Origin of the sequence: Nocardia sp. NPDC005825, assembly GCF_040630175.1 — a bacterium.
Taxonomy (GTDB): Bacteria; Actinomycetota; Actinomycetes; order Mycobacteriales; family Mycobacteriaceae; genus Nocardia.
This window is the reverse complement of the sequence record NZ_JBEXXC010000017.1, coordinates 56,498-109,631: the sequence shown is the minus strand read 5'-3', so window position 1 is coordinate 109,631 and position 53,134 is coordinate 56,498. Positions and strand designations below refer to the sequence as shown.

46 protein-coding genes (1 of these 46 only partly in view) are annotated in these 53,134 nt (G+C 67.6%); 26 read left to right on the top strand and 20 right to left on the bottom strand.

Annotation, left to right across the window (positions count from 1 at the left end; genetic code table 11):
* Window positions 1-344 precede the first annotated feature (344 nt).
* Window positions 345-1,445, bottom strand: coding sequence for an FAD-dependent monooxygenase (locus ABZ382_RS32240; RefSeq protein WP_357096971.1), 1,101 nt, complete (start codon window positions 1,443-1,445; stop codon window positions 345-347).
* Between the two features lie 124 nt (window positions 1,446-1,569).
* Here ABZ382_RS32240 and ABZ382_RS32235 point away from each other — a divergent pair, with 124 nt between their 5' ends.
* Window positions 1,570-1,773, top strand: coding sequence for a hypothetical protein (locus ABZ382_RS32235; RefSeq protein WP_357096969.1), 204 nt, complete (start codon window positions 1,570-1,572; stop codon window positions 1,771-1,773).
* A gap of 244 nt (window positions 1,774-2,017) precedes the next feature.
* Window positions 2,018-3,445, top strand: coding sequence for a sugar porter family MFS transporter (locus ABZ382_RS32230; RefSeq protein WP_357096967.1), 1,428 nt, complete (start codon window positions 2,018-2,020; stop codon window positions 3,443-3,445).
* Between the two features lie 16 nt (window positions 3,446-3,461).
* On the opposite strand, the gene tuf is transcribed toward ABZ382_RS32230, so the two are convergent.
* A complete protein-coding gene (tuf, locus tag ABZ382_RS32225; RefSeq protein ID WP_357096965.1) occupies window positions 3,462-4,658 on the bottom strand; it encodes an elongation factor Tu in 1,197 nt (398 codons plus the stop codon).
* 300 nt (window positions 4,659-4,958) lie between these two features.
* Here tuf and ABZ382_RS32220 point away from each other — a divergent pair, with 300 nt between their 5' ends.
* Entirely contained in the window at window positions 4,959-5,186 is a 228-nt protein-coding gene (locus tag ABZ382_RS32220) for a hypothetical protein (RefSeq protein ID WP_357096963.1), read from the top strand.
* A gap of 122 nt (window positions 5,187-5,308) precedes the next feature.
* Here the strand turns inward: ABZ382_RS32220 and ABZ382_RS32215 are convergent, their stop codons facing one another.
* Window positions 5,309-5,623 carry a hypothetical protein gene (locus tag ABZ382_RS32215; protein WP_357096961.1) on the bottom strand — a complete coding sequence of 105 codons (315 nt, stop codon included), beginning with the start codon at window positions 5,621-5,623 and terminating at the stop codon, window positions 5,309-5,311.
* Between the two features lie 115 nt (window positions 5,624-5,738).
* Between ABZ382_RS32215 and ABZ382_RS32210 the strand changes: the two genes are divergently transcribed.
* The gene (locus ABZ382_RS32210; protein ID WP_357096959.1) at window positions 5,739-7,244 is read left to right on the top strand and encodes a leucyl aminopeptidase; all 1,506 of its coding nucleotides are present in this window, start codon (window positions 5,739-5,741) and stop codon (window positions 7,242-7,244) included.
* Between the two features lie 128 nt (window positions 7,245-7,372).
* On the opposite strand, the gene ABZ382_RS32205 is transcribed toward ABZ382_RS32210, so the two are convergent.
* Window positions 7,373-7,690 carry an oxidoreductase gene (locus ABZ382_RS32205; protein ID WP_357096957.1) on the bottom strand — a complete coding sequence of 106 codons (318 nt, stop codon included), beginning with the start codon at window positions 7,688-7,690 and terminating at the stop codon, window positions 7,373-7,375.
* 460 nt (window positions 7,691-8,150) lie between these two features.
* Between ABZ382_RS32205 and sucB the strand changes: the two genes are divergently transcribed.
* From sucB to ABZ382_RS32175, 6 genes are all read left to right on the top strand, one after another.
* Window positions 8,151-9,893, top strand: coding sequence for a 2-oxoglutarate dehydrogenase, E2 component, dihydrolipoamide succinyltransferase (gene sucB, locus ABZ382_RS32200; RefSeq protein WP_357096955.1), 1,743 nt, complete (start codon window positions 8,151-8,153; stop codon window positions 9,891-9,893).
* 34 nt (window positions 9,894-9,927) lie between these two features.
* Window positions 9,928-10,827, top strand: a complete 900-nt coding sequence (locus ABZ382_RS32195) for a TIGR01777 family oxidoreductase (RefSeq protein WP_357096953.1) — start codon at window positions 9,928-9,930, stop codon at window positions 10,825-10,827.
* Window positions 10,828-10,892: 65 nt separating this feature from the next.
* Entirely contained in the window at window positions 10,893-11,426 is a 534-nt protein-coding gene (locus ABZ382_RS32190) for an N-acetyltransferase family protein (protein ID WP_357096951.1), read from the top strand.
* Window positions 11,423-12,229 (top strand): lipoyl(octanoyl) transferase LipB, encoded by an 807-nt coding sequence (gene lipB / locus ABZ382_RS32185; RefSeq protein ID WP_357096949.1) that lies wholly within the window; start codon window positions 11,423-11,425, stop codon window positions 12,227-12,229. Before ABZ382_RS32190 ends, lipB begins: the two co-directional genes overlap by 4 nt.
* Before the next feature lie 21 nt (window positions 12,230-12,250).
* A complete protein-coding gene (gene lipA / locus ABZ382_RS32180) occupies window positions 12,251-13,291 on the top strand; it encodes a lipoyl synthase (RefSeq protein ID WP_357096947.1) in 1,041 nt (346 codons plus the stop codon).
* Window positions 13,292-13,437: 146 nt separating this feature from the next.
* Window positions 13,438-15,639 carry an elongation factor G-like protein EF-G2 gene (locus ABZ382_RS32175; protein ID WP_357096945.1) on the top strand — a complete coding sequence of 734 codons (2,202 nt, stop codon included), beginning with the start codon at window positions 13,438-13,440 and terminating at the stop codon, window positions 15,637-15,639.
* 3 nt (window positions 15,640-15,642) lie between these two features.
* Here the strand turns inward: ABZ382_RS32175 and ABZ382_RS32170 are convergent, their stop codons facing one another.
* Window positions 15,643-16,332, bottom strand: coding sequence for a TetR family transcriptional regulator (locus tag ABZ382_RS32170; protein WP_357096943.1), 690 nt, complete (start codon window positions 16,330-16,332; stop codon window positions 15,643-15,645).
* Between the two features lie 90 nt (window positions 16,333-16,422).
* Between ABZ382_RS32170 and ABZ382_RS32165 the strand changes: the two genes are divergently transcribed.
* Both ABZ382_RS32165 and ABZ382_RS32160 read left to right on the top strand, forming a co-directional pair.
* The gene (locus ABZ382_RS32165) at window positions 16,423-17,859 is read left to right on the top strand and encodes an MFS transporter (RefSeq protein WP_357096942.1); all 1,437 of its coding nucleotides are present in this window, start codon (window positions 16,423-16,425) and stop codon (window positions 17,857-17,859) included.
* 161 nt (window positions 17,860-18,020) lie between these two features.
* Window positions 18,021-18,764, top strand: coding sequence for a DUF4191 domain-containing protein (locus ABZ382_RS32160; RefSeq protein WP_357096940.1), 744 nt, complete (start codon window positions 18,021-18,023; stop codon window positions 18,762-18,764).
* A 116-nt stretch (window positions 18,765-18,880) separates the two neighbouring features.
* On the opposite strand, the gene ABZ382_RS32155 is transcribed toward ABZ382_RS32160, so the two are convergent.
* Window positions 18,881-19,795 carry an alpha/beta hydrolase-fold protein gene (locus tag ABZ382_RS32155; protein ID WP_357096938.1) on the bottom strand — a complete coding sequence of 305 codons (915 nt, stop codon included), beginning with the start codon at window positions 19,793-19,795 and terminating at the stop codon, window positions 18,881-18,883.
* 275 nt (window positions 19,796-20,070) lie between these two features.
* The gene (locus tag ABZ382_RS32150) at window positions 20,071-20,601 is read right to left on the bottom strand and encodes an RDD family protein (protein WP_357096936.1); all 531 of its coding nucleotides are present in this window, start codon (window positions 20,599-20,601) and stop codon (window positions 20,071-20,073) included.
* A gap of 438 nt (window positions 20,602-21,039) precedes the next feature.
* Between ABZ382_RS32150 and glnA the strand changes: the two genes are divergently transcribed.
* Window positions 21,040-22,476, top strand: a complete 1,437-nt coding sequence (gene glnA / locus ABZ382_RS32145; protein ID WP_357096934.1) for a type I glutamate--ammonia ligase — start codon at window positions 21,040-21,042, stop codon at window positions 22,474-22,476.
* A 33-nt stretch (window positions 22,477-22,509) separates the two neighbouring features.
* On the opposite strand, the gene ABZ382_RS32140 is transcribed toward glnA, so the two are convergent.
* Genes ABZ382_RS32140 through ABZ382_RS32125 form a run of 4 tightly spaced genes read right to left on the bottom strand, consistent with a single transcriptional unit; the run spans window position 22,510 to window position 25,989 of the window.
* Window positions 22,510-23,754 (bottom strand): site-specific integrase, encoded by a 1,245-nt coding sequence (locus tag ABZ382_RS32140; protein ID WP_357096932.1) that lies wholly within the window; start codon window positions 23,752-23,754, stop codon window positions 22,510-22,512.
* Entirely contained in the window at window positions 23,703-23,909 is a 207-nt protein-coding gene (locus tag ABZ382_RS32135) for a DNA-binding protein (protein WP_357096930.1), read from the bottom strand. Before ABZ382_RS32135 ends, ABZ382_RS32140 begins: the two co-directional genes overlap by 52 nt.
* Window positions 23,910-23,923: 14 nt before the next feature.
* Window positions 23,924-25,609 carry a replication initiator gene (locus ABZ382_RS32130; protein WP_357096927.1) on the bottom strand — a complete coding sequence of 562 codons (1,686 nt, stop codon included), beginning with the start codon at window positions 25,607-25,609 and terminating at the stop codon, window positions 23,924-23,926.
* The gene (locus tag ABZ382_RS32125; RefSeq protein ID WP_357096925.1) at window positions 25,606-25,989 is read right to left on the bottom strand and encodes a hypothetical protein; all 384 of its coding nucleotides are present in this window, start codon (window positions 25,987-25,989) and stop codon (window positions 25,606-25,608) included. Before ABZ382_RS32125 ends, ABZ382_RS32130 begins: the two co-directional genes overlap by 4 nt.
* 461 nt (window positions 25,990-26,450) lie before the next feature.
* Here ABZ382_RS32125 and ABZ382_RS32120 point away from each other — a divergent pair, with 461 nt between their 5' ends.
* The 5 genes from ABZ382_RS32120 to ABZ382_RS32100 all read left to right on the top strand — a co-directional run bounded on the left by ABZ382_RS32120 (window position 26,451) and on the right by ABZ382_RS32100 (window position 33,750).
* A complete protein-coding gene (locus tag ABZ382_RS32120; protein WP_357096924.1) occupies window positions 26,451-26,810 on the top strand; it encodes a GntR family transcriptional regulator in 360 nt (119 codons plus the stop codon).
* Between the two features lie 227 nt (window positions 26,811-27,037).
* Entirely contained in the window at window positions 27,038-28,393 is a 1,356-nt protein-coding gene (locus ABZ382_RS32115; RefSeq protein WP_357096922.1) for a hypothetical protein, read from the top strand.
* Window positions 28,394-31,178: 2,785 nt separating this feature from the next.
* Window positions 31,179-31,628, top strand: a complete 450-nt coding sequence (locus ABZ382_RS32110; protein WP_357096920.1) for a DUF4279 domain-containing protein — start codon at window positions 31,179-31,181, stop codon at window positions 31,626-31,628.
* A gap of 229 nt (window positions 31,629-31,857) precedes the next feature.
* Complete coding sequence (locus ABZ382_RS32105) at window positions 31,858-32,595, top strand: DUF4145 domain-containing protein (RefSeq protein WP_357096918.1); 738 nt, start codon at window positions 31,858-31,860, stop codon at window positions 32,593-32,595.
* 237 nt (window positions 32,596-32,832) lie between these two features.
* A complete protein-coding gene (locus ABZ382_RS32100) occupies window positions 32,833-33,750 on the top strand; it encodes a tyrosine-protein phosphatase (RefSeq protein WP_357096916.1) in 918 nt (305 codons plus the stop codon).
* A gap of 55 nt (window positions 33,751-33,805) precedes the next feature.
* Here ABZ382_RS32100 and ABZ382_RS32095 read toward each other — a convergent pair whose 3' ends face one another.
* A complete protein-coding gene (locus ABZ382_RS32095) occupies window positions 33,806-34,255 on the bottom strand; it encodes a hypothetical protein (RefSeq protein ID WP_357096914.1) in 450 nt (149 codons plus the stop codon).
* Window positions 34,256-34,401: 146 nt separating this feature from the next.
* On the opposite strand from ABZ382_RS32095, the gene tsaA reads away from it, so the two are divergent.
* From tsaA to ABZ382_RS32065, 6 genes are all read left to right on the top strand, one after another.
* Window positions 34,402-34,836 carry a tRNA (N6-threonylcarbamoyladenosine(37)-N6)-methyltransferase TrmO gene (gene tsaA, locus ABZ382_RS32090; protein WP_357096912.1) on the top strand — a complete coding sequence of 145 codons (435 nt, stop codon included), beginning with the start codon at window positions 34,402-34,404 and terminating at the stop codon, window positions 34,834-34,836.
* Between the two features lie 49 nt (window positions 34,837-34,885).
* A complete protein-coding gene (locus ABZ382_RS32085; protein WP_357096910.1) occupies window positions 34,886-36,088 on the top strand; it encodes a helix-turn-helix domain-containing protein in 1,203 nt (400 codons plus the stop codon).
* Window positions 36,089-36,263: 175 nt separating this feature from the next.
* Entirely contained in the window at window positions 36,264-37,721 is a 1,458-nt protein-coding gene (gene lpdA, locus ABZ382_RS32080) for a dihydrolipoyl dehydrogenase (protein ID WP_357096908.1), read from the top strand.
* A gap of 11 nt (window positions 37,722-37,732) precedes the next feature.
* On the top strand, window positions 37,733-38,872 hold the full coding sequence (pdhA, locus tag ABZ382_RS32075) for a pyruvate dehydrogenase (acetyl-transferring) E1 component subunit alpha (protein ID WP_357096906.1): 1,140 nt from the start codon (window positions 37,733-37,735) through the stop codon (window positions 38,870-38,872).
* Window positions 38,873-38,891: 19 nt separating this feature from the next.
* A complete protein-coding gene (locus ABZ382_RS32070; RefSeq protein WP_357096904.1) occupies window positions 38,892-39,875 on the top strand; it encodes an alpha-ketoacid dehydrogenase subunit beta in 984 nt (327 codons plus the stop codon).
* A 15-nt stretch (window positions 39,876-39,890) separates the two neighbouring features.
* Window positions 39,891-41,168, top strand: coding sequence for a dihydrolipoamide acetyltransferase family protein (locus ABZ382_RS32065; RefSeq protein ID WP_357096902.1), 1,278 nt, complete (start codon window positions 39,891-39,893; stop codon window positions 41,166-41,168).
* A gap of 140 nt (window positions 41,169-41,308) precedes the next feature.
* Here the strand turns inward: ABZ382_RS32065 and ABZ382_RS32060 are convergent, their stop codons facing one another.
* Both ABZ382_RS32060 and ABZ382_RS32055 read right to left on the bottom strand, forming a co-directional pair.
* The gene (locus ABZ382_RS32060) at window positions 41,309-42,487 is read right to left on the bottom strand and encodes a hypothetical protein (protein ID WP_357096901.1); all 1,179 of its coding nucleotides are present in this window, start codon (window positions 42,485-42,487) and stop codon (window positions 41,309-41,311) included.
* A gap of 27 nt (window positions 42,488-42,514) precedes the next feature.
* Window positions 42,515-43,324 (bottom strand): hypothetical protein, encoded by an 810-nt coding sequence (locus ABZ382_RS32055; RefSeq protein ID WP_357096899.1) that lies wholly within the window; start codon window positions 43,322-43,324, stop codon window positions 42,515-42,517.
* Window positions 43,325-43,453: 129 nt separating this feature from the next.
* Here ABZ382_RS32055 and ABZ382_RS32050 point away from each other — a divergent pair, with 129 nt between their 5' ends.
* Complete coding sequence (locus tag ABZ382_RS32050; protein WP_357096897.1) at window positions 43,454-44,362, top strand: oxygenase MpaB family protein; 909 nt, start codon at window positions 43,454-43,456, stop codon at window positions 44,360-44,362.
* On the opposite strand, the gene ABZ382_RS32045 is transcribed toward ABZ382_RS32050, so the two are convergent.
* The 6 genes from ABZ382_RS32045 to ABZ382_RS32020 all read right to left on the bottom strand — a co-directional run bounded on the left by ABZ382_RS32045 (window position 44,359) and on the right by ABZ382_RS32020 (window position 52,003).
* The gene (locus ABZ382_RS32045; RefSeq protein WP_357096895.1) at window positions 44,359-45,081 is read right to left on the bottom strand and encodes a GNAT family protein; all 723 of its coding nucleotides are present in this window, start codon (window positions 45,079-45,081) and stop codon (window positions 44,359-44,361) included. The two genes, ABZ382_RS32050 and ABZ382_RS32045, sit on opposite strands and share 4 nt — an antisense overlap.
* Window positions 45,071-46,306 (bottom strand): MFS transporter, encoded by a 1,236-nt coding sequence (locus ABZ382_RS32040; protein ID WP_357096893.1) that lies wholly within the window; start codon window positions 46,304-46,306, stop codon window positions 45,071-45,073. Before ABZ382_RS32040 ends, ABZ382_RS32045 begins: the two co-directional genes overlap by 11 nt.
* A 131-nt stretch (window positions 46,307-46,437) precedes the next feature.
* The gene (locus ABZ382_RS32035) at window positions 46,438-48,270 is read right to left on the bottom strand and encodes an acyl-CoA dehydrogenase (protein WP_357096891.1); all 1,833 of its coding nucleotides are present in this window, start codon (window positions 48,268-48,270) and stop codon (window positions 46,438-46,440) included.
* A gap of 144 nt (window positions 48,271-48,414) precedes the next feature.
* Window positions 48,415-49,644, bottom strand: coding sequence for a helix-turn-helix domain-containing protein (locus ABZ382_RS32030; RefSeq protein ID WP_357096889.1), 1,230 nt, complete (start codon window positions 49,642-49,644; stop codon window positions 48,415-48,417).
* A gap of 51 nt (window positions 49,645-49,695) precedes the next feature.
* Entirely contained in the window at window positions 49,696-50,997 is a 1,302-nt protein-coding gene (locus tag ABZ382_RS32025; RefSeq protein WP_357096887.1) for an ABC transporter permease, read from the bottom strand.
* 22 nt (window positions 50,998-51,019) lie between these two features.
* Window positions 51,020-52,003: an alpha/beta hydrolase gene (locus ABZ382_RS32020; protein ID WP_357096885.1), complete on the bottom strand. Its 984-nt coding sequence runs from the start codon at window positions 52,001-52,003 to the stop codon at window positions 51,020-51,022.
* A 137-nt stretch (window positions 52,004-52,140) separates the two neighbouring features.
* Here ABZ382_RS32020 and ABZ382_RS32015 point away from each other — a divergent pair, with 137 nt between their 5' ends.
* Window positions 52,141-53,134 carry the 5' portion of a CocE/NonD family hydrolase gene (locus tag ABZ382_RS32015; RefSeq protein WP_357096883.1) on the top strand. The gene runs 665 nt beyond the window's last position, so only the first 994 of its 1,659 coding nucleotides appear in the window; its start codon is at window positions 52,141-52,143; its stop codon lies off the right edge, out of view.

Below are 53,134 nucleotides of genomic sequence, written 5' to 3'. Positions count from 1 at the left end.
CACCCTCACGGGGGTGAGAATGATTGGAACCAAATTTAATATTTGGCACTGACATTCATCGACACACTATTGAGTTCTCAAAGAACACACGCACAAGCCATCGATCCGAGCGGTGAGCCCGTTCGACTAGCTAGGCAACTTTTCAAGCTTAGCCCCGGCCCTACAGCAGAACCAAATCCGCTGGTCAGGTGGAACTAGTGTGATCGTCAGGCGCTCCTCGTCCAACCTCGTTTCCCAGGCCCTTGGGGCTCCGGGTCGGTGTCCGTGTCGCTCTGACCTGGACTAAGTTACGTGGTGCGTCGAACCAAAGTCAAATCGCCTCTCTACCTGCAGTTTTCCGGCGACTATGCGGAGGGCTGCGGGGGCTTCCAGCCTTCGAGGGTCCGGCGGCTGTTGGAACGGAACATCGCTACCGAGACTTTGTTCGGAATCGCGAGGAATGCGGCGTCCCGCAAACCGGCGAGAGTGGCCGAGCCCGGGGAGGTCATGCGGGTTCCGTGTTTGGACAGGAAGCTCATCCGGGCGACGCGGCTGCGGCGGGCGGCGGAGTAGCGAGAGAGATCGGGGGCGCACGCCGCGAGGGTGACGGCATCCTCCAAGGCCATGCCCGCACCCTGGCCCAGGGTCGGCCGCATGGCGTGAGCCGCGTCGCCGAGGAGGACAGCGCGGTCGTTCCACAGCTGGCGGGGGACGTCGATTTCGAGCAGCTCGTCGACGACTACCGCGGATCGGTCGGTGGCGGCGATCAGTTTCGGGATCGGGTCGGGCCAGTCGGTGAAGTAATCGAGGGCGTCGATGCCCGGGAGGCCGGCGGTGAAGACATAGGTGCGGTCTCCGGTGATGGGGACGACGCCGGCCTCACCTCGAATGCCCATGATCACGCCGACCGGGTCGGGCGCGGGGGCGTCGAGGACCCATCGCCAGGCCGTGATCCCGGTCCGGTGCACCGGGCCGGACTGCGGCCACAGCCGGGTGCGGACCACGCTGTTGACGCCGTCGGCACCCACGATCAGGTCGTACTGCTCGGTATCCGAATCGGTTTCGATCCGGCCATCGGCGTGCACCGCGATCACTCGGGTGCCCGCGCGGACGCATTCCGCAGGAACGGCGGCCGCGAGGGTCGCGATCAGGTCGGCGCGGTGCACGGCCACCAGGCCACCGGTGAAGTCGCTGATGCGGGCGTCCACCAGTACCCGTCCGCGCTGATTGCGGGCGAAGGCGCGGCGGTCCGCGACCGCTCCGGCGCGCACCGCTTCCCCGACACCGAGCATGTCCAGGGCTTTCAAGGCATTGGCCGCGAGGGTGATTCCCGCCCCCACCTCGGTGAACTGGGGCGCGCGCTCGTAGACGGTGACCTCCCAGCCCGCCGCGCGCAGGGCGATCGCGGCGGCCAGACCGCCGATTCCGCCCCCGACAACCCCGGCCCTGCCCTTACCTTCGGCCATGATCCCTCCCCGAACGTAGACGTGCCGCGATCGTAAATCTCCGATTCCTCCCGAAGTCGTAGGAGTGCGCATGATCACGGCACCGAATACCTCCCGACCGGAAATCGAGTGGAGGGCAAGCGGTATGGGTGCAGAGGCGGATCGGAGCGGGGTGTCGAAGGCGGTGTCGGCGGCGGTGGAGGCGGCCAAACGGGGTGACGTGATCGCGGCGCGGCAGTTGCTGGCATTGGCGGACCAGCTGGCGGCCGAGGCGCTCGCGCGGGAGACGGCACGGGCGAATCGGCCGGGGCGGCTGCGGGTTCCGCGCATTCCCGGGTTGCGGCGTTGAGCTGGGGCGACGTTCCCGCCGGATGGGGATCAGCCGCAGAACCAGGCCCGGCGCGGGACAGCCGCCCAGCCGTCCGGGTGCCGTGGAACGGGCGACCAGTTCGGCGTTGCGTTGAGCATTGACACGCATTCCGGCGGCAACAATGGTCGAAGTGCGCCGTCTGACGGGGTTTGTGCGTCATCTCGGCCGAACCCACAGAGATGGCTCGGGCTCCCGCGGTCCGGGTCCGGACGAAGGAGTCGGCGTGAATTCATCGGTGGGGTCGCGAACCTCGGACGATCAGGAGCGCGGGGCCGACAGCCTGGTCTACGTCGTGTTCATCACCGCGGCGGCCGCGATGGGCGGATTCCTGTTCGGGTACGACAGTTCCGTCATCAATGGCGCGGTCGAGGCCATCCGCAGTCGATACGACATCGGGTCGGCCACGCTGGCGCAGGTGGTGGCCATCGCGTTGATCGGCTGCGCGGTGGGCGCGGCCATCGCCGGGCGGATCGCGGACCGGATCGGGCGCATCTGGGTGATGCGGATCGCGGCGGCGCTGTTCACCGCGAGCGCGATCGGGTCGGCGTTGCCGTTCGCGCTGTGGGATCTGGCCATGTGGCGGGTCATCGGCGGGATCGGGATCGGGATGGCATCGGTGATCGGGCCCGCCTATATCGCCGAGGTGTCGCCGCCGGCGTATCGCGGGCGGCTGGCCTCGTTCCAGCAGGCGGCCATCGTGATCGGCATCGCGACCTCGCAGCTGGTGAACTTCGCGATCCTGAAGATGGCGGGCGGTGAGCAGCGCGGGACCATCGCGGGGCTGGAGGCCTGGCAGTGGATGCTCGGGGTGATGGTGATCCCGGCCGGGCTGTACGGGTTGTTCTCCTTCACGATTCCGGAGTCGCCGCGGTACCTGATCTCGGTCGGCAAGATCGAGCAGGCGAAGCAGGTACTGGCAGAGGTCGAGCATGGGCAAGGGGATCTGGACGCTCGGGTCGCGCAGATCGAGCGGGCCATGCACAGCGAGCACCGGTCGACGTTCAAGGATCTGCTGGGCGGGAAGTTCGGGTTCCTGCCGGTGGTGTGGATCGGTATCGGGTTGTCGATGTTCCAGCAGTTGGTCGGCATCAATGTCGTCTTCTATTACTCGGCGACGCTGTGGCAGTCGGTCGGCATCGATCCGTCCAGTTCGTTCTTCTATTCGTTCACCACCTCGATCATCAATATCGTCGGCACCGTGATCGCCATGCTGCTGGTCGACCGGATCGGGCGGAAACCGCTGGCGCTCATCGGCTCCGCGGGCATGGCGATCTCCCTCGCGCTGGAGGGCTGGGCGTTCTCCTACAAGTCCGGGTCCGGGAACAGCGTGAGCCTGCCGCACACCCAGGGCATCGTGGCGCTCGTCTCCGCGCACAGCTTCGTGCTGTTCTTCGCCCTGTCGTGGGGAGTGGTGGTGTGGGTGCTGCTGGGTGAGATGTTCCCGAACCGGCTGCGCGCGGCCGCGCTGGGTGTGGCGGCGTCGGCGCAGTGGATCGCCAACTGGGTCATCACCGCCAGCTTCCCGAGCCTGGCGGATTGGAATCTGTCGGGGACGTACGTCATCTACACGCTGTTCGCGCTGCTCTCGATTCCGTTCGTGCTCAGGTTCGTTCCCGAGACCAAGGGCAAGGCGCTCGAGGAGATGGGCTAAACGCGGGGCGGCCGGGCTATTTCAGGATCTTGGTGATCTGGCCCGCGCCGACGGTCCGGCCGCCCTCGCGGATGGCGAATTTGAGGCCGACCTCCATGGCGATCGGCTGGATCAGCACGACTTCCATGGCGACGTTGTCGCCGGGCAGCACCATCTCCACGGCCGTCGGCAGGGTCACCACGCCGGTGACATCGGTTGTGCGGAAGTAGAACTGGGGGCGGTAGTTGTTGAAGAAGGGGGTGTGACGGCCGCCCTCCTCCTTCGACAGGATGTAGGCCTGGCCCTCGAACTGGGTGTGCGGGGTGACCGAACCGGGCTTGATGACGCATTGGCCGCGTTCCACGTCCTCGCGCCGGACTCCGCGCAGCAGCAGGCCCACGTTCTCCCCCGCCTGGCCCTCGTCCAGGAGTTTCCGGAACATCTCGATGCCGGTGACGGTGGTCTTCGTGGTCTTCGGGCGGATGCCGACGATCTCGACCTCGGCATTGACCTTGAGCACGCCGCGCTCGATACGGCCGGTGACGACGGTGCCGCGGCCGGTGATGGTGAAGACGTCCTCGATGGGCATGAGGAACGGTTTCTCCACCTCGCGGGCGGGGGTATCGATCCAGTCGTCCACGGCGGCCAGCAGTTCGGTGATGGTCGCGCCCCACGCCCCCGCCGGATCCGACAGCGCCTGGAAGGCGGAGACCCGCACGATGGGGCTGTTGTCGCCGTCGAACTCGTACTCGCTGAGCAGTTCGCTCACCTCGAGTTCGACCAGCTCCAGGATCTCCTCGTCCTCGACCATGTCGCACTTGTTCAGCGCGACCACGATTTTCGGGACGCCGACCTGCCGGGCCAGGATGACGTGCTCCTTGGTCTGCGGCATCGGGCCGTCGGTGGCGGCGACCACCAGGATCGCGCCGTCCATCTGGGCGGCGCCGGTGATCATGTTCTTGATGTAGTCGGCGTGCCCGGGGCAGTCGACGTGCGCGTAATGCCGGTTCTCCGTTTGGTATTCGACGTGCGCGATGGAGATGGTGATGCCGCGCTGGCGTTCCTCGGGGGCCTTGTCGATGGCCTCGAAGGGCGTGAACGGATTCAGATCCGGATATCGGTCGTGCAGGACCCGGGTGATGGCCGCGGTGAGCGTGGTCTTGCCGTGGTCGATATGGCCGATGGTGCCGACATTGACATGCGGCTTCGTCCGCTGGAATCTCGCCTTCGCCACTGGAACCTCCTGCGCGCCCGTCGGTTCCAGGGTAGGGAGGACGGGAGCCGGAAAGGCGGAAAACCGGGCGAAACAGACGTCGAGGACTGTTGACGAAAACCCTTCCCGAACAGAGGTTTTCCACGGCCGGCACCGCTCCACCACCGCGGGCGCGGGACGGCGGCGCGCGGGTGCGCCGAGCGAAACCGGGCGTATGCGGCGGTGACCCGAGAAGCAGGGGCAGCGCCGCGAGGGTTCGAAACGATACCTTTCAAATTCATGTCGGCCAGCCTCGGCCGATCGGAACGACACGAGGTATCGATGAACAAGCGCATTGCCGGTATCGCCCTCGCGGGCGCCCTACTCGTCCCGGCCCAGTTGGCCGCCTCCGCCGTGGCGACCGCCGCACCGCAGGCCGCGAGCCCGATCGGTTCGGCGGACTACGGCTGCACCTCTTCCCAGCCGCCCACGTGCAACCCGGCCTTCCTGCAGTTCCTGCTGCCGCTGCTGACCGGATCCGCCTCCGGATCCGCCAACGGCGCGAAGTAGCACCGGGATCCTCCCAGTCGCCGACGGGGGCGGGAAGTACGGGAAAACGGTCGAAACAGAGTTCGAGGACTGTTGACGAAAACCCGTCCAGACCAGAGGTTTTCCGCGAATTCGCCGAGCGGTCAGCGGGCGCCGGGCTCACCGGCGGGAGTCGGCGGGGTGGGCTCGGTCGAGGTGGCCTGTTCCTTCGGGATGCACACCCACTGGCCGTCGGGGGTCAGGCCCCACTGGGCGACGATGCGGCCGTCGGAGCAGTCGTCGCCGACATTGTGCTCGGGCTGGACGGAAGTCGGCGGTATCGACGGCAGCGTGGTGACGGTGGTCGGCGCAGGGGCCTCGTCGGTGTAGGAGCAACTTGTCAGCAGGCAGCCCGCGAACGTGACCCCGACCAGGGCTACAGCCGATCCGGCCGTGCGCACCTTCCTCCGTGACGCCATGTGGTCACCCTTTCGTGCCGAGACGATTCGGGGCAAACAGCAATCACAGAGCAATCTATCGTGCGGTCCGCGCCCAACCGGCTGCGGCCGGGGCGGCGCAGTAACGTGGGCAGCTATGACAGCTGTTGCAGATCGTTCGCTCGGGCCGGTACTCGCCCGCACCGTGGGCATCGGGGAGGCCGATGTCCTGGTCATCGGACTCACCTCGTCGGAGGACGGGCCGGTCATCGCGCCCGCTGACGCGTTCGAGGATGTGCTCGACGGTGACACCCGCGACGCCCTGCTGAGCGCGCTGCGGGCCGTCGGAGCCAAGGGCAAGGGCGAAGAGGTCACCAAGGTGCCCGCGCCCGCCGGGCTGGGCGTGGACTTCGTGCTGGCGGTCGGGCTCGGGGCGGCGGACAAGCTCGACGCCGAGCAGGTGCGCAAGTCGGCCGGTGCGGCCGGACGGGCGCTGACCGGGGTCGCCACCGCGGTCACCACGCTGTCGGGCCTGGATCTGGGTGCCGCGGCCGAGGGGTTCTACCTGGGCGCGTACCAGTTCACCGCGTTCAAGTCCGCCAAGAGCGCGCCCAAGCCCGAGGAACAGCCGGTGCAGCGCGTCGAATTCCTGGTGCCCGCACCGGGATTCGGCGAGGAGGAGCTGTTCCGGGCGCAGGCGATCGCCGAAGCCGTCGCCACCGCACGCGATTTCGTCAACACCCCGCCGAGCGACCTGTTCCCGGCCGAATTCGCCAACCGCGCGGCCGAACTGGCCAAGGCGGCCGGTCTCCAGGTCGAGGTCCTCGACGAGACCGAACTCGAATCCCAGGGCTACGGCGGCATTCTCGGCGTCGGCAAGGGCTCCTCGCGGCCGCCGCGCCTGATCCGCATCACCTACGCCGGCGGCGACCCCAAGGTGGCGCTGATCGGCAAGGGCATCACCTTCGACACCGGCGGCATCTCCATCAAGCCCGCGCAGTCCATGGAGAACATGACCTCCGACATGGGCGGCGCGGCGGCGGTCATCGCCACCACGCTGCTGGCGGCGCGACTGAGCCTGCCGCTCACCGTCATCGCCACCGTGCCCATGGCCGAGAACATGCCCTCGGCCACCGCGCAGCGGCCCGGTGATGTGCTCACCCAGTACGGCGGCACCACCGTCGAGGTGATCAACACCGACGCCGAGGGACGCCTCATCCTGGCCGACGCACTGGTGCGCGCGGCCGAGGACGAGCCGGACTACGTCATCGACGTCGCCACCCTCACCGGCGCCCAGATGGTGGCGCTGGGCACCCGCACCCCCGGCGTCATGGGCACCGACGCCTTCCGCGACCGGGTGGCGCGCATCTCGCAGGCCGTCGGCGAGAACGCTTGGGCCATGCCGCTTCCCGCGGAACTGCGCGCCGACCTGAACTCCAAGATCGCGGATCTGCAGAACGTCGCGCCGCATCGCTGGGGCGGCATGCTGTCGGCGGGCCTGTTCCTCAAGGAATTCGTGTCCGAGAGCGTGCAGTGGGCGCACCTGGACGTCGCGGGCCCGGCCTACAACACCGGCGGACCGTTCGGCTACATCGGCAAGGGCGGCACCGGCGTTCCGGTCCGCACACTGATCAGCACCCTCGAGGACATCGCCGCCGAATAGCGAACAACCAAGCCCCACACCGACGCCCGCCCCGCACTGATCGCGGTGGCGGGCGTCGGCGTATCCGTCGAGTGGCACACGGTGGAGGGGCTTTCGGGCAAAACGCCTCCAGGATGTGCCGCTCGGCGTCAGCGGGCGGGAGCGCGGCGGCGGGCCTCGTAGTCGCGCATGCGCTGGGGGTAGCCGATGCGGCGTGCGTCGTAGACCGGGATGCCGAGGGCGCCTGAGAGGCGTTGCGCACCGCGTTCGCCGACCACCCGGCGGGTCCATTCGCCGTCATGCGCGACCAGCAGGACCGTGACATCGGTGACTGTGGTGCGCGGCTCGACGAAAGCCTCCACGCCGTAATGGTTTCGCGTCCAGGCCACGAGATGGGCCATGTCGGCCGGATCGGCCTCGCCTCGGCGCTCGGCGCCGCTGCGCCCGAACAGATCCAGGAAACCCATTCCCGTCAACCTCCTCCCCGGCTTCGGAAAACCGCCGGATACTTCGATAGTGCGCAGCTCACGCCCACCGCGCCAGACGATCGGCGATTTCCATAGCAGCTGCACAGAATCCCTTCAGAATCGACTCAGCGGGGGTGCGGGGTCCGGTGAGCGGCACACCGGAAAGGCCGGGACGGCGCAAACGTGATACGTGTCATGGCATCCCGCTATTTCACCCGCGCGCCGTGGCGTTCGACGCTCACGCCGGGAAATGTGGCGCAGAGAGGTCGGCACAACCGCCGCCCTGTGACACGCCGCACCCGGACGAATGCAAGGATGGGTGGCTGGAACAAGAACCAACACGGATCTCCGGTGCCATCGCCGTTCGATGGCCGTCCGGGACGACACCGCGACCCGCGGTGCCACGCCCGCGGAGAGACGAACTGTTTAACCCGACGAGCAGTCAGAGGAGTCAACGGACATGACCTTCTCCGTCCAGATGCCGGCTCTTGGTGAGAGCGTCACCGAGGGCACTGTGACCAGGTGGCTGAAGAAGGAGGGAGACACGGTCGAGGTCGACGAGCCGTTGCTCGAGGTCTCCACCGACAAGGTCGACACCGAGATCCCGTCCCCGATCGCAGGCGTTCTCGTGAAGATCGTCGCCCAGGAGGACGACGTCATCGAGGTCGGCGGCGAACTCGGCGTGATCGGCGAGGCCGGTTCCGCTCCGGCCCCGGCCGCCGCCCCGGCTCCCGCCGCAGCCCCTGCCCCGGCCCCCGCGCCGGCCGCTCCCGCCCCGGCCCCGCAGCCGGTCGCCGCCGCACCCGCCCCGGCTCCGGCCGCCGCCCCCGCCGCTGCCGCCTCCGGCACCCCGGTCAAGATGCCGGAGCTCGGTGAGTCCGTCACCGAGGGCACCGTCACCCGCTGGCTGAAGCAGGTCGGCGACCAGGTCGCCGTCGACGAGCCGCTGCTCGAGGTCTCCACCGACAAGGTCGACACCGAGATCCCGTCCCCGGTCGCGGGCACCCTGCTGGAGATCTCCGCGCAGGAAGACGACGTCATCGAGGTCGGCGGACAGCTGGGTGTCATCGGCAGCGGCGCCCCCGCGGCCGCCCCGGCCCCGGCGCCCGCTCCGGCCCCCGCGCCTGCTCCCGCTCCCGCTCCGGCTCCGGCCGCCGCGGCTCCCGCGCCCGCCCCGGCCGCTCCGGCCCCGGCTCCCGCGCCGAAGACCGCCCCGGTTCCGGCCGCGGCGACCCCGGCCGAGGAGCCCTCCAGCAACGGTGGCCCCTACGTCACCCCGCTGGTGCGAAAGCTGGCCGCGGAGAACAACGTCGACCTCGCCGCCGTGACCGGCTCCGGAGTCGGCGGCCGCATCCGCAAGCAGGATGTGCTCGCCGCCGCGGAGGCCAAGAAGGCTCCGGCCCCCGCTGCCGCCGCGCCCGCCGCCGCTGCTCCGGCCGCCCCGGCCGCTGCCGCCGCCGCGCCGCGTCCGTCGTTGTCGCACCTGACCGGCACGGTCCAGAAGGCCACCCGCATCCGGCAGATCACCGCGGCCAAGACGCTCGAGTCGTTGCAGACCACCGCGCAGCTCACCCAGGTGCACGAGGTCGACATGACCAAGATCGCGTCCCTGCGCAACCGCGCCAAGGCCGCGTTCAAGCAGCGCGAGGGCGTGAACCTCACGTTCCTGCCGTTCTACGCCAAGGCCGTCATCGAGGCGCTGGCCGTGCACCCGAACATCAACGCCTCCTACAACTCCGAGACCAAGGAGATCACCTACCACTCGGTGGTCAACCTGGGTATCGCGGTCGACACCGAGCAGGGTCTGCTCTCGCCGATCATCCACAACGCCAACGACCTGTCGCTGGCCGGACTGGCGCGCGCCATCGCCGATATCGCCAACCGGGCCCGCACCGGCGGCCTGAAGCCGGACGAGCTGGCCAACGGCACCTTCACCATCACCAACATCGGCTCGAACGGCGCGCTGTTCGACACCCCGATCCTGGTGCCGCCGCAGGCCGCCGAGCTGGGCACCGGCGCGATCGTGAAGCGCCCCATGGTGATCAGCGACGACGGCAACGAGTTCATCGGCATCCGGTCGATGGCCTACCTGCCGCTCACCTACGACCACCGCCTCATCGACGGCGCCGACGCGGGTCGCTTCGTGACCACGATCAAGCACCGTCTGGAAGAGGCCGCGTTCGAGGGTGACCTGGGCCTCTGAGGCCGGAACGGAGACGGGTCGGGGGTTGGATCGGATGAAGATCGTGGTCGCCGGTTCGTCCGGACTGATCGGGACGGCACTCGTCGCGGCCCTGCGCCGCGACGGGCACGAGGTCACCCGCCTCGTGCGCCGTCCCGTGCACGCCCGCGACGAATTCACCTGGGATCCGGTCCGTTCCAACCTGGACGAACGCGCGCTGCGCGGTGCGGACGCCGTGGTGAACCTCTGCGGCGCGAGCATCGGGCGGCGGCGCTGGAACGGCAGCTACAAACAGGAGCTGCGCGACAGCCGCATCGTCCCCACCGACGTCCTGGCCGCCGCGGTCGCCGCCGCCGGAGTGCCGACGCTGGTCAACGCCAGCGGCGCGCACTATTACGGCGGCGAGACCGGCGACCGGGTCGTCACCGAGAGTTCCCCCGCCGGAACAGGATTCCTGGCCCGGCTCTGCGCCGACTGGGAGGCCGCGACCGAACAGGCCGCCGACGCCGGAGTGCGCACGGTGTTGCTGCGTTCGGCGGTGGTGCTGGCGCGCCACGGTGGCATGCTCGGAATGCTGTACCCGCTCTACTATCTCGGGCTCGGCGGGCGGCTCGGCAGCGGGCGGCAGTACGTCCCGTGGATCTCGCTCGACGACGAGGTGGGGGCGATCATCTACGCGCTCACCCACGGGAACCTGTCCGGGCCGGTCAATATGTGCGGTCCCGCACCGGTCACCAATGCCGAGTTCACGCGGGCGCTGGGGCGGGTCATGCATCGGCCGACGCCGTTGATGGTGCCCGAGTTCGCGTTGAAGCTGGCGGTCGGCGAGTTCGCCGACGAGGCGATTCTGCACGGGCCCAGGGCGATTCCCACCGCGCTGGAGGACGCCGGGTACCAGTTCCAGCACCCGACCATCGGCGCGGCGCTGACCGCGACGCTGGGCCACTCGGGCTGATTCCGCCTCCCGCGGTGACGCCGGGCGCGTGCGCGTCACAGCAACCGCGCGGATACCGTGGGGGCGTGACCAATCAACCGTCCGACGTGGTGGTGCGGGACGCCCGCGAGAGCGATCTGCCCGAGATTCTGGTGATCCACAACAACGCCATCGCCGAGACCACGGCCATCTGGGATACCGAACTCGCCGACATCCACGAGCGCGAGGCCTGGTTCGCGGCGCGGACCGGGGCCGGCCATCCGGTGCTGGTCGCCGAGATCGGCGGCAAGCTGGCGGGGTACGCGAGTTACGGGCAGTTCCGGCCCAAGTCGGGCTACCGGTTCTCGGTCGAGAACTCGGTGTACGTGTCAGATATATTCCATCGCCGCGGGGTGGCCACCGCGCTCATGCGGGCGTTGCTGGCGCGGGCCGAGAGCGGCGACGTGCACGCCATGATCGCGGCGATCGAGTCGAGTAACCGCACGTCGATCGGGTTGCACGAGAAATTCGGCTTCAAGGTCGTCGGGCAGATGCCGGAGGTCGGGTGCAAATTCGGGCGCTGGATGGATCTGACGCTCATGCAGCTGAACTTCCCCGGAGGGGTAGCGTCGGAATCGTGAGTGAGAGCAGTACGGCCACCGCACCGTTACCCCGTGCGGTATCCGCCCGCTTCGACGGCACACCCCTCGTCGTCGAGAATCTGGGCCTCATCGACTACCAGGAAGCCTGGGAGCTGCAACGGCGGATCGCCGCCGAACGCGCCGACGGAATCGGACAAGACCGGCTGCTGATGCTGGAGCACCCGTTCGTCTTCACCGCCGGACGCCGCACCGAACCGCAGGACCTGCCCACCGACGGCAGCCCGGTCATCGAGGTCGACCGGGGCGGGAAGATCACCTGGCACGGGCCGGGGCAATTGGTCGGCTATCCGATCGTGCGGCTGGCCGAACCGGTCGACGTGGTGGCCTATGTGCGGCGGCTCGAGGAAGCGCTCATCGAGGTCTGTGCCGGCCTCGGAGTGGAAACCGGTCGGGTGGAAGGTCGTTCGGGCGTGTGGCTGCCGGCCGGCGAGTCGCGGCCCGAGCGCAAAGTCGCGGCCATCGGCGTGCGAGTGCAGCGCGGCGTCACCCTGCACGGCTTCGCGCTCAACTGCGATTCCAGCCTGGACGGTTTCGACGCGATCGTGCCGTGCGGCATTCGCGATGCCGGGGTCACCACCCTGAGCCGCGAACTCGGTCGCGACGTCACCGTCGACGAGGTGCGTCCGCTGGTCGCCGACGCCATCGCGCGCGCCCTCGACGGCGATCTGAAGGTGACCGACCACGCGCTCTCACGCTGCGTCAAGACCTTTGCCGAATGCCCCGAGCCGCTGCCCGCCCTGCAGACCGATGAGTCTGCCGCAGGGCACGCCAAAGCCGAATGATCACGAGCGTAGGGTGAACCAGTGACCTCCGTCGATACCCCGACACCTGATAACTCGGCCGCACCCAACGGCCGCAAGCTGCTTCGCATCGAGGCGCGCAACGCCGAGACCCCGATCGAGCGCAAACCCTCGTGGATCCGCACCCGCGCGACCATGGGCCCCGAATACACCGAACTCAAGGGCCTGGTGAAACGCGAAGGGCTGCACACGGTCTGCGAGGAAGCCGGGTGTCCCAACATCTTCGAATGCTGGGAGGACCGCGAGGCCACCTTCCTCATCGGCGGCGAGCAGTGCACGCGGCGCTGCGACTTCTGCCAGATCGACACCGGCAAGCCCGCCGCCCTCGATCGTGACGAACCGCGCCGCGTGGCCGAGAGCGTGCAGGCCATGGGGCTGCGCTACTCCACCGTCACCGGCGTCGCGCGCGACGATCTCGAGGACGGCGGCGCGTGGCTCTACGCCGAGACCGTGCGCGCCATCAAGCGGCTCAACCCGCACACCGGCGTCGAACTGCTGATCCCCGACTTCAACGCGGTGCCCGAGCAGCTGGCCGAGGTGTTCGAGTCGCGGCCCGAGGTGCTGGCCCACAATCTGGAGACGGTGCCGCGCATCTTCAAGCGCATCCGACCCGCCTTCCGCTACGAGCGGTCCCTCGCCGTCATCACCGCGGCCCGCGAGGCCGGTCTGGTCACCAAGTCCAACCTGATCCTGGGCATGGGCGAGACCCCCGAGGAAGTCACCCAGGCGCTGCGCGACCTGCACGAGGCCGGGACCGACATCATCACCATCACCCAGTACCTGCGGCCCTCCCCGCGGCACCACCCGGTCGACCGGTGGGTGAAGCCGGAGGAGTTCGTCGAGCACTCCAAGGCCGCCGAGGAGATGGGCTTCGCCGGTGTCATGGCCGGTCCGCTGGTCCGGTCCTCCTACCGGGCCGGGCGTCTCTACGCGCAGGCCATGCGCCACCACGGCCGCGAGATCTCCCCGGAGATGGCACACCTGGCCGAGGAGGGCAGCGCCGCGCAGGAGGCCACCAGCGTGCTGGCCCGTTTCGGCTCCTAACCACCACGTCGACGACAGCGCGCCGCGACCCGCCAGGGACGCGGCGCGCGGTCGTCCGCACACGAGTTATCCCGCGATTCGTGGACGGGACCGGTCCGCCGGTGGGAAGCTCGAAGGACCGCAATGATCGACCCACGGAGCGAGCCATGGTCGAGCGAACGACGACATCGCACGGTGTCAACGGCAAGGTAGTCGTGGCCGAACGGCCCGGCGACATCCGGAATGTGGTGCTGGTCGGGCACAGCGGGTCGGGGAAGACCACGCTGGTCGAGGCGCTCGCGGTGGCCGCCGGGGCGGTGCCCAGAGCCGGGCGGGTCGAGGACGGCACCAGCGTCTCCGACTACGACGACATCGAGCAGCGCCAGCACCGGTCGGTGCAGCTGTCGGTGGTGCCGATGGGGTGGGAGAAGGTCAAGGTCAATCTTCTCGACACCCCCGGTTACGCCGACTTCGTCGGGGAGCTCAGGGCCGGTCTGCGAGCAGCGGACGCGGCCCTTTTCATTCTCTCCGCGGCCGCCGGGGTCGAGGGCGTCAGCGGGCCCACGCTGGCGCTGTGGGAGGAGTGTGCGAGCGTCGGCATGCCGCGCGCCATCGTGCTCACCCATCTGGACACCGCACGCGCCGATTTCGAGGACATGGCCGAGACCTGCCGCCAGATCCTCGGCGGCGGGCGATCGGAATCCATACTGCCGCTGCATCTTCCGGTGTACGGGCCCAAGAACCCCGACGGGCACCGCCCGGTGACCGGGCTGATCGAACTGCTCACCCAGCACGTCTACGACTACTCGACCGGGGAACGCGTCGAGACGCCCGCCTCCGACGAACAGCGCGAGCAGATGGCGGAGGCGCGCAACCGGCTCATCGAGGGCATCATCGCCGAGAGCGAGGACGAGACCCTCATGGACCGCTACATCGGCGGGGAGGAGATCGACCTCGCCTCACTGGTCGCCGACCTGGAGAAAGCGGTCGCGCGCGGAAGCTTCCACCCGATGCTGATCGCCGCTCCCCCACCCGAGGGCGCGCGTCAGGGGCTGGGCACCGTCGAGATCCTGGACCTGATCACCCGCGGATTCCCCACGCCCGCAGAGCATCCGGTGTCCGCGACCGGCAGCGGCGGCAAGTCCGCGGCGCTGGCCTGCGATCCGGACGCGCCGCTGGCCGCCGAGGTGATCCGCACCGCCTCCGACCCGTACGTGGGCCGGTTGTCGCTGGTCCGGGTGTTCTCCGGAACCCTGCACGCCGACGACACCGTGCACGTGTGCGGGCACGGCACCGGCGCGAACGGCGATCACGATGCCGACGACCGGGTCGGCGGGGTGTCCGCGCCGTTCGGGAAACAGCAGCGGCCGCTGCCGCAGGCCATCGCCGGGGACATCGTGTGCGTGAGCAAACTGACGCACGCCGAGACCGGGGACACCCTGTCCGCCAAGGACAGCCCGCTCCTCATCGAGCCGTGGGACCTGCCGGATCCGCTGCTGCCGGTCGCCATCCAGGCACACGGCAAGGCCGATGAGGACAAGCTCTCCCAGGGGCTGTCGCGACTCGTGGCCGAAGACCCCACGGTCCGGCTCGAACAGAATCCCGACACCCACCAGTTGGTGCTGTGGTGTCTCGGCGAGGCGCATCGCGAGGTGGCTCTCGAACGGCTGCGGTCCCGGTTCGGGGTGCAGGTCGACGTCGTCGACCACAAGGTGGCCCTGCGCGAGACCTTCGCCACCCAGGCGGCCGGGCGGGGACGGCATGTGAAACAGTCCGGCGGCCACGGGCAGTTCGCGGTCTGCGAGATCGAGGTGGCCCCGCTGCCGGAGGGATCCGGCATCGAGTTCGTGGACAAGGTGGTGGGCGGAGTCGTTCCGCGCCAGTTCATCCCATCGGTGGAGAAGGGCGTGCGCGCCCAGGCGCTGCGCGGCGTGGCGTCCGGATTCCCGCTGGTCGACGTGCGGGTGACGCTGTTCGACGGCAAGGCGCACTCGGTGGATTCCTCCGACGCGGCGTTCCAGACCGCGGGCGGCCTGGCCTTGCGGGAAGCCGCCGCCACCGCCCGCATCAGCGTGCTGGAACCGATTGCCGAAGTGCTGGTGGTGGTTTCGGACACCTACGTCGGCCCGGTGCTCGGCGACCTGTCGAGTCGCCGCGGCCGCGTGCTCGGCACCGAACCGGCGGGGCTGGGCCGCACCGCGATTCGGGCCGAAGTCCCGGAACTGGAACTCAGCCGCTACGCCGTGGACCTGCGTTCACTGGCCCACGGCGCGGCGAGCTTCACCCGCGCCTACGCCCGCCACGAGCCGATGCCACCGCAACTGGCCGACAGCCTGCGCGAGCACACCAAAGCCGGGGGCCGCTCCTGACGGTCAGGACTCCCCCGCGGCGGCGCGCGCGGGCAGGGGCAGCGCGGCCAGGGCCGTCATGAAGAAGTCGAGCCCGAAACCGTAGTGCTCGTCGGCTTCACAGGAGGTCAGCGCGTCCGCGGCGGCCACGACTCGGGGATAACGTTGCCGCGGAAGGGTTTCCAGGCGTAGGCGCTTGCGGCGGATCATCTCGGCGTTGTCGTCGGCGGACTGCTGCGGGGTCCGGGCGCCGGGCTCGCCCAGCACCAGCGTGACGGCGGTGCGCAGGGTGTTGCCGCAGATCGCGGCGGCGGGTTCGACGTCGAAGCCGTATTCGGTGAGGATCTCGAGCGCGGTCTCGGTGGCGTCGAGGAATCCGGGGCTCGGGTCGTTGTCGCCGGGCACCTGGAACAGCGGGACCAGCGCGCGGTGCCGGCGCAGCACCGTCACCAGCGATTCGGCCAGGGCGCGGAACTGTTCCAGTAGCGGACGCGACCGGTCGCGGGTGGTGTCGACCTGTTCCCACAGGCGGTCGACGACGCCGGCCAGCAGTTCGTCCTTGTTCTTGAAATGCCAGTACAGGGCCATCGGGGTGACGCCCAGCTCCTGCGCCAGGCGCCGGATGGTCAGCGCTTCGAGGCCCTCGGCGTCGGCCAGCGCGATCGCGCCGTCTGCGACGGTCTCCCGGCTCAATCGGTTCTCCGCTTTTGCCACTTGACAAATATACAACGTACAGGCTTTCCTGTACCACGTACATGTACAACGTATGTGAATGATGTACAGGCACAACGTATAGGAGTTGCGGTGCCACTACTGCCCCGCCGCTGGTGGGCCCTGATCGGGGTTTCCCTGGCGACGTTCATGACATTTCTCGACAACAACGTGGTCAACGTCGCGCTGCCGTCCATCCAGAGCGACCTGGGGCTGTCCATCTCCGGCCTGGAATGGGTGGTCAGCAGCTACATCCTGGTCTTCGCCGGGCTCATGCTGGCCGGTGGACGACTCGCCGACCTGTTCGGACGCCGCCGGATGTTCCTCGGCGGACTGGCCGTGTTCACCCTCGCCTCACTGCTGGCCGGACTCGCCGACAGCCCGGCCATGCTCATCGCGGCCCGCGTGCTGCAGGGCGTCGGCGCGGCCGCCGCGATACCCCCGACCCTCGCCATCATCGCCGGGCTGTTCCCCGACGACACCGAACGCGCCAAGGCGGTCGGCGTGTGGAGCGCCATCGGCGCACTGGCCCTCGCGCTCGGGCCGTTCACCGGTGGCGTGCTGAGCCAGCACGTGGACTGGAGCTGGATCTTCCTGATCAATGTGCCCTTCGGCGTCCTCACCTTCGCGCTCACCGCGCTGACCCTGGACGAAACCCGCGAGCGGGTACGGCACCGACTCGACCTGCCCGGGCTGGTGACCTCGGCCGTCGCGCTCTTCGCGGTCACCTACGCCTTGATCGAAGGACACAACCGCGGCTGGACCTCGACGGTGATCGTGGGGTGCTTCGCGGTCGGCGCGGCCGGGCTCGCGGCGTTCGTCGCCATCGAATCGCGCCGGCCGGATCCGATGGTGGATATGTCGATGTTCCGTTCCCGCGCCTTCAGCGGCGGCATCGCCGTGATGATGCTGTGGGGTTTCGGGGTGATGGGCATCTACTTCTTCACCGCGATGTATCTGCAGAACGTGCTCGGCTTCTCACCCACCGCGGCGGGAGCCGCGTTCATTCCGATGGCGGTGGCCATGGTGCTGGTGTCGCCACTCGCCCCGATGGCCGCGCGCCGACTGGGCACCAATGTCACCGTGGCGTTGGGCGTCGCGGGCATCGTCGGTGCGCTGCTGGATATTTCGACGATCGGCGAGCACGGGCACATCCTCGACCTGATGCCCGCGTTCATCGGCTTCGGCATCGGATCAGGCCTGCTCATGACGCCGTTGAACACCGCGATCATGGACCGGATGCCGCCCGCGGTCGCGGGCGCGGCGGGCGCGGTGGTCAATGCGAGCCGCGAGATCTCGGCGCTGCTCGGCGTCACCATCGTCGGCGCGATCCTCACCACGCGCGCGGCGACCGTGGCCGGGCAGGGCGCGGCTCCGATGCACGCCTTCCTCGAGGGCTACCGCCTCGCGATTATCGTCGCGGGCGTCATTGTCGCCGTGGGTATTCCATTGGCGCTGATCACCCTGCGGACCCCGCGCGAGGAAGCACCCGACGCGGTGGCCCCCGAACCGGTCGGGGCGGCGGTCTGACGCCACGAGTGCCGCATCGGCCGGAGTCCATCCGGCCGATGCGGCGGCTCCGGCCGACAAGCTCTCGCGCCGAGCGCGATTCGGGCCGCCGGGCACCGACCGGTCGCGTCAGTGTCCATCCCATCGCGAACCGGGCGTACCCGGCGATTAAGCTGGACCGCATGGCAGCAGGCAAGGGCGGTAATCCGTCGAAGGAAGCGAAGGCCGCGGCGAAGGCGGCGCGCAAACAGGCGTCGAAGGACCGCCGCCGCCAACTGTGGCAGGCCTTCCAGATGCAGCGCAAGGAAGACAAGCTCCTGCTGCCGCTGATGATCGGCGCGCTCGTCGGCGTGACCGTGCTGTTCCTGGTGATCGGCCTGATCTTCGGTCTGCAGTGGTTCCTGCTGCCGATCGGTCTGGTGCTGGGCGTGCTGGCCGCGTTCATCATCTTCGGGCGCCGGGTGCAGAAGAACGTGTACGCCAAGGCCGAGGGCCAGGCCGGCGCGGCCGCCTGGGTGCTGGACAATCTGCAGGGCAAGTGGCGGGTCACCCCGGGCGTCGCGGCCACCACCCAACTCGACGCGGTGCACCGCGTGGTCGGTCTGCCCGGCGTGGTGCTGGTCGCCGAGGGCTCGCCGCAGCGAGTGAAGTCGCTTCTGGCACAGGAGAAGAAGAAGGTGTCGCGCCTGGTCGGCGACACCCCGATCTACGACATCGTGATCGGCAACGAGCAGGGCCAGGTTCCGCTCAAGGAGCTGGAGAAGCACCTGCGCAAGCTGCCGCGCAATATCGACGCGGCGCGCATGGACAATATCGAGGGGCGGCTGTCGGCCCTCGCCACCCGGGGCGGTCCCGCGCTGCCCAAGGGCCCGCTGCCCAATGGCGCGAAGATGCGCGGCGTGCAGCGCTCGATCCGCCGCCGCTGATCAATCTCGAAAAGGCCCGCATCCCCCGGATGCGGGCCTTTCCTTTTCGCCGAGTGGCACATCCTGGAGGCGAAATCGGACGAATCCCCTCCAGGATGTGCCACTCGGCGGAAGGGTCAGCGGACGTGGCGGCCGAGGAAGCCTAGGACGTCGGGCGTGACCGTCCGCCAATACTCCTCGGTGTGCGTGCCCGGGGTCACCAGGCCCACTTCGGGGCGGGCGGTGGCGATGAAGCGGCGGCAGCCATCGATGAAGCGGTCGCGGTCGCCGCACCACAGGCCGACGGGGGCCGGGCCGAGCTTGTCGAGATTGCGTAGCGGGTCGAGGGCCGCCCACTGGTCGGCATTGGTGAAGGCGTTCCGTTTGGCCATTTCGGTCCACGAGGTGAGCAGACCCGGCGACATGGTGGCTACCGCGTTCACCGGGCGGTTCTGCTCGGCGCGGCGACGCGCGTAGACCAGAGCGCCGAAGCCTCCCATGGAGGTTCCGGTGCAGGCGAAGGGCTGTCCGTCCTTGCCGGCGAGGCGACGCTGGGCCAGCCAGCCGGGGACCTCGTCGAGCAGCATGGCCATCGGGTCGTCGCCGGTGCCGTGGTCGTGCCAGTAGTTGTCGCCGCCGTCGAGGGCGACGAAACCGAAGGCCGGGGAGGCGCGAGTGGCGACCGCGGCGGCCAGCAGGCCGGCGATATTGCCGACGGCGGCGTTGCGGGCGGTGCCGTGCAGGCCGTGCAACAGCAGCGAGATCGGGATGTTCTCGGCGGGGACGCCGGGCGGCAGGATCGTGACCAGGTCGACCTCACACCGGCGGGCTTTCGAATAGACGCGTTCGGTGCTGATGATCGGGGCGACGCCCATGGCCGTCTGGCCGACGTCCTCGGCGTGCTGGGTGCGCTGGACGCCGTCGGCTTCGGTGGCGGCGTTCACACCGGCCGCGACGGCCGCACCCGCTGCGGCCAAACCAACCAGTCCGGTGGTCGCGAACAGGGACCGCCGGCTCAGGGTCCGCGCGGCCGCCCGGTAGTCCTCGACCATCGATCCCTCCATCGGCACAGCAACAGCTACCGCCCGGACGACGGCCAGGTGGCTGCATCAGGGCAAATCGCCGCCACCATACCGATCGAAAGCAAACAGCGGTGAACATTTGGCAACGCCTTGCAACACACTGCACCAACAGCATCGCAGGTAACGCGCCTGATCCGCGCCGACTCGGCGCGGCGTGATGTGTTCGAATCGCCCCGAGTACAAATCTGTGACCGGAGCCGGCCGGAGCCGTGATCGGGGCCGGTGAACGCGGTGACCGCGCGAGGTCAGCGGCTGTAGACGAGGGCGGTGCCGGTGGCGCGGTCGTGCATGCCGCGGCCGTCGCTGTCGGTGAACAGCGCGGGGATGACGAACAGCAGGATGAGCTGGCGGCCCAGCGCCCGGAGGAAACCGACCGGCGCGTCGGCGTCCACGCGGCTGACCTTGATCTTCAGGAAGTACTGCCCCGGCGTGAACCCGAACAGTGTGACCGCGATGATCCCGAGCACGAACCACACCGCCAGCGTCGGCGTCGACAGCGCCTGGGTGATGACCTCGAAATGCGAGGGCGGCTGCTGTCCCTTCGGGATGGTCATCTTCGACAGGATCTTGTCCGCGTCGGGTCGCACGATGATGGCGGCCAGGCCCATCGAAATGAACCAGTCGACCAGTACCGCCAGCACGCGGCGGGTGAAGGGGGCGAGCGCGCCGGGGCCGGAGGCCGGGAGGCCGAGTTCCTTGCCCTGGTAGTCACCGAGCGGGTTGTCTCCGGATTCGGCGTTCGGTCCGGACAGCCATGAGCCGGTGATGCGTGCCATGGACTCAGCTTATGCGCCGCCCGGCGGCGGGTCGCCGACGCCCGTCGATCGGCGGACGAGCGGGGAATCGTATATGTTGTCGGCACTCTTCCGGCGGCCGCCGCAACCATGCGGCGACCCCGGTTGCCAGGTGGATGCCCGGCGGTGAGGATTGTCACGCTGACCGGGTCGCACGCGGTAAGGACCCTAACTTTTCAGAGTCTTAACAGCCGGTTCCAGCAGGTCGGTGGCAGGATATCGGTGCTGGTCGAGCATTGCTCGGCGACCGCTGCGGCGTCCACGCGAACCCGGGGGCACCGCCGAACCCCCGGCCAGCAGTGCGTGTAACACTGGCGAAACACAGCCTTGATTGCAGGGAAACACCGCATCCATACCGTGTGGTCGCGACGAACCCATGCAGTCACCACTGGCTGGGAACCGATCCGTAAGGAGTACTAAGTGGCGTTCAGCACGGCCGACGAGGTCATCAAGTACATCAAGGAGGAGGAGCTCGAATACGTCGATATTCGCTTCACCGACCTCCCCGGTGTGCAGCAGCACTTCTCGATCCCGGCGAAGGCGTTCACCGCTGATCTCGCCGAAGAGGGCCTGGCGTTCGACGGTTCTTCCGTCCGCGGCTTCCAGTCGATCGACGAGTCGGACATGCTGCTGCTGCCCGATTACAGCACCGCGCGGGTCGACCCCTTCCGTGCCGCGAAGACGCTGAACATGAACTTCTTCGTGCACGACCCGTTCACCCGTGAGGCGTACTCCCGCGACCCGCGTAACGTCGCCCGCAAGGCCGAGGAGTACTTGGCCGCCACCGGCATCGCCGACACCTGCTACTTCGGTGCCGAGGCCGAGTTCTACATCTTCGACTCGATCCGCTACGACTCGGCGATGAACGGTTCGTTCTACGAGATCGACTCGGTGTCGGGTTCCTGGAACACCGGCGCGGAGTACAACGCCGACGGCACCCCGAACCGTGGTTACAAGGTCCGCAACAAGGGTGGTTACTTCCCGGTTGCGCCGTACGACCACTACGTCGACCTGCGCGACAAGATCTCGACCAACCTGCAGAACGCGGGCTTCGAGCTGGAGCGCGGCCACCACGAGGTCGGCACCGCCGGTCAGGCCGAGATCAACTACCGCTTCAACACGCTGCTGGGCGCCGCTGACGACCTGCAGCTGTTCAAGTACATCGTGAAGAACACCGCGTGGCAGGAGGGTAAGACCGTTACCTTCATGCCGAAGCCGCTGTTCGGCGACAACGGCTCGGGCATGCACGCCCACCAGTCGCTGTGGAAGGACGGCAAGCCGCTGTTCCACGACGAGGCCGGCTACGCGGGCCTGTCGGACCTGGCGCGTCACTACATCGGCGGCATCCTGCACCACGCCCCGTCGCTGCTGGCGTTCACCAACCCGACCGTGAACTCGTACCACCGTCTGGTGCCGGGCTACGAGGCCCCCATCAACCTGGTGTACTCGCAGCGCAACCGTTCGGCCGCGATCCGTATCCCGATCACCGGCTCGAACCCGAAGGCCAAGCGCATCGAGTTCCGCGCGCCGGACTCCTCGGGTAACCCGTACCTGGCCTTCGCCGCCATGATGATGGCCGGCCTGGACGGCATCAAGAAGAAGATCGAGCCGATGGCTCCGGTCGACAAGGACCTCTACGAGCTCCCGCCGGAGGAGGCCAAGAACATCCCGCAGGCCCCCACCTCGCTGGCGTCGGTCATCGACCGCCTCGAGCAGGACCACGACTACCTCACCGAGGGTGGCGTGTTCACCGAGGACCTGATCGAGACCTGGATCAACATCAAGCGTGAGCAGGAGATCGCCCCGGTCAACCTGCGCCCGCACCCGTACGAGTTCGAGCTGTACTACGACGTCTAAGTCGTTCTGCCGCTCTGATCTGCGGCGGAAGCTCTAACCGAGGTCTTCCGTCCGCAGCTCGTCCGCAGTAGTCAACGAGTCCATCTGTTCCGCGATCACTTCACCGACCGCGAAACGGGTGGACTCGTCTGCGTCCGGCCACAGATGCCCGTAGGTGTCGAGTGTCGTTCGCGCGCTGGCGTGCCGCATTCGCGCCTGGACCATCTTGACGTCCGCGCCCTTGGAGATGAGCAGCGACGCGAAGTAGTGCCGAAGGTCGTGCACGCTGAATTCCTCAGGCAGGCCCGCCACCTTTCCAGAGTTCCGGAGCTCCCGCAGCTTCCGCTGAATCAGCCACGGCGGAGCCGGTTTTCCCTCCCCATTCGTCACCATGTGATCGTGCGGCCACTGCTTCACCGAGGCCGACAGCAGCAAGGCCAGTTCCCGCGGAATCGGCACCGGCGTGGTGCTCTTGTCTGTCTTCAACGGCTTGGCAGGCCATTGCCGCTTCGGGTAGACGACTCCCCGCGTGAAGTCGATGTCGCCGACCAGCAATGCCGAGATCTCAGCGACCCGAAGACCCGCGAACACGCCCAGCAGGACCGCGGCCCGCAGATGTGCCGGCATCGCGTCGTGCAGCTGCCACATCTGCTCCGTGGTCACCACATAGGGCTTCTGCGTTCCGGTCGGCGGAGCTGTCTTGCGCGAGCATGGGTTCCGCACCAACAAGCCTTCGTGCACAGCATCCCCGAGGACTTGCGACAGGCGCCCGTGCAACGCGTAGACGTAGCTCGGTTCGTACCCTGCCTTCTTCAGCTTCGCCACCCAGGTCTTCACCGACGAAGGCCGAAGCGCCGCCATCCGCGCATTCTCGAACTCCGCTCGGATCAGGGCCAGGTGCGTCTTAGCCTGCCGCACCGTCGAATCGCGGTGGATCTCGTAGCCCTTGATCCAGCGGTCACACCATTGCCCGACCGTCATCTGTGAATCCCGCGGCGCGATATGCGTCCCCTGCACCAGGGTGCTCAGCCGTGCCGCGAGCCAGGCTTCCGCATCCGCCTTCCGATCGAAACCCTTTGCGTGTTCCTGTGATTCGTCATCAACGTAGCGAGCACGCCACCGCTTGCCCTTGCCGTAGTTGGCGGACCGGACCCGCTGCCGGGTCTTCTGCCCGTCCTCCCCCGCCACGGTCGCGGACTTGTGCCAGCGGTCCTCAACGCCGCCGCGTCGGTTCCGTTGCCCCGCCATCACGCCGCCGTTCCACCACGGCGGGTCAGCTGTTCCTGTTCGGCGATCCATGCCAGCACCGTCGAGCGCCGCCATACTCGCCGCCGCGGGCTCAGCTTGAAGCTTTCCGGGCCGAAGCCGATATGGGCCCACCACCGCCAGGTAGCTTCCGGAATCCCGGTCAACTCCTCCAGTTGCTTAGCTCTCAGGAACTCCTCGTTCACCATCTCCCCGATCCTTCCTATGCCGCTTCCGATGATGCTGAATGTCCTTGTGCCCCTGGTGGTCCCGCCGCCATCTGGGCCTGTAGGTATTGGGCGCGCCTTCGCTGCATCTGGGTGAGTAACGCCATGATCAGGTGAGCCTGGGGCGGTCGCATCGGGTCACCCGGTTCGGCCACGCTCACCGTCACCTGGTCCGGGTCCCAGCCATCGGCCTCGTCCGGGGTCATGCCCGCGCCTTCGAGGAATTGCTTAACGAAGTCGCGACGCTCGGCCGCGTGATCCTTCAGGGTCTTGCCCGTCCACAGCTTCGAGACGAACTGGCGATTACCGGCCACGCCCAACGAGTCCCGCGAGTGAGCCTTGTTCCGGCACAGGCCCGGCTGAGTCTTGGAGTTCACGCCCTTGGGGACGATGCCGTAGCGCAGCCAGATCGGGCACCGGTCCGAGCACGGCGTCCGCAGGAGCTCCGCGTGCAGCCGGTCGTAGTGCTCCGCGGTGCGCTGGTTCGGCGGCTCCAGGATCTCGGCCACCGATTTCGTGAGGTACTTCGCCAGATACCCGATCGCGGCATCGGCCTTCTTGGTTCCCTTCACGATGCCCTTGGGCTTGATCTGCTCCCCGAAGCGGATCACGTGCGCCGGGTCCATGTCATCGCAGGAATCCATGATGTCCTGCGCATCTTCCCAAGCATGTAGCGGCGCACCGGTTTTCGGGTCCACGAAGGTGCGCGCCTGGTAGTCCCAGACCGGCATGTTCGCGCCCGTGTAGACCTCCTGGTCATGGTGAGGCCACCACACCTGCACGTAGGTCGCTTCGGTCACCTGGCGCAACAGCTTGTTAGGAATCGCGCCGCGCAGCAGCAGGTGAACGTGCGGGGCTCCCCGCCGCTGCGGCTCCACGGTCCCGAAGTACTGGACGTTCCAGCCCAGCGCCCGCCGTAGGTTCTGGGTCCACCGGTTGAACAGCGCGGAGAAGTGAATGATGTCCCGAGCCGCCCGCGCGTAGTCGTAGGAGTCCGGGTCCCTAGGGGAACCGTCGCCGCACGATTCGCCCTTGCGGTTGACCGCGCCGTCGTTGTGGACCTTGCCGTAGCTGTCCATGGTCAGCGTGAGGAACATTCCGGGCCGGTACTTGCCGCCCGCGTAAGTCTGGCCCAGGGTGCGCCGTTCCACCTTCTTACGCGGCAGGTTCGGGGCATCCTGGCGACGACGGGTAGAGCGCCGGCGCTTGACCGGAGCATCCAGCGGAGGCAGCCGACGAGCCCCGTTCTCCCGGAGCTCCTTGTCCAGGTCCGCGACGATCTCACGGATACCGGCCATGAGCTCGGTATCGTCATCCTCTTTGGCCCGCTGGTAGTCCACGAACAGCGACGACCGCGCCATCACCAGGTCTTGCTGATGCTCGGTGACCGTACGTTCGTCGATCACCGGCTCTGCGTCGAGATGCCAACCCTCCCGGCACTGCTGAATCCGGATGGCGCGCTTGCGTTTCGAGCACGCGGGGCACACCGATTCCAGGGTATTGCCGCACGCCGCGCCGATCGCCTTCCGCTCCCCCGTGGAATGGTTGGTCATCCACATGGCGATCGGTTTGCGGCAGGAGCCGAACTTGTCGGCCGCGGAGGTAGCCATCTCCAGGAAGTCCTGAGGGGCAACCAGTCCCGCCAGCCGAGTCTGGTCACCCGATTCCTCAGCCTCCGTCACGGGCGCTCCCCCGACACCGTGTAGACCTTCGCGGAGGTGGTCTCGCCGTAGGTCCGGTGGTTGTACTCCGACCAGTGACCCTCGTCGATCACCGCGAACTCGCCCGGGATCAGCTCCCGCCGCCGTTCGATGGCCGGAGCCAGCAGCACCAGCCCGAACGCGCACGTGCAGCCCTTTGGCTCAGCCTTGAAGCCTTCCCCGGTCCCGTGGCAGTGGGAGCACACGCCCCACTCCGAAATCTCGTGCAGGCCGATGCAATCAGGCTTCACACAATCCCGGTCACCGCACCACAGGCAGCAGCCCGCGAAGGTCAGCCGGGGCGGACGCAGCTCCGTGGCGCGAGCGGGCTCAGGGAACGGGATCACTCGGGCCGAGGTCATCGCAGCCCACCTCGGCACAAGCGAGCGCCACCGACCGCCACAACCACCAAGGGTTCCTCGTCCAGCGGAGACCGCACCGAATCCGCGCGGACCCAAGCCTGATCAGCGTCGTCCTGGGACTTGTACTCGATCAGGCCGTCCGTGCAGAGGCAGTTCGAGAATCCCGTGGACCCGGCACCGCCACACCGGTCGCACGGTCCCCAGATCGAATTCTGGTGCCAGGCAATGCACTTCGGGTCATCACACCAGCGGCGGATGCAGAAGACGCACCAGCCGACAGAGTTCAGCCGGGCCGGACGAATGGGATTCGCGAGATCGATTCGCTGCAACTGGGATGTCATTCCGAACTCCTTGGGATACCGACATCAACCAACAGAACCAAGGTTACCGTACTTACCTAGCCTTCCCTAGGTAACCTGACATATCAACTGTCACCGAGGTAGCCCGATAGACTGGCCACCGTGCCGAATGAGCTGATGGACCCGGACGACCTCCGGCCCGTGTATCAGCGGATTGCCGATGAGCTCCGCAACGGGTACGTGCCCGGTGGGCAACTGCCATCGGCACCCAAGATCGCCGAACAGTGGGGCGTCGCGAAAGAGACTGTCCGAGCGGCGATTGACGTGCTCCGCTCCGAGGGTCTTGTCGTGTCATGGCAGGGCCGCGGTACCTTCTACCGCGTCCGGCCCGACACCGACGAAGCACCGGCATCCGAAGACGCCGTACTCGAACGGCTGGACGAGATCATGAACCGGCTGGACGATTTCGAAGGTCGCTTGGCCGCACTGGAGCGTTCTCGAGATTCTGGAGCCGCTGAGTAAGCGCATCCAATCGCGCCCCGATGATCGCGAGGCGTTCAGCGACCGCCACCCGAGTTTCGTTGCCTGCCAACATATTTATAGGCAACCGGAATGACATGGCATGTAAGCCATGCGATTACCCATGTGAATGACCACTTGCCCATGTGTGCCCTGTTTCAGAGCAGGTCACGTGCGTATCATCACCCCAGGGGACGAGCGCCGTCCATCTCGGAAGTGGGTGACCTACAGTGGCCGAGCCGAACACCGCTCTCGCAGATTTGATCACCGAAGCCGGTATCTCGTGGGCTGGACTCGCGAAGCGGGTCAACCAATACGGTGCCGACGAAGGTGAAGCTCTGCGCTACGACTACACCGCCGTTGGCCGATGGGTGAAGCAGGGCCAGAAACCCCGAGGCATCACGCCGAGCCTGATTTGCCGGGTACTCTCCGAACGGATCGGCCGCCCGGTCCGACCAGCCGATATCGACATGGAAGACGCCGACTCCCTCGCAGCTCGCGGGCTTCAGTACTCACGGGATACAGAGACGACATTGGATACGATCCGCGATCTCGGCATCGCCTACACCGCCGGCCGATTCAACGCCCCTTTCATCCTCGCGGCGCTGGCCGCTCCGAGCCGTGATTGGCTGCTCGAAACTCTCGACGAGACCCTGTCCGAACGGGGCCCGCGCGCAATCGGCATGAACCAGGTCGCAGGCATCCGCGAGATGTTCTCCCTCTTCCAGGAGATGGACGTCATGCGCGGTGGTGGACACGCCCGAACCGCCTTGATCAGCTACATGAACACCACCGTGATTCCGCTGATCCGCAAGGAACACGAGCCCGACGTCCAGGCTGCCCTGTACGACGCCGCAGCCGAGCAGGCATACCTCATCGGCTGGATGGCCTACGACGACGGCGAACACGGACTCGCCCAGCGCTATCTGATTCAGGCTCTCCGACTCTCGCAGGCCGCAGGTAACCACGTCCTCGGCGCACACGTCCTCGCAGGGATGTCCGACCAGGCGAACCTGCTTGGGCACACCTACGAAGCCATTGCCCTGGCCCGCGCCGGACTGCACGGCATCACCCCGCAGGAGTCCGCTGCCTGCTATGCCGACCTCAGCATTCTCGAAGCCCGCGGCCTGGCCCGCCTCGGCGACGCGAAGGCGACCACGAAGGCAATCCAGCGCGCAGAGCGGACATTCAACACGATCGATCACGACCGCGAGCCCGAGTGGGCACGGTTCATCGATCCCGCGTACTTCTTCGGCGAGGCCGCGAACTGCTTCCGCGACCTCCAGCAGCCCGCCGAAATCGAGCGGTTCGCGGACCTGTCGATCCAAGCCTGCCTCGAACAGCGCCGAGCCCGCCGAGGCAGCCTCAGCCAAGCCGCCGTCGCCATGAGCCTCATCCAGCGCAACGAGATCGAAGCCGCAGCCGAGCGCGCGAAAATCGTTGTCCAGCTGACGTCCTCGGTGAACTCATCCCGATCCCTCGAAGCCGTGACCGACCTCCAAAAGACGCTGAAGCCCTTCGGCACAGTCCCCGCAGTGCAGGAGTTCAACACCCAAGCCCTGCACGTGCTCGGCCTCGCAGCGTAGTCCGACCGGCCGCCTTCACTCGATTCGGCTGGGATTCTCCGCCCACTCACTCACCGGGCAGAGGTCCCAGCCGTTCCCGTCTCCGAAGCCATCCCCGGTCGCGATCCCGTGCTTTGCCTAATTTAGCTATACAGACTCAAGTGCGGCGCGCAGAGCGCGCCGCCCCGCACCCACGCCGCGCAACGGGCACTCCTTGCTCCGCTGCGTCGCGCCCGGCGCGGCGGAGCGTTGCGGCACGCCCAGCGCACCGCATAGGTGCCTGAATCGCTCACCAGGCGAGGCACTTCCGCGAAGGGATGAGGAAGACAGGAGCAAGGAACGGAGCTCGCCCAGCTCGATCTGACCGTGCGAATCCCAGCCGGATCCAGTGAGATGCCCGCTCCGCCCTACCTCACCAGATCGAGTGCCGGCACGTTCCCGCGGTGGATCATCCTGCGGTTGGGCGTCTCCCCCTTCCTCATGGCCCGATTGTCTCGCTCCAGGAGGCCGCGTCAAGGGAAAGAGCGCCCTTGACCCGACCTCCTTCCGCTGAGGGCGGCCAGTATGAGGAAGCGGGAGAGGACTAGGCAGGGTGTACAGCCGATCTACTATCAGGACCCAAAACATCCCGCCGGTTGTACGAGCTCCACTAGGGGTTCTCGCCATCACTGTCCAGGGCACGGCGTTCCCGGAGCAATTCACGCGCACTCGCTGAAATGCCCAATCGCCCGGCAGGACCGACACGTTGCGTCACGACAGGCTGAGCTATTCGCCGTCGGCGAGGATCCCCACCACTCCGCAGCCGAGCCCACCGAAGCTGCCACCAACTCGCACGCCACAGATGCCACCAACGAGGCTGGTACCAGAGATCCGAGCGGCAAGCAGCGATGAAAGCCGACATCGTGATTGCGTACTGACCAAGGAGCGACTCAACCATCTCGGAGTCGAAGCTCGCACCCAATTCGTACAGTATCGCGTTCAGCTCTTCTGCCGCGTAGATCGGGGCCGGGTTCCCGACCAGCCTAACCTCGTAAAGTGCTTGTGCGAGTTCCTTGGTGGCGACCATCAGCCCATCAAGGTATGGCTTACATTCCGAGATCGGCAGCCCTAGCGCAGAAGGTGAGAGCCGCCCGTCTTGAAGATGGACAACATAGCTCACAGCCGCCTCTTGGAACCGCGAGTATGTTTGCCGACGCTCTTCACGACCGCCTAGGCGAACCTGCCCTGCCGGCCGAAATCTGCTCGATAACAGCGCAGATCCAGCTTTGGCGGCAATCCCGACAGCCGTAACAACCGATGGCTCAGGCATCACCAAATCGTCGCATAGACCCACCCCACACCGACCGGTAACAAGAGTGGTTGGAACCGTTCAAGTCAGTCAGTGATGATCTTGCCCCACCCCGGGAGTCCACAACTAGTCCATCCGTCCGCAGTGCGTCCGCAACGACGTTCACCCACACCGAGACTCGCCAACGCTACCAAGCATCAAGCAGCGGGCGGTTGCTCTTCAATCGTCGCCTACCAACGAACGCAACGGCCCAGCAGGCAGTACGAGCTGTACTACGACGTCTAAGTCGAAGTAGCGCAAGCGCTCTGAGAAGCCCCACCCGCCTCGGCGGGTGGGGCTTCGGCGTTTCCGGCGTCAGTGGAACCCTCCCGGTGACAGCCGCCTGCGCCTCGTAGGTTATGTGCCGCGTCCAGCAGCAAAACATCGGCCGCGGGCGAGACGAGTCAAAAAGCTGGTTGTCGCAGTTGACGTGGTGATCAACCTGCTCGGGACGGCCCGAACCCTAGTGCGCTGAGAGTGACAGCAAGATCCGTGCCAACGTAGGCCCACTACCTGGCTCGCGCACGATTCGCGGGCGAAACTTGAGAGAGACCAACCACTCTCACGCGTCCTGAGGGGCCCATGACCGCCGTATTTGCCGCAACTATCGCTGTCGCCGGAACGCTCCTGGGATCGGCGCTCACCTACGTCTTTCAACGCCAAACATCCGAGCGGGCTGCCGTGCTCTCCTTCGCGCACCAACTGCGGCAGGACAGGTTGCCTGTGTACTCCGCCTTCGCGGAGTCCGCGATCTTGTTCAGGAAGAGCGAGATCGATCGTTGGGCAGCGCACGACGTGGATCCTGGCAGTGAGCAGTATCGGATCGCTCGAGCGGAGTCCGATCGATTGCGTGCTGAGCTTCGGAACTGCCATCTCCGTGTTCAGCTCGTAACGGACGATCAACGGCTACACGACCTGGGTACCAGCGTTATTGAGACTACCTACATCATTCACAAAGCCACGAGCAGCGATGATTGCACTTCCCGAGCAAGCGCGGCCATCGACGTGATACGACAGTTCATCAAGTACGCCGCGACAACCATCCAGTACCCACAGCTCCAGCTGCGGGCAACTCCCGCAATCACACCACCCGGGTCACTTCCCTGAGATTCGGCTCGAGACCTTCCAGCAGGAAGGTTGCGCGAGAGTTACTGAGGTGCAAGGGCATTCAGGGTGACCCAGTGAGGGTCTCGGTAGGTAACGACTTCGACATCGTGAGCGACACCGTCCTCGACGACCTCCACCTGCCAGAGTCCACGCAGTACCGAAGCGGGCATGCATCCCACACCGCGGCCTACTTCCGATTGAAAGCGGCCAGTCCTAGGAAGGTGGAGAGGACTAGGCAGGAGCCCTGGATCGAGCGATCAGCAGTAGTTGAGTGTGTTCTAGCTCCCGGAAGAACACACGTGGACAAAAGTATTCCTTGAACACCTGATAAATGGGGTCGTGTTCTTCAGTGCAGTCTGCGAGGGTGACCGCGTGTTAGAGGACGTAGAGGTGCAACCGCAGCCAGAAGACAGGAAATGGTCGGCAGGGTCGGTTCGCCTGGCAAGTCAGACGGTTACTGCGAGCGAGATCTCCGCTCGCCTGGGGATTGTGGCGGACAGGCAGTTCGAACAAGGCAGCTTGATGAGTCCCCGGAATCCGGCCAGTGCTCGACGCAAGAACAGTCTCTGGCTCCGTCGCAGTGGGCTGCCCGATGACAGCGACCTCGCCGACCACGTCCGCGCGCTGGTCGATCTGCTCGACGAATGTCGCGAGGAGCTGGCCGGCCTGTCGGGCGATTGCGAAATGGAGCTCTTCCTAGGCTTTGGTAGCGACAATGGTCAAGGCGGTTGCGCGCTGCCGGCGGGCCTGCTTGCCGATGTTGCCGCGTTAGGACTCGACATCGTTCTCGACCTGTATCCGCCTGGGCCACACGAGGATTGATAGGCCGGGTACCGGATCAGCCGCGGACTCCGAGCCCGGCCCGCGTCTCGCACCGGACTTCCGTCGTCGAGATTGGAGCGACTCAAGTTGGTAGCTCCCCGCCTCCTCATCGGCCCGATTGTCTCGCTCCGACAGGGAAAGAAGGCTTCAGGTGCCGGGCCGGCGGAAGGCGGTCTGCCTTTGGTTAATCCGTGGCTGGCCAAGGCCGGCGCTCGATACCCTCCATCTCATGGACTGGGAGAAGCGGCTCGTCCGGATTGACGTGCTGCCGAGGAAACTGCGCCGGGCACTTGATGAAGTCGAGAAGTGTATGGATGGCGGCTCGTACATCATGGCCATCGTTGCTGCCCGTCGTGGTCTTGAAGCACTGTGCCTAGACCAGGGAGCTGCCGAGAACACCCTCCAAAAGAGACTCGAACACCTTCAGGCCGAAGGCACCATCGACGGTCGGCTTTTCACCTGGGCCACCCACTTGCGACACGTTGGCAATGAGGGGGCTCACGATCTCGACTTCGATCCGGACGAAGAAGAAGCGCTCGACTCCCAGAACCTTCTCGAGCGTGTGGTCCAGTACGTCTATATCGATCAGGCCCGCTACGAGGAAGCAAAGCGGCGCTGGGAGTATCGCCAGTTGCCACCGGTCGACATCAGCTATCGGGTTGACGAGCACGCAAACGGATGCCACCTGGTCACCATCTTCAGACCAGAGGCGCTCAACGATTCAGGCCTGACAGACCCATTGCTGCGCCGAGTTCGCCACTCGCGCACTGGGGGCGATCCGTGGACGAAACCCGGAGAAGGCGTAGACATCGAGGACGACCTCTGGAAAAAGACCCGACGCTTGGTCGCGACTTTGGTCAAGGACCACAGCGTCAGCGTTGGCAACTGGAACAAGATCGACGAAGGGAAGCGGATCGGTATTTGCAGCCAGTCACCCTTCCACGACGACGATGAACCACCGTTCTAGCTGTAAAACGACGTCTAAGTCGAAGTAGCGCAAGCGCTCTGAAGAAGCCCCATCCGTTTTGGCGGGTGGGGCTTCGGCGTATTCGGGAGTAGGATGGTTGCGCGAGAGTTACTGGGGTGTAAGGACATTCGGGGTGGTCCAGGGTGGGTCCCGGTGGGTGGGGATGGGTGGCCGGTGGGTGGGAGGACTGGTGGGTAACGGGGCCGGGCGGGCGTAAGCACCCCTAGCGTCGCGGTCGTGAATATCAAACGTTTTGCACGACTTCGTATTTCAATGCTCGCTGCGACGGCTGCGGTTGGCGTGGTGCTGGGTGGCGGGGTGGCCGGGGTGGCGCCGCAGGCGCAGGCGCTGCCGCCGATCATGCGCACCGAGGCCACCCAGATCAGCTTGCAGGGGGCTGTCAATGTGCGGGATATCGGCGGGTATGTGACCTATACGGGGGATCCTACGAAGGCTGGGAAGGTGATTCGGGCGGATGCGCTCGGGAAGCTGACCGATGCCGATGTGCAGAAGCTGGGGACGCTGGGCATCAAGACCGTGATCGACTTCCGGTCGCAGGCCGAGGTGGGGGCGCAGGGCGCGGATCGGGCGATTCCGGGGGCGACGGCGGTGGCGCGGCCGATCAGTGACGGCGGGATGTATTTGAAGATGGTGCAGGCCATCGGGTCCAAGGATCCGGCGGTGCAGCAGGCGGCGCTGGGTGACGGCAAGGCCGAGCAGATGATGCGGGATATGTATCAGAGCTTCCTGTCGCCGGATTCGATGGCGAAGTTCGGGCAGACGATCAAGGACATCGCGGCTTCGGGGGGCGCGACGCTGTATCACTGCACCGCGGGTAAGGACCGGACCGGGTGGATGACGTATGTGCTGCTGCGGGCCGTGGGCGTGCCGGAAAGCATTGCGCGTCAAGATTATCTGCTGTCGAATCAGTACCGGTCGGCGGCGGATGCCGCGCAGCGGGCGCAGTTGAAGCAGGCGGGCATCATGCAGAACCCGGATCTGCTGATCCCGTTGCAGGTCGTCAGCGATGAGTACCTGAACAACGCGATCGACAAGATGAACGAGCAGTTCGGTGATTTCGGCAAGTTCCTCACCAAGGGGCTGGGCATCGACGCCGCGACCGTCGTGAAGCTGCACAAGACCCTGGTGGGCTGACCACACCCGTTCCGGCCCCGTCGTACCGCGTGCGGCGGGGCCGTCGCGTGTGCGGCTAGCGCCGGGAACTCAAGGCGGACAGGTCCAGAGCGGTCGTCTCCGCCCACGCGGTGGCGCGCAGGTCGCCGGGGTCGCCGACGCCCAGGGCCTCGTGCAGGCCGCGGGTGGCGGAGCGGGCGAGGTCCTCGAAGGCGGCGCGGGTGATCGGCCAGCGCAGGGTGCGCCGCCAGTTCTCGATCTCGCGTTGCAGGGCGGGAGCGGTCCAGCCGAGGTCGCGCAGCAATTGGGCGGCGGCCTCCGAAATCGGTTCGGGCAAATAGTAATTACCGGTGAGTTCGGCGGAGAGATTGATGTCGAACTGCTGGAATTGCACGTACCGATTGCCGGTGGCGACGAGGGTGAGGGTGGCGCGGGACGGCAACCCGGCGAGGAAGGTGGCCAGCCTGCGCGCGAACACGTCCCAGTCGGTGGTGACTATTCGTTCGCGCTGGCCCTGGATGCCCATCCCGGCCGATCATACGCCGTCCAACGCAACCACCGGACGAATTACCGTGCCGCCCAGTCCGATCATGGAAATATTGGCGACTTCGATCAGCACGGACGATCATGGACATCGCCATCATCGCCACGGTGTAAAGGAGCAGACGATCCATGTCCTCGGAATTCTCCAGCAGCCCTGAACATTTCGAGGTTCGCCCCGTCGGCCACGTCCACTCCCCGCTCACCGACCGCACCGGGGCGCCGCGCCAGCCCGATGAGGACGCGCCGCCCGCCGAGGTGGTGCTGGCGCCCGAATTCGCCGCGGCGGCGGCCGATCTTCAGCCCGGCATGCGGGTGATCCTGCTGACCTGGTTGCACGCGGGAAGCCGGGAAGTGCTCGCGGTGCATCCGCGCGGGGACCGTTCCCGTCCGGCGACCGGTGTCTTCGCGACCCGCTCCCCCGACCGGCCGAACCCGATCGGTCTGCACGAGGTGACGCTGACCGCGGTGTCGCCGGGCGTGCTGGGGGTGGCGGGCCTGGAGGCCATCGATGGCACCCCGGTCCTGGACATCAAGCCGGTGCTGGGCGACGTCGAAACCCGCTGACCGGCCCGGATGGGACGAGCGGGCGAGCCTCGGGAGTAGGTTGAGTGCCATGGCGGCACCCAGGCATCCGATCCCGGCGGTCGGCACGCAACGGCTGGCCGCGGCGTGTCAGGCCGAGGTGACCGCGTTGACCAAGCAGCTGATGGCGGCGATCTTCACCGACAACCCGGGCTGGACGGATTACACGGCGGTGCCGCGCGCGGATCTGCGGGACGGGTGCCGGCGGTATCTGACGCGGATTCTGGATCTGCTGGGCGGGTTGCCGCCGAATCCGGACGGCGACGATGTGGCTGCCGCGATCGGCAGGCGGCGCGCCGAGCAGGGGGTGCCGTTGGAGGCGATGCTGCGGACGTTCCGGCTGGGCGGCCAGATCGTGTGGGAGGCGTTGCTGGACAAGGCCGATGACATCGGTTCCGCGGAGACGCGGCAGGTCGGGTCGGCCATGTGGGCGGTTGTGGACGGCATGTCGTCGGCGCTGGTCACCTCGTACCGGAACACCGAGCTGGATCGGGTGCGCAGCGACGAGCGGCGCAGGCATTCGCTGATCGAGGACCTCCTCGCCGGGCGCGCCCACGACGCCACCTTCGCGGCACGGGCCGGGCGGGAACTGAATCTGCCCGCGCACGGCGCGTATCTGGTGGTGGTGGCGCGCGGTGAGGGCGGGCCGCGGCTGCACACGGGTGCGGAGGCGGCGCTGGGGGTTTCGGGGGTGCGGTCGGTGTGGCACGAGCGCGTGGATTCGACGGTCGGGTTGGTGTCGTTGGAGCATCGGGGCAGTTCGGTTGTGCTGCAACAGCTTCGGCCGTTGATCCGGGGGCGGGCAGGGGTCTCCCCCGCGGTCGCCGGGCTGGCGGGCATCGATACCGCGCACGGGTTGGCGGTGCTGGCGCTCGATACCGCGCCGGGCGATGCGGCCGGGCTGCTGGTTTCGCTGGACGAGCGCTATCCGGAGGCACTGCTGCTGCGCTCCCCCGATCTGACCGATCTCCTGGTCGCCCGGACCCTCGGTCCGGTCCTGGAATTGCCGCCGAAAGAACGCGACATTCTGCTGCGGACTTTGGCCGTCTGGCTCGCCGAGAACTGCTCCGCGGCCAATGCCGCGCCCAAGTTGCACTGCCATCGGAACACGGTCATCAACCGGTTGCAGCGCATCACCATGCTGCTCGGCAGACCCTTGGAAGGCCAGCGCGCCTACCTGGAACTTTCGCTCGCACTGGCCGCTCTGGAATTGCCCGGGACCGCCCGCGGCTGAGCCGCCGAAAGCACGCTACTCACGGGTACAAATTGTGCTCTGCGCCCAGTCAGGTTCAAAGATATATGGGCTTCCAGTGCATTGATTGTGCAAATGGGGACAGACAGACTCGTTCGCAATGACTCGCATCACAACCGATGGCGGGTCGAGTTATCGAGAACGAGGAGCACCACGAGTGCCGGAATTCGATCTTCTGGTGATCGGTGGCGGTCCCGGCGGGTACGTCGCCGCCATCCGCGCCGCTCAACGAGGCCTCACCGTCGGCCTGGTCGAGAAGGAACGCCCGGGCGGCGTCTGCCTGAACTGGGGCTGCATCCCGACCAAGGCGATGCTGCGCTCGGCGGAGGTCTTCCACACCATCGCGCACGCCGCCGAATTCGGCATCTACGCCGATAACCTGCGCTTCGACTACGCCGCGGTGCGGCAGCGCAAGGACGGCATCGTCAAGGAACTGACCGACGGGGTCGCGGGCCTGCTCAAGGCCAATGGCGTCACGGTCATCGAGGGCCACGCACGCTTCACGAACCCGACCACGGTCGAGGTCGTCGAGGCCGGTCCGTCGCCGATCTTCGAGGGCGGCCCGCGCTACGCCGCCGCCCCGACCGCGAACGCCGTGCGCACCGTGAGCGCGAAGGATGTCATCGTCGCGACCGGTTCGGTCCCGGCCGTACTCCCGATCCCGGGCGCGGACCTGCCCGGCGTCATCACCTCCGACGGCGCGTTCGGTCTCACCGAGGTGCCCAAGCGCCTGGTCGTCATCGGCGGCAGCGCGGTGGGCGCGGAGTGGGCCAATCTGTTCCACGAGTTCGGCGCGGACGTCACCGTGGTGGAGATGCAGGATCGCCTGGTTCCGTTGGAGGACAAGGAGATCGGCACCGCGCTGGTCCGGTCCTTCACCAAGCGCGGCATCAAGGTCCTGACCGGCGCGACCGTCACCGCCATCGCCGAGGGCGATGCGGGCCTGACCGTCACGGTCGGCGGCGCGAAGCCGCAGGAGCTGCCCGCGGACGTGGTGCTGGTCGGCGTCGGCCGCCGCCCCAATACCGCCGGGCTGGGCCTGGAGGTCGCCGGAATCGCCACCGACGCACGGGGTTTCATCCCGGTCGACGAGCACTTGCGCACCGGCGTAGAGCACGTCTACGCCATCGGCGATGTCACCGGTAAGGCGCTGCTCGCGCACGTGGCCTCGCATCAGGGCCTGGTCGCGGCCGACACCATCGCCGGTCACGCCGCCCACATCGACTACAACGTGATCCCGGCCGCGACCTTCACGCATCCGGAGATCGCGAGCGTCGGCCTCACCGAGGACGCCGCCAAGGCCGCGGGCCACGACATCGTGGCCGCGAAGTTCCCGTTCGCGGCGCTGGGCCGGGCCAAGTCCTTCGGCGATCAGGAGGGCTTCCTGAAGATCGTCGCGGGCAAGAAGCACGGCGAAGTGCTGGGTGTGCACATCATCGGCCCGTCGGCCAGTGACCTGATCACCGAAGGGGCCCTGGCGATCTCGCTGGAGGCGACTCTCGACGAGCTGGCCGAGACCATTCACGCCCACCCCACCCTCGGCGAGATCGGTATGGAGGCCGCCCTGGTCGGGCTGGGCCTGCCGATTCACGTCGCGCCGCCCCGGAAGCGTTGAGGAGTTCCGTCATGACCACGACCACCGCCGCGCCGCGCAAGCCGGCGCGCAAGGCCACCCGCCCGGCCGACCAGACCGCGGACGCGGCCGTATCCCGGACCGAGACCGCCGAAACCCTGCTCGGTGGAGCGGATTTCGGCGGCACCGACGCCGCGACCCTGCGCGAGCTGTACAGCGAGATGCTGTTCATCCGCCGCTTCGAGGAGCGCACCGCGCAGGCGTACCAGCAGGCCAAGATCGGCGGCTACTGCCACCTGAACCTGGGTGAGGAAGCCACCGTCGTCGGCGTCGGGCGGGCCATGCGTCCCACCGACTACCTGTTCACCAACTACCGCGAGCACGGGTACGCGCTGGCCAAGGGCATCGAACCCGGCCGCGTGATGGCCGAGCTGTACGGCCGCTCGACCGGCACCTCCAAGGGCTGGGGCGGGTCGATGCACATGTACGACACCGAGACCCGGCTGCTCGGCGGGTACGCCATCGTCGGCGGCCAGGTGCCGCTGGCGATCGGCGCGGCGCTGGCCATCGACTACCGCGGCGGCGACGACGTCGTGGTGTGCCAGATGGGTGAGGGCACCACCAATATCGGCGCGTTCCACGAGTCGCTGAACATCGCGGCGTTGTGGAATCTGCCCGTGGTGTTCCTGGTGATCAACAACCAGACCGGTATGGGCACCACGGTCGAGAAGTCCTCGGCCGAACCGGATCTGTGGAAGCGCGCCGCCTCGTACCGTATGCGCGGTGAGCGGGTGGACGGCACCGATGTGCTGGCCGTGCGCGAGGTCGCCGCCGATCTCATCGAGACCGCGCGGCGCGAGGGCAAGCCCGCGCTGCTGGAGGCCGTCTCCTACCGGCTCAAGGGGCATTCGGTGGTCGACCCGGCCAAGTACCGCGCCGAGGACGCCGTCTCCACCGCGGTCGCGCACGATCCGATCGTGTTGTGGCACAACCGTCTGCTGGAGGCGGGCGTGCTGAGCGAGGACTCGGCCGCCGCCATCGAGGCCGATGTGAAGGAGCGGGTGCGCGTCGCGGTCGATTTCGCCGACCAGTCCCCGCATCCGGACCCGGCCACCCTGTTCGATTACAACTACGCGACCCCGGTCGCGGGCGATTCCCATCGCCTGCCCGGTGATCCGCTCTTCACCGCCTAAGGACATCACCGTGGCTGTCATGACCTACCGTGAAGCGCTGCGCGAGACCCTCCGCGAGGAGATGCGGCGCGACGACGACGTCTTCCTCATCGGTGAGGAGATCGGCGTCTTCGAAGGCTCGTACAAGATCACCGCCGGCCTGCTGGCCGAGTTCGGCGAGAAGCGGGTGCGCGACACCCCGATCGCCGAAGAGGGTTTCGTCGGCGCGGCGATCGGCGCCGCCATGCTGGGCCTGCGCCCGGTCGTCGAGATCATGACGATCAACTTCTCGCTGCTGGCGCTGGACCAGATCGTCAATCACGCCGCCAAGATCTACGGCATGTTCGGCGGGCAGACCGCCGTGCCCATGGTCATCCGCACCCCCGGGGGCGGCGGCCAGCAGCTGGGTGCGACGCATTCGCAGAACATCGAGCTGTACTACGCGTTCGTGCCCGGCCTGAAGGTGGTCGCGCCGTCGACGCCCGCCGACGCGGCGGCGCTGATGAAGGCCGCGATCGCCGACAACGATCCGGTGCTGTTCCTGGAGAACCTGTCGCTCTACAACACCAAGGGCGAGGTCCCCGAGGACCTGCCGCCGGTGGAGATCGGCAAGGCCGCGGTCACCCGCAAGGGCACCGACATCACCCTGATCGGCTACTCCCGCATGGCGAACGTCTGCACCCAGGTCGCCGAACAGCTGGCCGCCGACGGCATCTCGGCGGAGGTCATCGACCTGCGCAGCCTGCGCCCGCTGGACCGCGACACCATCATCGCCTCGGTCAAGAAGACCGGTTGCGCCGTCATCGGCGAGGACGACTGGCTGACCTACGGCATCGGCGCGGAGATCGCGGCGTCCATCTCCGACGGCGCGTTCGACTACCTCGACGCCCCCGTCCGCCGGGTCGCCATGGCCGAGGTGCCGCTGCCCTACGCCAAGCCGCTGGAGAAGCTGGCGCTGCCCTCGCCCGAGTCGCTGTACCGGGCCGCCACCGAAACCCTTGCCGCCGTGGGCAAGCGCCGCTGAGATCCGGAAGGAACCATGTCCGAAGTAACCATGCCCCGGCTCTCCGACACCATGGAGGAGGGCGTCGTCGCGGCCTGGCTCAAGCAGGTCGGCGACCAGGTCAAGGCGGGCGAGATCCTGGCCGAGATCGAAACCGACAAGGCGCTCATGGAGCTCGAGGCCTACGAGGACGGGGTGCTCGAGCGGATCATCGCCGAAGCCGGTGCGCGCGTGCCGATCGGTGAGGCCATCGCGATCCTGGGCGACGGGAGCGGGTCTTCCTCCGCTCCGGCTCCGGCCGCGCCCACCGCGGCTCCGGCCCCCGCCGCTCCTGTCGCGCAGAGCAATCCGACCGCTGTGAACGGAAATGGCGGCGCCCCCGCGGTTTCCGCCGACGGCGAGCGCAAGAAGTCGTCCCCGCTGGCCCGCAAGGTCGCCAAGGAACTCGGCGTCGACATCACCGCCGTGACCGGCACCGGTCCGGGCGGCCGCGTCACCAAGCTGGATGTCGAGAACGCGGGCAGCACGGCCGCTTCGGCCGCGCCCACCGCTCCGGCCGCCAATGGCTCGGCTCCCGCCGCATCGGCTGTCACCGCGCCTACCGCCGTCGCCCCCGCCTCGGGCGACTACGACGAGATCCCGCTGACCACCATTCAGCGTGTCTCGGCCCAGCGTCTGACCGAGTCCATGCAGCAGGCGCCGCACATCTACCTGACCAGCGCCATCGACGTGACCGAGCTGCTGGCCTTCCGCGCGCAGATCAACAAGACCCTGGAGGAGACCGGTTCCGGCAAGGTCAGCGTCAACGACCTGCTGGTGAAGGCGGTCGCCACCGCGCTGCGCCTGGATCCGTCGGTGAACGTCTCCTTCGCGGGCGACAAGCTGTTGCGGCACAAGGCGATCAATATCGGCATCGCCGTGGCCACCGACGCGGGCCTGTTCGTGCCGGTCATCCATGACGCGGACCGCAAGTCGGTGTCGGCGATCGCCGCGGAGGGCCGGGAGAAGGCCGGGCGCGCCCGCGACCGGAAGCTGAAGGGCGAGGACATGTCCGGCGGCACCTTCACCATCTCCAACCTGGGCATGTTCGGTATCGAGCAGTTCACCGCCGTGATCAACCCGCCGGAGTCGGCGATCCTCGCGGTCGGTGCGGCGCAGGACGAGTTGCAGCTCGACGGCGAGAAGGTGGTGTCGCGCAAGATCCTTCGCGTCACGCTGTCCGCGGATCACCGGTCGATCGACGGTGCGGTCGCGGCGAAGTTCCTGCAGCAGCTGAAGGAGCTCATCGAGCACCCGTTGCGGATCGTGACCTAGTCACCCCGAGACCGTCGTCCGATTTTCTGATCCAGGATCGGACGGCGACGCCCGCCGTGAGCCGAACTCACCCGGTGGCGGGCGGAATCGCCGGATGGCGTGGACCGGTTTTACCCGGCCGGTCCCCGTCATCCGGCTTTTCACGTTCCGGTCGACGGCGCGGGCCGGGACTGTTCGGGTCCGGCCACCAGTTCGACAACCACCAGGGCGGCGCCGGTGGCGAACACGGTCCAGATGACCACCGGTCCGGTCGGATACGACCAGAACGTCAGCGTGATCGCCGCGACCGCGAGAACGGCGATCCGCAGCGAGCCCCGGTAGCGGGCCACGACGGATCGGATCGCCCGTGGATCGCGCGCGACTCGGTGCGACTGCGCCGCCAGCACGATCACCACGGCCAGTGCGAACAACACTCGCACGGTGGTGTCCAGCCGGACCAGGAAGGCATCGATCACCGCCGCGGCGGCTGCCGGGGTGAGCACGTCGGCCGGTACCGCGTCCAGGTAGGCCGATCGTGCGATACCGACGGCGACCGCGAGCAACGCCATCGCCAGCGCCAGCGCCACACCCAGCCAGGTGAGGGCGCGACGCCGTGCCCCCGGGGGTGCAGCCCAGACCGCGCAGGCCGCGACGAGCGCCGTGACCCAGGGCAGCACGTCGGCGACTCGATCGAGGATCATCACCCAGCGTCGTGCCTCGACCAGTTCGGGCGACCGGAAGATCACGAACGACCGGTCGATCGTGGGCACCTGGTCGGCGTATGTGAAGCCCCGTTCGGTCAGCTCGGACCGGACTCTGTCGATGAGCGGGCCCAAGACGACACTCACTGCACCGTCCTGATCCATTCCGACCGCCGCCGGGGCCTCATCGGTCAGCACGACGACCAGCCCGCGGTGCGCCTGCCGGTTCGCCTCGATCCACACGGTTCGGAATTGATCGGACGCCAGGACGGATTCGGCCGTGTCGCGCACGAGGCCCCGCGCCTGCCGGGTGGCCAAGGGAGCCAGCCCCGTCACCGCGCGCGGAACGCGCGGGTTGCTGTCGGCGAGTGCCGACAGGGCCTGGGCGGTGACGGATTGGACGTCGACGCTGTTCATGATCGCGTCGGTGGCCCTGTCGGCCAGCACTTCTCGCAGTGCGGGGTCGGCGGACAACGGCGTGACGGTCCGGACGTAGCGGTCGGTGTCGAGCAACTCCCGATGCGCGAATCCGGCGAGGACCGATGCGATCGCCAGGACGGCGAACAGTGTCAGCAGAACGGCCGCGGCCGTCCGACGTAATGCGCTACGGCGTGGGCGTTCGGGTTCGGAAGCCGCCATGACTGTCCCGCCTCGATCGTGCGATGGTCAATTCGAGCCGTGCAGAAACCGTCCGATCACGGTCTCGTCCAGGGCGAAAGCCTTGATGATCGAGGCAGCGCCGACGATCACCACCGACATCACGAAAAGCCAGCTGACAGAAGTGAAAGCGAGCCCCAGGGGCCCGAAGTGCCGCTGGGCGTTGGCCGTGATCCGCGGCAGCACGACCCGCCCGGCCAGATGTACGGCGGTCAACCCGGTCGCGGTCAGCAGCCCGGTCGCCCAGGCCACCCGGCCGGTCAACGCGCCCTTCGTGAGCAGGAACGGCGCGAACGCCCACACCACCGTCCAGATGACGAGCTCACCGGCCAGCACCAGCGGCCACCCCACATAGCTGACACGCGCGAGGTTCTGGGTCTGCCCGACCAGCGCGACCGCCAGGGCGACCGCGAACAGTGCCGCGAACCACCGCCACGCGTCCCGTGGCCCGATCGAATTCACCTGCCACACCGCCCCGTAGACCCGTCCGAGCGCGCGGGCGAACGACGTGCCGCTGAGCACGAGCATCAGCAGCCCGACCACGCCGAACGCGGCCAGCGACGAATCCGATGCCTGCGCCGCGTCACCGACGGGCAGCGCCTCGAGATCGAACCCGAACTGGAAACGGATCGCGCCGGACGCGGAATGCCAGCCGCTCAGGGCCGATGCCGCCATGATGACCGGCAATACCGAGGTGAAGATCTGCGCGGACAGCGCCAGCGAGCGATCGACGAGCTCGATCTCGAACAGGCCCTGGACCGCCCGCCAGGCGGTCCGGCCCCAGGGTGTGCCGCGCAACCAACCGGCAGCGGTGTCCACGAAACGATCGTATCCCGGTCGATCGTGACGGTTGCCACTCCACCGACATGATGAGAAGATTCGGTAGTAACTCTCTCATCCTGTCGGTGAGTGAAGCCGTCAGGAACGGTCGATCAAAGGAGATCCACCATGACCGCCGCCGTCGTGCTCGACCAGGAGTCCACGGGCCGCCCCGATCGCCGTCCGTTCGAACCCGGCAGCCGCATGTGGGATGACGTCGGCCTACTCACCTTCTCCCTCACCGCCGGCTCGGCCTTCCTGCTCCAAACCATGGAACCGACGATCGCCGCGGTGGTGGACGAGCACTCGACCTTCCGCACCGACCCCATGGGCCGCGCCCTGCGCAGCATCGCCTCGGTCATGATGTGGGTCTACGGCGGCGACGAGGCCCTCGCCGAGGCCGACCGCCTGCGCGCCATGCACGCCACCCTCAACACCACCGACGCCGCGGGCGTCAAACACAAGGCGCTGGCCTCGGCCCCGTGGGCGTGGGTATTGCACACCGGTGTCTTCGCCTTCACCGAAGGCAACAAGTACTTCTCGCGCGACAAGCTCACCGACGCCGACAAAGAGGCCTACTACCAGGAAACCGTGCAGCTCATGCGCAATTTCTCGGTGGCCCCGAAAGAAATCCCGGCCACCTACGCCGAATGGGAGCCCTGGTTCTGGGATCAGGTCGAAAACCACCTGGCCCCAACGAATGTCGCCTACGACTACCTGAAGGTGATCCGTAAGATCGCCCCGCCCAAGCAGATTCCCGCGCCCCTGCACCCGGTCTGGCGCGCGGTCACCGCCCCGGTGGGACGCCTCCAATACTTCTTCACCGTCGGCACCACCCCGCCACTGCTGCGCGACAAGCTCGGCCTGGAGTGGACCGCGAACGACGAACGGGCCCTGCGGGTCCTGGGCTGGGCCATCGGCCGCACCGTGCCCCGCCTCCCCGAACGCGTTCGCTACTTCCCCATCGCCTACGAGGCTCGCCGCCTGGAACGCGACCGCGCCCGCCTGCGCAAGCTGATCGACCTGCGCCCGATCTAGCGGTCCCGCCGGTCCACCGGGTGCAGCCGATTCTCGAGTCCGGCGCGCACCCGCGGCCAGTCCTCGACCGTGATCGAGAACAGCACGCTGTCGCGAACGGTGCCGTCCGAGCGCCGGAACTGACGCCGCAGCGTGCCCTCGTACTTGGCGCCCAGGCGCGCGATGGCCTGCTGAGAGCGGTGGTTGCGCACATCGGTCTTCAGCTGAACCCGGCCCACCCGCAACGTTTCGAACGCGTACTCGAGCAGCAGCAGTTTGGTTTCCGGGTTCACCGCGGTCGCCCATACGGACGGCGTGTAGACGGTGAACCCGATCTCCAGCCCGGCGTCGGGCTGACGAACATCCAGGTAGGCGGTGACCCCGACGATCGATCCGGCGGGGTTGCCGCCGATCGGCTCGCGGGTGCGCACCACCCAGGTGTGCCAGGTGTCCTGCGAGTCGCGCTGCCGCAGCAGGTCTTCGAACTGCCGCGCGTCCTCGGGCCGCCCGGGTACGTGCGCCCACACCCGCGCGTGGTCGAGGGCCTCGAACAGCGCGCCCGCGTCGGCCGTCGGGTCGGCGGCGATCAATTCCACGACCTTGCCGGTCAGCACGGTGCCCTCGGGCACCGGCCAGATCATGGCCGGCCACACCTCGTCGTTCGGGCGCGGATCGGGCACCACCCGAAAGCGCTCCGCACCCGTCGCATCCTGGTCATCTGTCCGTGTCTCACTGGGCATTTCGGCGTTCCCCCGTATCGTCGAGTTGTTGCCCCGAGGGTAGCGGGAGCGTCGGGAACCAACGACGAATGGATGCCGCGCCCGCGGTGGCGACCGCACCGAGAGCGATGCCGGCCGAGCCGAGTGTGGTTGCGGCGCCGATGACTCCGACCGCGATCGGCCCGAGGAACATCCCCAGATCGTGGGTGAGTCGCCACGCTCCCAGGAATTCGGCGTGCGAGCCCGGCGGGGCGACATCGGAGCCGACGGTCATGATCAGGCCGTTGCTCAGGCCGTTGGCGACGCCGAGAATCACGGCGATCACGCACAATCCGGTGGTGTTCGTGGCCAGGGGCAGCGCGGTGTAGCCGAGCGCGAACAGCAGCAGCGAGGGGGTCCCCGTCGCGCGCCGCCCGTACCGGTCCAGCCAGATGCCGGACGGATAGGACAGCAGCACGTCGACCGCTCCGGCGATCCCGAAGATCAGCCCGATGGCCGGGGCGCTCATCCCGATATGCGCCGCCCACAAGGGCAGCAGCGCCACGCGGGCCGCCCGCGCCGCCCCGGTCGCCAATGCCCCGAACCCGAGTGTGCCCAGTACACGGCGGTTTTCGGTCACCACCGTCCGCAGCCCCAACCTGACCCGCACGGGCCCCTCGTCGACATCCCGCACCGACATCATCAGCGTGCCGCCGACGAGGATCGCCGCCAGTTGCAGCCACATCGCGCCGGTCACGCCGAACGCGTGGGTGGCGCCCGCGCCGATCAGGGGCCCGGCGAAGACCCCGAACCGCTGTGAGCCCGCCAGCAGGGACAGCGCCCGCCCGCGGTCGCCGTCGGGTACGACGGCCACCAGATACGTCTGCCGCGCCAGCCCCCACAGCGCCGAGGCCGCGCCGGTGAGCAGCATCCCGGCGGCCAGCCATCCGAGATTCGGTGCGAGGATCGCCAGGAGCACACCGAGGGCCCCGACCACCGACGCCGCGGCGACCGCCCGCCGCTCCCCGACCCGGGCGATCAGCTGCCCCGCGGGCAGATCGGCGAGCAGTTGCCCGAACCCCGAGAGCGCCACCACGATTCCCGCCATCCCGGCGCTCGCACCCAACTCCAGCGCCCGCAGCGGATACATCGGAGCGGCCGCTCCGCCGCCCATCCCGAACACCGCGGTCGGCACGAACACCTGCCAGGTCAGCGCCCGCAGCCGCACCACGGGCGCGTCGACGGCGGCGGCACCCTCACCGCTCATCGCACCCGAACCCCGAACACCGACCGCGCGGCAACATCCCTGCTACAACCACATCCGCATCGAAGCAACCGGCACCGCGCTGGAACACCCTTTTCCTGGCGCTGATTCCAACCCCGGGAGCTGCATCCGGCCTAGAAGGCGGCCTCGCCGAGGGTCATGATCTCGGCGTCGAGCGCGGCGAGGATGTCGCGGTCGGCGTCCAGGCGGGGCAGGATCTGCCCGGCGAAGAACGTCGCCGTGGTCACCTTGCCCTCGTAGAAGCGCCGATCCGCCTCGGCGGCACCGGAATCCAGTGCGGCGAGCGCGGTCTCGGCGCCGCCCAGCAGTCGCCACCCGACGAGCAGATCGCCGACGGCCATCAGGAAGCGGACCGAGCCCAAGCCGACCTTGTACAGCTCGGCCGGCTGCTCCGTGGAGGCCAGCAGATGACCGGTGAGAATCCCCGCCATGTCCTGGATCCGCTCCACCGCGACCGACAGCTGCTCCTTGGCGATCTTCAGCTGATTCGGGCCGTCGGATTCCGCGGTCCGCCGGACCTGGGCGAGCACATGCCACAGGGCGACCCCGCGGTTGCGGGCGATCTTGCGGAAGAAGAAGTCCTGCGCCTGGATGGCGGTGGTGCCCTCGTACAGCGAGTCGATCTTGGCGTCGCGAATGTACTGCTCGATCGGATAATCCTGCAGGAAGCCCGAACCGCCGAGGGTCTGCAGCGATTCCGCCAGATACTGGTAGGCCCGCTCGGAGCCCACCCCCTTCACGATCGGCAGCAGCAGGTCGTTGACCGCCGCCGCCAGCTCCGGGTCCGCGCCCGAAAGATGCTGGGCCACCTCGTCGTCCTGGTGTCCGGCGGTGTAGAGGTAGATCGCGCGCAGGCCCTCCGCGTACGCCTTCTGCAGCAGCAGCGACCGGCGCACGTCGGGGTGGTTGATGATCGTCACCTTCGGGGCCGTCTTGTCGGCCTGCCGGGTCAGATCCGCGCCCTGCACGCGCTGGCGGGCATAGTCGAGGGCATTGAGGTAGCCGCTGGAGAGGGTGGCGATCGCCTTGGTGCCCACCATCATCCGGGCTTCCTCGATCACCTCGAACATCTGCGCGATGCCGTCGTGCACCTCGCCCACCAGCCAGCCGACGGCCGGGACGCCGTGCCCGCCGAAGGTCAGTTCACAGGTGGCCGAGGCCTTGAGGCCCATCTTGTGCTCGACATTGGTGACGAAGACGCCATTGCGGTCGCCGAGTTCGCCGGTCTCCGAGTCGAAGTGGAACTTGGGCACGAAGAACAGCGACAGGCCCTTGGTACCGGGCCCCGCGCCCTCGGGGCGGGCCAGCACCAGGTGCGCGATGTTCTCGAACAGGTCGTCGGAGTCCGCGCCGGTGATGAAGCGCTTGACGCCCTCGATACGCCACGAACCATCCTGTTGCGCAATGGCCTTGGTGCGGCCCGCGCCGACGTCGGAGCCCGCGTCGGGCTCGGTGAGCACCATGGTGCCGCCCCAGTTGCGGTCCATCATCAGCTTCGCCCAGTGTCGCTGTTGCGCGGTGCCGACACCGTGCACGACATTCGCGATCATCGGACCGCTCAGGTACATGTAGGCGGCCGGTTGCGCGCCGAGCACGAATTCCGAGATGGCCCAGGCGACGATCGCGGGCGCGGGCAGCCCGCCGATTCCCTCGGCCTTACCCACCCGCCACCAGTCCGCGTCCCGCCAGACCCGGACCGCCTGCTTGAACGAGTCCGGCAGCCGCACCGCGTGCGCCGCGGCGTCGAAAACCGGTGGGGTGCGGTCGGTCTCGGCGTACGGGGCCGCCACGGGGCCCTCGGCCAGGCGGGCGGCTTCGGCCAGCATGGTGCGCACCGTGTCGGCGTCGAGCTCGCCGAAGGCACCCGCGTCCAGGACGGCGCCGAGCCCGAACACCTCGAACAGGGTGAATTCGAGATCGCGGACGTTGCTCTTGTAATGGGTCACGGGCACCACTGTTCGAGAACGCCCATCGGCTGACAATGGCTTGTTAATGACCGATAAGTAGGGAACCGCGCGGAAACTCGCCATTTCCGCACAGGTAGCAGGCGGGACGAATCGAAGAAGTTAATCGCCGCTAAGTGGCGCAATTCACCGGGCCGCGGTCATCCGATCACCGACCGCCACCAGCACGTCCACCAGATCGTCGCGCCACCGCAGGCGCGGATTGCGCACCGCCTCGATGACGACCGTGGTCAGGGCGCGAATCAGCAACCGCGCCACCGCCGCCGGGAGCTCGGGCCGGACCGCCTGCAGCATGCGGCCCCACTGCGCGATGCCGTCCAGCCGGACCTGGCGGTAGCGCCGCACCCCGTCGGTGGGCAGATGCCGGGTCTCACTGACCGTGATGGCCAGCAGATCCGGCTCGTCGACGCCGAATCGAGCGAAGTTGCGCAGCAGCGAGCGCAGGGACGCCTCGGGGCTGCGCGTCTCGGCGACCGCCCGCAGCAGCGTCATCCGCAGCCAATCGTCCTGCCGCCGCACGATCCGATCGAGCAGCTCGGCCTTGTTCCGGAAGTGGTAGTACAACGCGGGCCCGGAGACGCCCACCGCCGCGCCGATGTCCTCGATCCCGACCGCGGCGAAACCGCGGCTGCTGAACAACCTGGCCGCCTCGGCGAGCATCCGTTCGGATCGCAGCGCCCGATCCAGCGCCGGATTCCCGCCGACCGCCCGCACCGGCCGCACCGGCGGCCGCCCCGCCGAACGGCGCGGGAACTCGGTCCGAACCACCTCGGCGACAACGGTATCGAGTACGTGCGCCGCGGCCTGCGGCGGCAGTTCCGCCCGGTGGTAGGACGGGCTCACCGCGATCGACAGCACACACCAGCTCAGCAGTTCCACATCGGCGACGTCCAGATCGGGACGACAGCCGCGAATCCAATGCCGCAGATAGCCGGTGATCCGGGCCGCGCGCAGCAGCACCGCGGACCGGTGCTCGGGGGTGAGATGACGGAACTCGAGCTGCCACAAGCGAGGCAGCTCGCGCAGGTCCAGGACGACCCGCACCAGGGCGATCGGCACCGCCGCCCCGGTCGGGTCCGCGCGATGGGCGGATTCGAGCCGTGTCAGGGTGTCGTCGAGCCCGGCCAGCAGGCAGTGCCCGAGCAATTCCCGCTTGTTCCGGAAGTGACGGTAGAGCGCCGGTCCCGAGATGCCCGCGGCAGCCGCGATCTCCGCCATCGAGGTCCCGTGGTAGCCGCCGTGCGCGAAGGCGTGCACGGCGGCGTCCAGGATCATGGCGCGCCGGGTCGGGGGACGTTTGCGCGGCGCGGCCGCACGCGGCCGACCGCGACCGGCGGGTGTTCGTGTGGCGGTCAACGCGGCACGACCTTCATCAGCGGGGCTTGCCGCCACGATAGCGGCCGGGCGTCAGCGGGCGGCGGCGGGTGCGCGATGCAGCTCCTTGCGGTCGTAGTAGCCGGTCACGATCAGGCCGACCAGCAGACCGATCACCAATCCGAGCAATGTCATCCAGCACGCGTGACTCAGCCCGGCCGAGCCGTCGCCGTTGAAATAGAGAATGGCGCGGACGCCCAGGTACACCTGATGCATCGGCTCGAAGTCGGCCAGCCAGGCGACCGGCCGCGGAATCGCCTCGACCGGGACCGTACCGCCGGAGGACGGCAGGCCGAGCACGATGAACAGCACCAGGTTCACCAACAGGCCCATGGTGCCCAGCGCGGACACGATCGACAGCGCGGTGATGCCCACCGCGATGATCGCGAACGTGCTGTACAGGAACAGCAGCAACGGGCGGTCCATCGGCATGCCGAGCCATTTCCCGATACCCAGGAAGATGCCCGCCACCATGGGCGCGATGCCGGTGATGATGGCCCATTTGAGGAACAGCGTGCGCAAGCGGGAGATCGGCACCGGCGGATAGTGCACGTACCAGGGTCCGAACTCGGTCGGCGCGAAACCCAAGGAGGAGTCGACCATTCCATTGATCACCATGGCGCCCGTGAAACCCGCGAGCAGCACCATCATGGTGTAGAAGAAGGCGGTGATTCCGCCGCCGGTGCCGCCGGGGAGCGGATGGAACGGGGTGACCGTCACCTCGATCGGCGCGGTCAGCATGAGTCTGCTCAGGCCCGGTAGCGTGGCCACGCCGCCGGAGGGTTGCAGCTGGGTGTTCACGGCGGCGGTGAGCCGTTGACCCACAGTGTCATTGGCCTGTTTCAGCGCCGTCCCGGCGATGTTCTGCATCACCTGCGATCCGAAGGTTCCGGTTCGTGGATTGGTGAACACCGTGATCTGCGGGCGGGTGACGTCGCCGGGTACGGCGCTGGCGGCCGCGAAGATGCCCAGCCGTTTGGTGAAATCACTGGGGATGACGATCGCCCCGTACACCTTGCCCGTGTTCAGCTGCTGCTGCGCCTCGTTGATGCCGAGCACGCGCAGATCGAACTTGTCGGCCGGAATCTGTTGCACCAGGGCATCATTGATCTGCTTGCCGATATTGGTCGGTTGCCCGCCGATCACATCGCCGGAGTCCTGATCAACCAGGGCGACGGGAAAACCGTGCAGGTGTTTCGACGGATCCACCACGTACGCCAGATACATGGTGGCCAGCAGCGCCATCAGCAGCGACACCACGACCGCGGGGGCCAGCCACACCCGCGGGCTCTTGCGCGGCAACGACTCGGGAGCGGTTTCCTCTACATTCGCCATGGGGTACCCGACTCTCTGTGCTTCAGGGGTTGGTGCCGGTGACCTCGCGCACGAACGCGTCGACGGCGTCCTCCATCTGGGTGAGTCCGGGTTCCTCGAGCGGATAGTGCCCGGCGTTCTCGAGCATCACCACCTTCACCGGAACCTTCTCGATCGGGTCGAGCACGGGTTTGCTCAATTCCAGCGGCGTCCAGTGATCCTCGGCGGGCTGGGCGTGCAGGATCGGGCAGACGTCGAAATCGGGTGGTTCGATATCCGGGACGTAGGTGCGGTAGTCCTCGAGGAACTTCATCGAGGCGACGTTTCCCGCCGAGGTCTTGTCCGCCAGAAAGACTTTCATGGCGTCCGGGTTGTTGCACAGCGCGCTCATCTTCGCGGCGAGGCTCATCGGGTATTCCAGGCCCTTCATGGGTGAACGGGCCAGGGCCCCGATGCCCCTCGTGCCCAGAGTAGCGCTGAGCTTGTCGTGTGCTGTCGCGATCCACACGTTCCGATTGCGCTGGTCGAGAAAGGTCAGGCCGACGATGCCGTGTACGGTCCCGCGCGGTGCGTGCGCGGCGACGTGATAGGCCACCATGCCGCCGGCGGACAGGCCGTAGAGCACGATCGGACGATCATCGCGCGATTTCTCGTAGGCGAGATAGTCGGTGACCATCTGAATCCATTGGCCGTACCCATAGATGCCGCCGGGCCGGACCTGTGTCATGCCGTAGCCGAGATTGTCGAGGGCGGTCACCTCCCAGCCCCGGTCGGCCAGCGGTTTACCCAGGATGAGGTTCAACTGACGCCCATTGGTGCCGACGCCGTGGTGCAGGATCACCTTCGCAGGGGCCGTCGGCGCGAGGTATTGATCGAGGTGGATGTTGTTGCCTTCCCATTCCCAGAAATCCTCGGTGGGAAGGTCCGCTTCGGCGGTCAGCCGGAGCCGGGGCGGCAGGTACTCCTGCAGCTCTCGCCATGCGGATTGGTCGTGGTACAGGGTGTCGGGCCCGGTTTTGCGCTTCATCGAAGCCTCTTGGACAAGCAGTCGGCGAGCCGTTCGTTCTCTCATCGTGGCCAGTGCCTACGGGGCAGTCAATGGGCCCTGCCACGCACCCAGGTTCCTGGGGCTGGTCAGGGGCGCGCACAACCACCAAGGTCACTATGGTGAGCATGCGGATGGTGGTGTGGCGCGCGGTGGTCGGCGCGCTGTTGGTGATGGGAGCGGTGGTCGCGCCGGGGCAGGCGAGCGCGGATCCGGGGTATCAGTGGCGGGAGGAGTTCATCACCGCGCCCGACGGGACGCGGTTGCACGCCGACGTGCTGCGGCCGGTGGGGCTCGGGGACGACGTGCGGACGCCGGTGGTGATGACGGTGAGCCCGTATCGGTCGCACGAGGCGCGATTGACCGAGTTGCGGCCCGGCGGCGGGCCCTCGACCGGGGATCTGCCGGTGCCGATGCTCCTGGCCGCCGGGTACACCTACGTGATCGTGGATCTGCGCGGGTTCGGCGGATCCAATGGGTGCCCGGACTTCGGGGGGCCGGGTGAGCGGTCGGATGTGAAGACCGCGGTGGAATGGGCGGCGGCACAGCCCTGGTCGACCGGACGGGTCGGGTTGTACGGGGTGTCCTACGAAGGATGGACCGGGCTCATGGGGCTGTCCGAGAAGCCGGCGGGGCTGGCGGCGGTGGCCTCGTTCGAAGTCGTCGCCGACCCCAACGCCTACCTGTACATGCAGGGCATCGCGTGGAAGTTCTCGCTGAAACCGATCAGTGAACAGGGCTTCCGGCCCGGGGACATGGCCGGGTTCGAGCACCTGCTGATCGCGTCGACGCCCGCGCACCCCAATGACTCGGCCGAGTACAAGGCCAACGCGTCGTCCATCGACCCGGCCTGCTACCAGCACTATCTGGCCGAGACCAGCAACCACGACGCGAGCACGCCGTTCTGGCGCGACCGCGATCTGGTGGAGAAGCTGCGCGGCAACACAATTCCGCTGTTCCTCGGCCAGGGGTTCGTCGACTACAACACTCGCGCCGACCGGGTCTTCCAGCTGTGGAACGGGCTCGGCCCCGGCGAGCACAAGGCCATGTTCGGGCAGTGGGGTCACCGCGATTGCAGCGAGAAATGCGGTGCCACACAGTTCTCCTCGGAAC

Excerpts from the sequence above, each read along its gene's own strand:
- ABZ382_RS32070 (WP_357096904.1), top strand. The coding sequence starts at position 38,892 with ATGACCTACCGTGAAGCGCTGCGCGAGACCCTCCGCGAGGAGATGCGG.
- ABZ382_RS32175 (WP_357096945.1), top strand. The coding sequence starts at position 13,438 with ATGGTCGAGCGAACGACGACATCGCACGGTGTCAACGGCAAGGTAGTC.
- ABZ382_RS32135 (WP_357096930.1), bottom strand. The coding sequence starts at position 23,909 with ATGGTGAACGAGGAGTTCCTGAGAGCTAAGCAACTGGAGGAGTTGACC.
- ABZ382_RS32140 (WP_357096932.1), bottom strand. The coding sequence starts at position 23,754 with ATGGATCGCCGAACAGGAACAGCTGACCCGCCGTGGTGGAACGGCGGC.
- ABZ382_RS32205 (WP_357096957.1), bottom strand. The coding sequence starts at position 7,690 with ATGGGTTTCCTGGATCTGTTCGGGCGCAGCGGCGCCGAGCGCCGAGGC.
- ABZ382_RS32095 (WP_357096914.1), bottom strand. The coding sequence starts at position 34,255 with ATGGGCATCCAGGGCCAGCGCGAACGAATAGTCACCACCGACTGGGAC.
- ABZ382_RS32150 (WP_357096936.1), bottom strand. The coding sequence starts at position 20,601 with ATGGCACGCATCACCGGCTCATGGCTGTCCGGACCGAACGCCGAATCC.
- ABZ382_RS32060 (WP_357096901.1), bottom strand. The coding sequence starts at position 42,487 with ATGGCGGCTTCCGAACCCGAACGCCCACGCCGTAGCGCATTACGTCGG.
- pdhA (WP_357096906.1), top strand. The coding sequence starts at position 37,733 with ATGACCACGACCACCGCCGCGCCGCGCAAGCCGGCGCGCAAGGCCACC.
- tsaA (WP_357096912.1), top strand. The coding sequence starts at position 34,402 with ATGTCCTCGGAATTCTCCAGCAGCCCTGAACATTTCGAGGTTCGCCCC.
- ABZ382_RS32065 (WP_357096902.1), top strand. The coding sequence starts at position 39,891 with ATGTCCGAAGTAACCATGCCCCGGCTCTCCGACACCATGGAGGAGGGC.
- ABZ382_RS32125 (WP_357096925.1), bottom strand. The coding sequence starts at position 25,989 with ATGACCTCGGCCCGAGTGATCCCGTTCCCTGAGCCCGCTCGCGCCACG.
- ABZ382_RS32020 (WP_357096885.1), bottom strand. The coding sequence starts at position 52,003 with ATGAAGCGCAAAACCGGGCCCGACACCCTGTACCACGACCAATCCGCA.
- ABZ382_RS32155 (WP_357096938.1), bottom strand. The coding sequence starts at position 19,795 with ATGGTCGAGGACTACCGGGCGGCCGCGCGGACCCTGAGCCGGCGGTCC.
- ABZ382_RS32050 (WP_357096897.1), top strand. The coding sequence starts at position 43,454 with ATGACCGCCGCCGTCGTGCTCGACCAGGAGTCCACGGGCCGCCCCGAT.
- ABZ382_RS32085 (WP_357096910.1), top strand. The coding sequence starts at position 34,886 with ATGGCGGCACCCAGGCATCCGATCCCGGCGGTCGGCACGCAACGGCTG.
- ABZ382_RS32210 (WP_357096959.1), top strand. The coding sequence starts at position 5,739 with ATGACAGCTGTTGCAGATCGTTCGCTCGGGCCGGTACTCGCCCGCACC.
- ABZ382_RS32045 (WP_357096895.1), bottom strand. The coding sequence starts at position 45,081 with ATGCCCAGTGAGACACGGACAGATGACCAGGATGCGACGGGTGCGGAG.
- ABZ382_RS32220 (WP_357096963.1), top strand. The coding sequence starts at position 4,959 with ATGAACAAGCGCATTGCCGGTATCGCCCTCGCGGGCGCCCTACTCGTC.
- ABZ382_RS32160 (WP_357096940.1), top strand. The coding sequence starts at position 18,021 with ATGGCAGCAGGCAAGGGCGGTAATCCGTCGAAGGAAGCGAAGGCCGCG.
- ABZ382_RS32195 (WP_357096953.1), top strand. The coding sequence starts at position 9,928 with ATGAAGATCGTGGTCGCCGGTTCGTCCGGACTGATCGGGACGGCACTC.
- sucB (WP_357096955.1), top strand. The coding sequence starts at position 8,151 with ATGACCTTCTCCGTCCAGATGCCGGCTCTTGGTGAGAGCGTCACCGAG.
- ABZ382_RS32025 (WP_357096887.1), bottom strand. The coding sequence starts at position 50,997 with ATGGCGAATGTAGAGGAAACCGCTCCCGAGTCGTTGCCGCGCAAGAGC.
- ABZ382_RS32040 (WP_357096893.1), bottom strand. The coding sequence starts at position 46,306 with ATGAGCGGTGAGGGTGCCGCCGCCGTCGACGCGCCCGTGGTGCGGCTG.
- ABZ382_RS32215 (WP_357096961.1), bottom strand. The coding sequence starts at position 5,623 with ATGGCGTCACGGAGGAAGGTGCGCACGGCCGGATCGGCTGTAGCCCTG.
- ABZ382_RS32235 (WP_357096969.1), top strand. The coding sequence starts at position 1,570 with ATGGGTGCAGAGGCGGATCGGAGCGGGGTGTCGAAGGCGGTGTCGGCG.
- ABZ382_RS32105 (WP_357096918.1), top strand. The coding sequence starts at position 31,858 with ATGGACTGGGAGAAGCGGCTCGTCCGGATTGACGTGCTGCCGAGGAAA.
- ABZ382_RS32240 (WP_357096971.1), bottom strand. The coding sequence starts at position 1,445 with ATGGCCGAAGGTAAGGGCAGGGCCGGGGTTGTCGGGGGCGGAATCGGC.